We start from the raw sequence: 57,671 nt of genomic DNA, 5'->3' as shown, positions 1-57,671 counted from the left end.
TGGATTGATACTTATAGAATCTAGGGGAATAGAATCCTTAACAGCAACACGTTTTTTTTTCAAGTTGGTATACTCTTGTGCACCACCTATTGAGCAGCAAAACACCAGAATAAAAAACAACTTCAACTTCATATGTACAGCATTTAAATATACTGGTATTACTTAAAACAGTTCCTCTTCAAAAATATTTCAAATAGCTAGTACAGAAACATGAAATGAGGATTAATTGCATAAAAAAACCTATCTGGAATTACCAGATAGGTTTTTTTATGTGTGAAGGTCTTCTTATTCAGATAAAGGCTTCATTTTAAAAGTATCCATAAATGCGGTGGTATAATTCCCCGCTACATAATCTGGCTCATCCATAAGTTGTCTGTGAAAAGGAATCGTAGTTTTAATTCCCTCTATGACAAACTCATCCAGCGCACGTTTCATCTTATCAATCGCCTCCTGACGTGTTCTTGCCGTTGTAATCAGCTTTGCAATCATCGAGTCATAATTAGGCGGGATAGAATATCCAGCATATACGTGAGTATCTAATCGAACACCATGACCACCAGGTGCGTGTAATGTAGTGATCTTCCCTGGAGAAGGGCGGAAATCATGATAAGGATCTTCTGCATTTATTCTACACTCGATAGAATGTAATGAAGGCTCATAATTCTTACCTGATATTTTTACTCCCGCAGCAACTAATATTTGCTCTCTAATAAGGTCAAAATCAATTACTTGCTCTGTAATAGGGTGTTCTACTTGGATACGAGTGTTCATCTCCATAAAGTAGAAATTACGGTGCTTATCTACAAGAAACTCTACTGTTCCAGCTCCTTCATATGCGATGTATTCTGCAGCTTTTACTGCAGCTTCACCCATTTCCTTACGTAATTTCTTAGTCATAAAAGGAGAAGGCACTTCTTCTGTAAGCTTCTGGTGACGTCTTTGTACAGAACAATCGCGCTCACTTAAATGGCATGCTGTTCCATAGCTATCTCCTACGATCTGGATTTCTATATGGCGTGGCTGTTCTATGAGTTTCTCCATATACATATCATCATTACCGAAGGCTGCTTTAGATTCGTTACGAGCGCTATCCCACGCGTCTTGAAGGTCTTCTTCTTTCCACACAGCACGCATCCCTTTACCACCGCCACCAGCAGTAGCCTTAAGCATTACTGGATAACCAGTTTCTTTTGCTACTTTGATACAATCTTCAAAATCTGCAATGATACCCTCAGATCCTGGAACGCAAGGTACTCCTGCGGCTTTCATAGTTTTCTTTGCTGTAGCTTTATCTCCCATTTTTGAGATCATCTCAGCACTAGCGCCTATAAACTTGATTTGGTGTTCTTCACAAATACGAGAAAAGTCTGCATTTTCAGAAAGGAATCCATATCCCGGGTGTATGGCATCTGCATTTGTAATCTCTGCGGCACTAATAATGTTAGACATTTTTAAGTACGATAGATTGCTAGGTGGTGGGCCTATGCATACTGCTTCATCAGCAAATTTTACGTGGAGGCTTTCGGCATCAGCAGTAGAATAGACCGCTACTGTTTTGATTCCCATTTCCTTGCAAGTTCGTATAACCCTTAAGGCTATCTCACCACGATTTGCTATCAATATTTTTTTAAACATGATGTTTCTTTTTAATAAGGTACTGGTCATTAGTCTGCTCTAGTACTGCATCAAAATCAGCATAACTCGTTTCTGTTTCACTTTCGCAAAAGCAATAAGAAATCAGAGGCAAAACCAACACTAAGACATAAAAAATCCTTTTACTATTTAAGAAGGATCTACTAAAAATAATGGCTGATCAAATTCTACCGGGGAAGAATCATCAATAAGCACTTTTACTATCGTACCACAAACTTCACTTTCTATCTCGTTGAAAAGTTTCATAGCTTCGATAATACATAAGGTATCACCTTCTTTAATACTATCTCCTATCTCGACAAAAGAAGGCTTATCTGGAGAAGATTTTCTATAAAATGTTCCAATTATAGGAGATTTTACAGTGATGTATTTGTCCATACTTTCTACTGGAGCTGCTGCAGGGGCTTCACTTGCAGCTGGAGCTGCTTGTGCAGGAGCCGCTTGTTGAGCTGGAGCCATTTGCATAGGAGCTGCCTGAGACACATAAGTTACGTCAGCATCACTTCCTGTTCTTATGGTGATTTTAATATCATCCATTTCTAATTTCACCTCACTTGCTCCAGATTTTGCAACAAATTTGATTAAGTTTTGTATTTCTTTAATGTCCATAAATAAGAGTGGTTATTAAGTTTAACTATCGTAAGCCCATGTTAATAAGATAGATCCCCAAGTAAATCCACCACCAAAGGCAGCAAAAACTAAGCGATCTCCTTTTTTCAACTGAGTCTCATATTCTTTTAATAATAGAGGTAGTGTGGCACTGGTCGTATTTCCATATTTATGGATATTCATCATCACCTTTTCTGCAGGAAGATTAATTCTTCTTGCAGTTGCATCTATGATGCGTTTGTTTGCTTGATGTGGCACCAACCAAGTGATGTCTTCATTAGTGAGGTTATTGCGTTTAACAATTTGCTCTGAGACATCGGCCATATTTGATACCGCATATTTGAAAACATTTTTTCCATCTTGAAAGACGTAATGTTGTTTATTATCTACGGTTTCATGAGAAGCTGGTAACAAAGATCCACCAGCATCTATTTTAAGAAAGTTACGACCTATTCCATCACTACGCAGGATTTCATCTTCAAATCCATAATCTTCTAAATTAGGTTCAAAAAGAACTGCGCCAGCACCATCTCCAAAAATGATACAAGTAGCGCGGTCTTCGTAATTTATAATGGAGGACATTTTATCTGCCCCTATTAACAGCACCTTTTTATAACGACCAGATTCTATATAACTACTAGCGGTACTCATCCCATACAGAAAGCCTGAGCATGCTGCCATTAAATCATAAGAAAATGCATTCACAGCACCTATTTCTGAAGCGACATAAGCTGCGGTAGAGGCGACTGGCATATCTGGAGTTATTGTTGCAACGAGAACTAAATCTATAGTTGATACATCTAGCTTTGCACTCTTAATAAGGTCTTGCGCTGCTTGAATAGCGAGATAAGAAGTTCCTTTATCCTTATCCTTAAGAATACGGCGTTCTTTAATCCCGGTACGAGAAGTGATCCATTCATCGTTTGTGTCGACCATGGTTTCTAAAATAGCATTTGTAAGCCTATACTCTGGAGCATAGGCGCCTACTGCCGTTATCGCCGCTTTGATATTACTCATACTGGGGATTCTACTGGTTTAATTAGAGCGTGGAAAGCTAATAAAAAAGCTCTAGAAACCACAAAAAATGACACATTTTTAATAAAAACGTGTCATTTTTTTTGATTTCTTATAGAAAGCAATTGTTTTCTACGAAATATCTAATTATGAATTAAGCCTCAGCTACTTCAGTTTTGTCTATAACTACATTACCTCGGTAGTACAGTTTACCTTCATGCCAGTGTGCTCTGTGATAAAGGTGAGCCTCACCAGTTGTTGAATCTGTAGCAATTTGAGGAACTGTAGCTTTGTAGTGAGTTCTTCTTTTGTCTCTTCTCGTTTTCGAGATTTTTCTCTTAGGATGCGCCATGGCTATAAATTATTATCCGTTTTTAATTTCTTTAATGCGTCCCATCTGGGATCTATATCTTTACTCTTGCTTCTTTCTTCTGGCATTGAAACGCTTAACTCGTCCAATTTATCTAAAACGTCTGACTCTAAGGAACCGTCTTCAACACCTGGATGAACTCTCTTTTGAGGTATGGAAAGCACTAGCATTTCATACACATACTGAGCGATATTGAATTCATAGTCACCATGTGAAAGGATCAATAAGTCTTCATTATCATCATTAAAAGTATCTCCAAATTTGACGACCAGATCCATAGAAGCATCTATGTCTAGATCAAATGGCTCATTAGTTACATCGCAATTTAAATTAACTGATCCCGTAGCTGTTAAAAAAAGATCCATGATGGTGTTTCTTTTATTCAGCTCTGCATCAATTACTATTGACGAACTATTAAACTCTTCAAATCCAAAATTTTCAAAAAACGTATTATCGACCTCGTACTTAAACTGGTGTTTCCCTTGCTTTAATCCGGCAAAAGATAAAATAAAAGCTTTGAGTTCCATAAACCTACTCTTTCAAAGAGCGGGCAAAGATAATAAAAGATATTAAAAACCTAGTGTTAATATCACCTTCGTTTGCGAGAAAGTTTTTTCAACGGGTTTTCATTCAAGGTTTCATACTCTTTACGCTTTCGATGTATTTCAATTGCAGCATGAATTGCAGCGACAAATGATTCTGGATTTGCGGTTCCCTTTCCAGCAATATCAAAGCCTGTCCCATGATCGGGACTTGTTCTTACGTGACTGAGCCCTGCCGTATAATTGACACCATGACCAAAGGCTATCGTTTTAAAAGGTATCAATCCTTGGTCGTGATAACTTGCTAAAACAGCATCAAATTCTCTGTATTTTTTGTTTCCGAAGAAGGAATCTGCCGCATAAGGGCCAAAAATAATATTCCCATCTTCTCGTAATTGCTCTAAAGCAGGAATAAGTGTATCTTGATCTTCTGTCCCTATAACACCATTATCTCCTACGTGGGGATTAATTCCTAAAACGGCTATTCTAGGTTTACTAATTCCAAAATCCTTTTTAAGGGACTCTTTAATGGTTCCTATCTTGGTCATAATTAATTTTGCGTTAATAATTGAAGGGACATCTTTTACCGGTACATGGTCTGTTAGCAACCCTACCCGTAACTCATCAGAAACCATAAACATTAAGCTTTCTCCTTCCAGTTCTTGATTTAAATAATCGGTATGTCCTGGAAATTTAAAGTCTTCTGAATGAATTGATTCTTTATTGATAGGCGCTGTAACTAATACGTCTATTTTATTCTCTTTAAGAGCAGCAGTAGCTGCTTGTAAACTTCTTATAGCCAGCTTACCTGCCTCAGTACTTACCTCGCCCCAGTTAACTATAAATGGTTCTTTAATCAACCTCAATACATTAAACTTCCCTGGAACAACCTCGTCTAGAGAGGTAATACCGTGTATTTTAGTTTTCAAATCAAATGTTTTTGCATAGAAGGAGAGTAGTTTTGTACTTGCAAAAACTACTGGAGTGTACATTTCTAACATTCTAGGATCCTCAAATGCCTTTAGTATAATCTCTCCACCTACTCCATTAGGATCCCCTATCGTAATACCTACTTTGATATTCTCTTCCTTATTCATGTATTCCGCTATTTATGCCTTATTTTTGAAAGTATAAAAGTAAAGTTTTTTAACCAGTTATGTTTACAGGAATCATTGAGAGTGCCGCAAAAGTTGTCCAACTAAAAAAAAAGGATACAAATTTACATCTGAGTTTGCATTGTGATTTAACTTCAGAATTAAAAATAGATCAGAGTGTTGCTCATAATGGGGTCTGTCTTACCGTTGTTGCCATTGATGGAAATCAATATACGGTAACAGCCATTGAGGAAACTTTAAATAAAACTAATATAGGCCATCTACAAGAAGGCGATATAGTAAACATAGAGCGCGCCATGAAAATGAATGCACGTCTGGACGGACATATTGTACAAGGCCATGTGGATCAAACGGCTACTTGTACCGAAGTGATCAATAAAGATGGTTCATGGAGGTTTAGTTTTAAATACGATTCAAAGCTGAACAACGTAACTATTGAAAAGGGAAGTATTTGTATCAATGGAGTAAGCCTTACGGTAGTAGATTCCAAACTCGATTCCTTTTCAGTTGCGATCATTCCATACACTTATGAGCACACTGGATTCAAAACCTTATCAAAAGGTGATCAGGTAAATTTAGAATTTGACGTAATAGGAAAGTACGTAAAAAGACTGATGAGCCTTTAAGCAGCTTTTTTTAGTCTAGGCAGTGTTACATAGGCTATCATAACGATTGCTATGATCAATAAAATCCAAATATTAGTATCTAAAGGCACTATATCCCCAGGTGGAGTGGGACCATTTTTGCCGGGAACATTTGGCGGCGGTGGAACCCGCTGAAGCAACATCACGCAAAAAAAGTTAAAATTTGTTAATATCATGTTCATCATTGTCGGTTGCGAATGTAAAAATTAAAATGAAATACGGCAAAAAAGATGTGTCATCTGTTGATTATATTTTTATTTGCTGTATTTCGTCGGTGTTTTTTATTTTTTAAACGGTAATTAAAAACGACAAATAAAATTAAGTAAACCATTATCACTAAATTCTACCTGTTCAAGCGCTCAAAAATGGAAACTTCACAGTTGTATTAACGTAAAAACATCAGTTTTAGTTCTCCTTTAAAAAAAAAGACATTTTTAGTCAAAATATAGCGGTCCGTTTTAGAATTAAAACGGACCGCTATTTTATACTGTTAAGATACTATCATACTATATTCTAGAAGCAAGAATTAACGCGTTATATAAGTTGACCATTTTACCGGAAACTGTTATTTCACCAAATGCTTTGGTGTCTTCTGCATCACCACCTAACACCACTCTGGCACTGGTTGTTAAACCACTGTCCATAATGACATGCTTTACTTGTGAAGCGGTTAGTTTAGGATATTGAGATCTAATCACCGCAGCTACACCTGCTACAGCAGGAGAAGCCATAGAAGTACCACCTATACTATTGTATTCATTATCGATCCATGTAGAATAAATAGCAACTCCAGGAGCAAATACATCTACACTACTCTTACCGTAGTTTGAAAAATTTGCTACTAAACCAGAGCCGTATTCAAAATTCAATGCTCCTACGGTTAAAAAATTATCAGAGATCTCTGCACCAGCAAGAACTTGATCTTGTGGATATACCTGAGTAAAATCAGTATCAATTCCTTCATTACCCGCGGCATTTACAAAAAGTACGTCTTTAGATTCGGCATATTTGATCGCGTCCCAAACCCACTGTGCATTTGGGGAGTGGTATTTTCCAAAACTTCCATTAATTATTGTAGCTCCATTATCTGCAGCATAACGTATGGCTTTAGCAATATCTTTGTCATACTCGTCTGCTTGAGAAACAGCTCTTAGCACCATGATCTCCACATTATTTGCAACACCGTTTACCCCTAGACCGTTATCGCGCTCTGCAGCGATGATTCCTGCCACGTGGGTACCGTGAAAAACATCTGCTTTTTCTGGATCTGGACCTGAATATTCATTGTTCCCATATACTGGAGTGTCCCACACATAAGGATCGTCATTAAGGATGTCCATACGGTAATTAGTCTTTAACTTTTCACCATTAAGAAGCGCTGTAGCGTCAGCAATGATCTTGGTTAAAGTTTCTTTTGCATCCTTAGTATCTTTTAATCCTTGAGAATAAATATAAGCCAGTAACCCTTTTGCGTTTACAACAGCTTCATCATCAGACTTTATTGCTTCTAGTTCTGTTGGAGTATATGTGGCTTTACCTAGATGAGCTACTATAACTTTATCTGCTCCATTTACTTGTTGTAAAATTTGCTCGTATTGCTGTTTTCCTTGTTGTGCTTCCTCAAGTTTTTGATCATATTCCTTTTGTGCTTTGGCAACTATGTCTGCGGGAAGCTTTGCTTTATCTCTTACGATACGCTCGTATTCTAGGTTTTCATCTACGATATCTCCTAGAAAGTTCCATCCGTGAACATCATCAATATAGCCATTGTTATCGTCATCTTTCCCGTTATTAGGAATTTCATCCGTATTGGTCCAGATCACTCCATCCAGATCTTCGTGCTCGATATCAATACCAGAGTCAATTACCGCTACTACCACGGTTTTACCTTTTTTACCTTTGAGCAATTCTGTGTATGCTTTATCGATACTCATTCCAGGAATGGTATCTGTAACAAGGTCATAGTCTTTCCAGTTTTTTGCCTGCACCTCCGTGAGTGCTTGCGTTTTTAAAGGTATACTGTCTATATTTCCTATAGGTGGCGAGACTATTGCTCCACCACTACCACAACTAGCTAATAAACCTGCTGCTGCAATGGTTAACAAAGTCGATTTAAAATTTGAATACTTCATTTGTTATTAATTATTGAGTTCATTTAATTTTTAAAATAAGTCTTTAAAAGTAAAGGTTTGGTCTAATCTCACCCCTTTATCAGTGTGTTTTACAGTGATGATTTCGTTAAAAGGGTCATGCTCTAAAATAAGGTAATAGCCTTTAGTTGCCGCCTCATTAAGAAATTTTTCTTTTTCTCCAAGCGTCAATAATGGTCTGGTATCGTACCCCATCACATAAGGTAATGGCAGGTGTCCTACTGTAGGAAGCAAATCTGCCATAAATACAAATGTCTTATCTCCCATATGAATATGAGGAATCATCATTTTTTCTGTATGGCCGTCTACAAATAAAATATCAAAGTCCATTTCGTTTTGTTTCTCATAGGTACCGTTCTGAGAAATAAAGTTCAACTGCCCATTTTCTTCTATAGGCTTTATGTTTTCTGATAAAAAACTAGCCTTCTCCCTATCGTTAGGATGTGTAGCCCAGTTCCAGTGACTGGAGTTGGTGTGGCATACCGCTTTCGCGAAAGCGGGCTCTAAAAAATCTCCTGTGCTACTTTTCTTAATCACACCTCCACAATGATCAAAATGCAAGTGCGTCAAAAATACGTCTGTAATATCATCCCTAGAAAACCCTTTTTCCTTTAATGAGCTGTCCAGATCAAATTTGTGATCCATATAATAGTAGCCAAAAAACTTCTCTGACTGCTTATTTCCCATTCCGGTATCTATAAGCGTCAGTCGATCTCCATTCTCGATAAGAAGGCATCGTGCTGCCATATCAATCATGTTGTTAGCGTCTGCTGGATTAGTACGGGTCCATAAAGTTTTAGGCACCACACCAAACATGGCACCGCCGTCCAACTTAAAATTACCGGATTCTATAGCGTGTATTTTCATAGGATATGCAAAATACAAAATCAACTCTAATAAAAGAATGGCTTTAAACATTAATACTTATTTTGATAAGTGGGTTTAAGCTTGTAAGGCTTCTTCTCTAACTACAATTTTGGAGAGTCTTTTACCAAAGTCTAACAGCTGTTTGATTTCCTTCACTCCAGCAGTATGCTGCGATTTAAATACCAATAAAGAAATGCCGTCAGACTCCACATGATAATAGGTATTGCTTTCAAAAAATCGCACCAGGTCATCGGTAAAATAATCTTGAACCAATTTGGGATCATCTCCTAACAAATAGAAGCGCTTAGAAAAATCAGAATGATTATCTATTGGGATATCGTTATAACCAGCTATAGCATAAACGCGCTCAAGGAAACCTTCACTGTCTAAGGTAAATTCTGGAATCTGATGATCAAATTTTATATGAAGCATGGTGGTACGCACGTCTTCTTTGGCAATAAATTCTCCCTCAGAGTAATGAATGTCAAAAACAGCAAAAGAAGCATCTTTATTGAATAACCTGTTGTATATTTTTTCAATACGCTTGGTTCTAAAGTATCTAAAACCATCCAGCACCTCTGTATCTTCTTTTACGTCGGCCTCGTAATTCAATTTATAATCATCAGCAATATCTTGAAGTCTGGTCTGTCTTTTAGTTAGGTTATCGGTAAGGAATGGAATTCCTGGGATCAACCTCCTTAGAGCAAAAGGATGCTCTGATTCTGTGCCGTGAAGATCTAAGCCTATCAACTCCAGGTGCCCACCTCGTTTGTGAAAGACATCTTGATAAGCACTCAAATTTTCCATCACGGTATGATCGACAAACTCACAGAGGGAAAAGTCTACCACAACATCTTCACTTTCTGGAATAGCATTTAATTTTTCTTTGAGCTTATAGAAGTTTAGAAAAGTACAATAGTGTTTTACATTGATATAATAATGTAGACCACCTCGCTTTTCTTTAAACATCAATACATTAGGCTTGCTCCAATTTTTGATAAAAAGCTCTAAATCTTTATTAATAATCACGTGAATGATAAATGTCATCAATACACCTGCCAAAATCCCAGAAATCAACCCGACAAATAGGGTGACTAGTAAAGTGGTAGAAAAAATAAGGAGCTGCTCTTTACCTATCCTAAAAATCTTAGCTACATTTCTTGGTGAGGCCAGGTTATAACCGGTATAAACCAGGATGGCCATCAATGCCGGCAACGGAATACGAGTGAGTTGGGTACTAAAAAGCAATATAAAAATCACTAAAAAAGTAGCATGGGCAAAGTTGGAAGAGCGGTTACTACCGCCATTATTTACATTTACCGAACTGCGGGCAATTACCGTAACTACATTAAGACCACCTAAAAATCCGCTTCCTATAGTTGCAAGACCTAATGCTTTTAAGTCTCGATTTACATTAGAGCGTCTTTTTTCAGGATCTAATTGATCTACTGCCTTGATACTTAACAAAGACTCTATACTAGCGATCAAAGTAATTGCGAGCACACTGCCCCAAAAGCCAAAAGATCCCAAAAGATCAAAATCTGGAGTAGGAATATCAGAAATAATTTGAGCTCCGGTAGGAATATCTGCAATCATATATGCAGGATCTACGGGGTGAGGTTGCTGCAATACCAATTCATAAAAATAGCTGAACCCTATAGAGAGCAGTACAATCCACATGGGTGCTGGAATGAGGTGAAAGTATTTGTTGCGTATTTTAGGGTAAAAAATCATAATACCCAATGCTAAAATACCTGCGATGGCCGCATAGGTAAAACCAGAATGATCATAAGAAAAAGCACCTATTACAGTAGAAGGAATCGCGAGTAAATAATCCACACTGCCGTCTAGTTGTATTTGATTCCCCATCATGATATGGAACTGTTTGCCCAGAATAATAAGGCCTATTGCCGCAAGCATTCCTTGAATAGCGCTGGACGGAAAGAAATCTGCCAATTTACCCATTCTTAAAAATCCCAATAGGGTAAGCAATATTCCAGAACATATGATTGCTGCATAAGTTCCATTTAATCCTAAAGTCGCCACAGCGACTAAAATAACTCCTACCAGTCCGTTTCCAGGTCCAGAAATAGTGACGTGGCTTCCTCCTAAAATAGAGACTAAAACACCTCCCACCACCGCTGCAATGACACCCGAAATAGGTGGCGCATCACTAGCCATAGCGAGCCCTAAACCTAAGGGCAAGGCTATAAGACTTACAACAAAACCACTAAAAATGTTTTTGGGCAATGCCTTAAAAAATCCTTTAATGTCTGTTTTCTTCTTTGTCATCTAACTATGAGTACATCAGTAGGTAATTCTTTTAAAATATATTCCAGATCATGTGGAAAAAATCTGTTTAAAAAAGTAGATTTCTTAGGTCCGTTCATAACCAGAAGGTCAGCACGTGCTATTTGTGCGTAATGGCCTATAGAATAACCTCGTTTTCCAAAAATAGCTTGTGTTTCTATATGAATAGCTTTCTTCTGTTCTTCAGGAATATCGCTTAAAATCCCTCGCACTCTTGATTCTTCCTGCCTTTTTAACTTTTCTTTAAGCAGGTTTGCTTTGCGCAAACTTTGATCATCATCAATTTTAATAGATATTTTTTGTTGATCAATTTCTTCTACAATAGTGAGTTGATTGCTGCCTAGACTGTGAGCTACATAAAAAGCAGTTTCTATGGTGCGCTCCGTATGCGCATCTTTTAAACCGTTAACGACTAAGTGCTTACAAGCTTTTCTAACCACACTAGGATTGGTAATTAGAAGTACGGAGCAAGTAGCTTTTCTAGTAATTTTACGAGCGATAGAACCTAAATAAAATTTTACAAATTTCTCCTGTTTTAATGCTCCTAATAAAAGTAAGTCTATACGATATTCTTGAACCGCTTGTAAAATAACTTCCACCGGCTCTCCTTCTTTAAAGAGGAGCTCGTAGGATAATTGCGATTGATTACAATTTCCTATAAATTGATCAATGATCTGTATTTTTTCTGGGCTTCCTTTACCTACGTGAATAAGTAATAATTTTGCTCCCAACATACAACTTAGTCTAGCGGCTTCACTTACGTTTGCTTCTAAAGTAGGGGAAAATGCGATTCCTATCGCTATGTTTTTAAATGAGGGATCACTCAACGCTTAATATTTGTTAAAAATCATAAATATAGGGTTAATTATTGCGTGTTTCGCTTTCGCGAAAGCGGAACAACTATAATACCTGTAAAAAAGGTCGTAATTTTCCCCAAAAATTAAAATATGCTAGAATTAGCAGGAATTATCATATTAGGAATACTGGCACAGTGGATGGCATGGAGGCTTAAGATCCCTGCTATTCTTCCACTTATTATTATAGGTTTACTTGTCGGCCCTATAGCTACCTTATATATGGACGCTAAAATTATAGAACCCATATGGAATGGAGAGAAAGGCTTGTTTCCGGGAGACAGCTTATTTTATTTTGTTTCACTGGCGATCAGTATCATATTATTTGAAGGCGGACTAACTCTAAAGCGCGCCGAAATACTAAATACAGGACCTGTAATAGGTAAGTTAATCTCTATTGCTGTGCTGATCACTTTTATAGGTGGTGGTGTGTCAGCACATTATATTTTTGGATTGAGCTGGAAAATCTCTTTGCTTTTCTCTGCCCTTATTATTGTAACTGGACCTACTGTAATCACTCCTATCCTTAGAAATATTCCTCTTAAAAAAGACCTGAGTTCTATCTTGAAATGGGAAGGGATTCTTATAGATCCTATAGGTGCGTTGTTTGCTGTATTGGTTTTTGAGTTTATTAGTGCTGGTGCTGGTGGCGAATTCACCTTAGTAGCTTTAGAAGAATTTGGTAAGATCGTTTTATTCGGTTTTACTTTTGGTTTTTCTTTTGCACATGCCCTGGTATTTTCTATTAAAAAGAAACTCATTCCTCATTATTTATTGAATGTCTTTACTCTAGCAGCAGTGCTAGGAGTTTTTGTATTGAGTGATGCTTTTGCACATGAATCTGGGTTACTTGCTGTTGTAGTGATGGGAATGGTAATGGGTAATATGAATTTACCCAACCTTAAAGAATTGCTTTACTTTAAAGAATCACTGAGTGTATTGCTTATCTCTATACTCTTTATATTGCTGTCTGCAAACATCAACATGGAAGATCTCTACTTGATCTATAGATGGGAAACTGCTGTTCTATTTGCCATCATAGCATTTGTCATTAGGCCATTAGGTGTGTTTGCTAGTTCTACCAATAGCGGTTTGCAAACCAACGAAAAACTGTTTATTTCTTGGGTAGGACCACGTGGTATTGTTGCTGCTGGTATCGCCTCATTATTCGGTTCTAAACTGGTATCTCAAGGCGTTGAAGGAGCAGAATACATCACCCCGCTAGTTTTTATGATCGTACTAGGTACGGTATTGCTCAATGCTACTACGGCACGACTGTTTGCAAAAATGGTAGGTGTATTTCTTGAGAAATCTAACGGTATCATGATCGTAGGGGCCTCAAAATTCTCTAGAATTATTGCTTCTTACCTAAAGGATCATGGGCGTAGTGTGGTTTTAGTAGATACCAATGCGAACAATATACGTGTTGCAAAAGAACAAGGACTAGACGCTATAACAGCAGACATTTATTCGGACTCCATATCTGATGATATTGAATTTAACAACATAGGCTTTTTATTAGCGCTTACTGGTAATTCACAAATTAATGACTATGCTTTGGAACGTTTCAGCGAGCGTTTTGGTGAGAATGGAGCTTACCGATTAGTGCACTCTACCGAAATCAACAACCCTAATAAAAACTCTGATGCTGGTTTATTTTCTGCAACAGATGATTATGTAAACATGATGGAGGTGGCTCGATATCACGGTAAAATTCATGAGATGGCCATCAAATCTCAAGATCATTTTAAAGGACTTATAGAAATTACAAAGACCGATAATGATATCATCCCACTATTTGTAAGAAACGATAATAAGATCGATATCATCCCATCCATGGCGCTCGATTTAGAGATTGAAGAAGGCAGTGTGCTTGCTTACCTCGGGAAAGAAATAATAGAAAAAGAAACTGGAGAAGTAATTATGGATAAAGAATCCTCCTAAAACATTCTACTCACCAAAACAACAAAGCCTCATCGTATCGATGGGGCTTTGTTGTTTATATGCTTTGATATGACTACAAGTGCGGGATAAACTTCAAAAAAAGCGGTATTTTATTTATAACTTAATCGTTCAGTTTTAAGACCGCCATAAATGCCTGTTGTGGAATTTCTACATTACCCACCTGACGCATGCGTTTCTTTCCTTTCTTTTGCTTTTCAAGAAGCTTACGCTTACGAGAGATGTCTCCACCATAACATTTTGCTGTTACATCTTTACGTAAAGCTTTGATCGTTTCACGAGCAATTATTTTTGCTCCTATCGCCGCCTGTACCGGTATATCAAATTGTTGTCTCGGAATCAATTCACGCAGCTTTTCTACCATCTTTTTACCGATGTTATAAGCATTATCAGCGTGAATCAATGCACTCAAGGCATCAACAGTCTGTGCGTTTAATAAAATATCTACTCGTACTAATTTTGATTCTCGCATCCCGATAGGTGCGTAATCAAAAGAGGCATAACCTTTAGAAACGGTCTTCAACCTGTCATAAAAATCAAAAACGATTTCTGCAAGTGGCATGTCAAAAGTCAATTCTACACGCTCTGTGGTTAAATACGTCTGATTGGTCACTATACCTCGTTTCTCGATACATAACGACATCACATTACCCACAAAATCAGCTTTTGTTATGATGGTAGCTTTGATATAAGGCTCTTCTACTCTATTCAAACTAGAAGGATCTGGAAGATCTGTTGGGTTATTTACAATAAGGATCTCCTCTGGATTCTTATGCGTATAGGCATGATAAGACACGTTAGGAACTGTGGTAATAACGGTCATGTCAAATTCGCGTTCCAGTCGCTCTTGGATAATTTCTAAGTGCAACATACCTAAGAACCCACAACGGAATCCAAAACCTAAAGCTGCACTACTTTCTGCTGCAAAAACTAAAGATGCGTCATTGAGTTGGAGTTTTTCCATACTGGATCTCAAATCTTCATAATCCTCAGTATCTACTGGATAAATACCAGCAAAGACCATAGGCTTTACATTTTCAAATCCACCTATAGGATTTGTAGTTGGATTTGCATGGTCTGTAATCGTATCACCTACTTTTACTTCTTTGGCTTCTTTGATACCGGTAATAAGATAGCCTACATCGCCAGTTTTTATTTCTTTTTTAGCAACTTGAGTGAGTTTTAAAGTCCCCACCTCATCAGCATAATAGCTTTCTCCTGTAGCGACAAACTTAATGTGCTGTCCTTTTTTTATAGAGCCATTGATCACTCTAAAAATAGTCTCCACTCCACGGAACTGGTTGTACTGGGAGTCAAAAACGAGCGCTTGTAGCGGTTCATCTGGATTCCCTTTAGGAGCAGGAATTTTTGCTATAATAGCATCTAAAATTTCTTGAATTCCTTGTCCTGTTTTAGCACTGGCAGGAATAACATCACTAGGATCACAACCTAATAAATCTACGATATCGTCTGTTACTTCTTCTGGATTGGCACTAGGAAGGTCTATTTTATTAAGCACAGGAATAATTTCCAAGTTGTTTTCTAAAGCGAGGTAAAGATTAGAAATGGTTTGTGCTTGTATACTTTGTGCCGCATCAACGATAAGTAAGGCACCTTCGCAAGCGGCTATGGAACGCGATACCTCATAAGAAAAGTCAACATGTCCAGGGGTATCAATCAAATTTAAAATATATTGTTCCCCATCTGGAGCCGTATAATCCATTTGAATCGCGTGCGATTTTATCGTTATCCCGCGTTCTCTTTCTAGATCCATACTGTCCAGCAACTGCGCTTGAGATTCCCGCTTTGTAACCGTGTGCGTAGCATCTAACAGCCTGTCTGCCAGTGTGCTCTTGCCGTGATCAATATGTGCGATGATACAAAAATTACGTATATTCTTCATAGTCCTTACAATAGGGTGCAAATATAATCTAAAACATCACGGGAAGTTTTATTGATGTTTGGTATTTTAGCTTGTCATTAAATTCTTAGAATGAAATATTTACCCTTTTTTATTTTTCTCCTAGTCCTTAGTACGACCGCTCAAAATGATCTTACAGGAAATGTATGGACTAAAGAGAAAGTCGCCATCCCCTATGCCACTGTTGTAACTTTTAAAATGCCTGACAGCACCTTTTACAAAGCAACGGCAACAGATGAAAAAGGAACGTTTAAATTCAATAATTTTGAGCAGGGAGCATACACCTTTCAGTTTTCTTCTGTTGGATATGTGACGCTTTCGCGAAAGCAAAACATTACTGGCTCTGGGAAAATAGGAGATTTCTTTCTTGACGAAGATACCGAACAATTGGAGGCTGTCGTGGTAACCGCAAGCAAACCTACTATAGATAAAAAGACCGATAGATTAATTTTTAATGTAGAAAATACCGTCTTAAGTACGGGAAACACTCAAAACCTATTGAAAAAGACACCTGGAGTCTTTGAAATGGAAGGAACCTACATGGTTCAAAATTCGCCCGCGGTGATTTATATCAACAACAAGCGTGTGTACCTGACTAGTGATGAACTGAGTACATTACTACGCAGTTATAGCGCTGACAATATCAATAGTGTAGAGGTCATTACAAACCCGCCGGCGAGTTATGATGCAGAAGGTGTTGCCGTGATCAATATCAATACTTCTAAAGGTATTTCACTAGGTTATAAAGGAAATGTAAACGGAGAATGGACCCAAGGAACCTTTACTAAATACCAAGTAGGAAGCTCCCATTTTTACAAGAACAACTGGCTTAATGTGTATGCCAATTACAACTTTAACCCTAGGAAAGACTTCAAGTTTGACGACTCACAAATAGGTTTCTTTAATCCAGATGGCAGTAGGTCAGAAAGGTGGTTCACAGAACTAGAAAAAGTAGATCGCAGTGCAGCTCATAACTTCAATACCATTGTTGATATTAACGTAGATAAGAAAAACGCTTTAAGCTTTTCTGGTAATTTTAGCACCAACCAAAATAACGATGTCAATTATCAAAATGAGACGCTCATTTTACCAGATGGAGGAACGAGCTTTTCTGGATTTAACGCGGACTCTCAATTTGAGAAAAATAGAACTAATGGCTTTGTAAACGCACAGTGGCAGCACAGTCTTAATGAAAACGGTGCTTCTCTAACTTTAGAAGGGAATTACATTTTTACCAATAGCGATCAACTACAAGATTTAAGCACCCGATTTTTTGACAACAATCAGGCGACGACAGGAACAAACAGTTTTTTAACTGATGCCCTTCAAGAAATCGATATTTATACCGCAAAATTAGATTACAATACCTCTATAGGAAATTATGCCTTTAGTACGGGTTTAAAATTCTCCAACGTTGCTTCAAGCAGTTCACAAAATTTCTTTGATACCAATAGTGGCGTTGTTTTTGACCCCGCAAAATCTGATTTATTTCTTTATGACGAAAATATTTTTGCTGCCTACGCACAAATAGATCGCAGTTGGGAAAAATGGTCGTTTGCCGCTGGATTGCGCGCAGAACAGACTGATGTAGAGGGAATCTCAGAGTCTCTAGGCCAAGTGAATACCCAAGAATACCTGGAGTTATTCCCTAATCTAGCACTGACCAACCAATTTAACGAGAATAATTCTTACACTTTAAGCTATAAAAGATCCATTGATAGACCTCGATACGCAGACTTAAATCCGTTCCGTACTTTTATAAATGACTTTAATTTTAATACTGGAAATCCTAATCTGCAACCAGCATTCAATAACAAATTCACCTTAAGCTGGAACCATAAAAACACCTGGTTTTTAGACACTTATTTTCTGTATACCGCAGACATGTTGAACGACGTACCTTTTCAAAACAATACTACTAATGTATTGAACTCACAGAGCATCAACTTGAACTATGAATTACAGTACAGCATAGACGCTGCCACTTACCAATATGTAAATAGCAGCTGGTATACGGGAATCAGTACAAGTTTGTTCTACATGGAAAATGAAACCAGAGCAATTCAATCTGGAGGAGTTGATGTGGTCAATTCTACTACTGGATTCTACCTCAACTCCTTTAACAGATTTAACCTTGCAGATAACCGAACCTTATCTATGGATGTAGACGTCACCTATTTATCGAGCATCCTCTTTGGAACTTATGAATGGGGAGATTCTTTAGGCGTTAACATGAGTTTTAATAAGAGTCTCTGGAACAGAAGAGCACAACTCACTCTGGCTTTTACTGATATTTTTAGAACACAAAACCAAAGAATGACCACCCGTTATTTAAATCAAGATAATTTCTATCTGAGCTTGCCAGAAACGAGAACAGTAAGTGTGGGCTTTACTTATAACTTCGGTAATTTCAGACTGGAAAATAATGAGGTGACTACTCCTGAAGAACAAAATCGCACCACTAAAAAAGAACGCGGACTTTAAGAGAAAGAGATGCAATTACTTTGCTAGGCGCATTTTTAATCAAGACTTTACCTGCAATAAAATTGGAATTCAAAAACTCTAATTCCCAGTTATTTATTCGAGGCTGCGCGGTATGACTATAGAGTCAGGACTTCTGTTAAAATAAAGTTTTATATCTAAAAATACACCTAATAGATAGGTCCTAAATAAACTCTCTAAACTAAGAGCTTTTCCCTTTTTTCCAAAGGGAAAACAGGTTAGCGACGATCGAGGCTAAGCCGAGAGAGCGATCCAAAAGGCTTTCCATTTGAGAAAAGGGTTGATATATCTTCGATTTTAGAAAACAAAATTCCTGTTTAAACATCCCACTTTCCAGCATCAAAAAAGACTTTCCATTTCTGGAAAGCCTTTTTAAATAAATCAAATTGTATTTTTAAAACTTGTAATTCAATCCTACTAAATAATACGACTGCAACTTATTATCTACTGTATCAAATGTAAGTGGAGTTGCCCCCACAGCAAGGTTGTTATTTTGAAAGTTTAACGCTTCTTGTTTGTTACCTCTTATACCAAACTCAAATCCTACACCTATATTCTTCCAGATGGTATAACCAAAAGAGTTGATCCATGTGTAATTAGAAAGGTTGCTACTTTTGTAACTATAAAACATAGAAAGGTTGGTTTTAAAACTCACCTCACCAATGCTACGGGTATAATCGGCTACTACTTTTGCTCCTATAGAAGATTCAAAAACAGGGTTGTTTGTTGCAAATACAAAGTTGTAGTTTAAAGGGTGAACAACCACTACCAGATTATTAGCAGGAGTCCAAGTACCACCGACCCCTATATCCAAATAGCCAGGATCATTAAAATTGTTAAGAATAGTAGTACGGTATTCTCCCAAAGTAGAAATGGCTATTTTTTCAGTTAATTTATAACCGTAAAGAGTAGAAATATTAAAAACGTCAGTTGCTTCTTGAAAACTATCATCATCTGTTGGATCGTCTCTATCATCAAATTTCACCCATCCTAAATTGACATTCAAGGAGTTTCTCCAGAAGTATTTAGGTTGTTTGAGGTTTGCAAAAGAGTTGATTGTCAATCCTATATTTCCAGAAGATACATTAGCATTCCCTTGAGAATACCAGTTGCTAAATTCAGAGAGGTTGACACCTACCGTACCAAAAGCGCCATATTTCCAGCCAGGAATAGCTTCTATCTTGGACTGGATCTCATTTACTCTTGATTGAATTTGAGCTATAGAATCTTTCTTTACTTTTCTCATAGCTTTCAGTTCTTGCTCTGTTTGAGCAAAAGACATGCCTACTGAAAATACCAGTACAAGACTGAACAGTATTTTTTTCATAATAAAATATTAGTTGAATTTTGGACAAATATAGGTATACCTTAAAATAAATCGAAAACAGGAATCTATTTATAAGTGCGAGCCGCTACCTTTATACCAAATCACTAATCTTGCTTTTTGTAACTCTCTTTTAAGATGTAAATATCTTCTATTAACTTCTCGACATCTTCTGGATCTGTACCGTCATAAGAGCGACTTCTCAGCCTTCCCTCTTTATCAACAAGCAAGAAATTCTCTGTATGGATCAATGCGTATTCTCCACCGTATTTATTCTTTTTTGCCGCGAGATAAGATTTGCGAGCCAGATCATAGATTTGCTTGCGATCACCGGTCACTAAATTCCACTTAGTATCCATCACTCCTTTTTTTACCGCATACTTTTTAAGCACTGCTACAGAATCTATTTCTGGAGTGACACTATGAGATAAAATCAGTACTTCAGGGTCATTTTTAAACTCTTCCTGAACCAACATCATATTCTTAGTCATAATAGGACATATAGTAGGACAAGTGGTAAAGAAAAAGTCTGCCACATAAATCTTACCCGTGTAATCCTCTTGAGTTATGGTATCTCCATTTTGATTTATTAATTCAAAAGGAGCTATTTTATGGTACTTTTTGACAAAAAGCATGGAATCGTCTACCAGAGTAGGGTCAAATTTATCTGGCTGGAGAATAGAGAGCGTTTTTTCTGGTGTAAGTGCGTACTGAAAAGAAGCCATAATAGCACTGCACAAGACAAACATAAAAAGAATGCGCCACTTATTTTTATTCAAAAATTGAAGCATAGATGATACTTTTTTGCAAAATTACGACCTAATTACCCTAATATGGAATGTTTTGTAACTTTCCTTGCTAGAAATTTCCATAAAATGAAGAGTTTTAAAATATTAATTTTGGTGTGTTTTGTTCTCGCTATCCACTCGACCAGCTTAGGGCAAGTAACAGCCGCAGCAGCACAACAAACACTTGCCGCTTATGCCCAGCCAGGAGTAGATGCTTGCCTCTTAAAATCTTCTTTGATCCACCCGACCTTACGCAGTATACATCAAGCTACTGCAAATTACGATCTTAAATACGTACGTCTAGAACTCGATACCGACCCAGATGTTGCCGTTATTTCTGGAACGGTTACCTCACATTTTGAAGCAGTAGGTGCCATCAACCAAATAACCTTTGACCTGGCTTCTAATATGAATGTAAGCCAAGTCACACAAAGAGGTGTCGCACTTACCTATACTAATAATGGAAATGACGAACTGGTTATCGACCTGCCTGTAACGCAAAATAATGGCGTTTTAGATAGTTTAAGTGTGACCTATAGCGGTAACCCTATCGCCAGCGGATTTGGAAGTTTTGCACAAACCACGCATAATAATGTCGGAATTATATGGACTCTTTCTGAGCCTTATGGAGCCAAAGCCTGGTGGCCCTGCAAACAAGACCTTAACGATAAAATTGATCAAACAGAAGTCATTATACATACACCCGCAGGAAACACAGGTGTCTCTAACGGCTTGCTCCTGTCAGAAACTACAACACCCACTGGAAAAAGGTTCAGATGGCAACACAACTATCCCATTCCTGCTTATCTGATTGCTATTGCGGTAACTAATTATGCCCGATATACCGATCTAGTTGGGAGCGGGTCAACGGCTTTACCTATAGATAATTATGTGTATCCCGAAGATCTCGCAACGGCACAGGCAAGTACTGCGGTAACCGTTCCTATTATGAATTTCTTTGAAACCACCTTTGGACCCTATCCCTTTAGAAGTGAAAAATACGGTCACGCGCAATTTGGCTGGGGTGGCGGCATGGAGCACACCACCATAAGTTTTATGGGTAACTTTAGTCGTGGATTAATTGCTCATGAACTGGCACATCAGTGGTTTGGAAATAAGGTGACTTGTGGCAGCTGGCAAGACATATGGCTCAATGAGAGTTTTGCTACTTATGCCACAGGATTGACCGTGGAACATCTGGACGGAGCGAGCGGTTTTAAGTCTTGGCGCATCAATGCAAATAATCGAGCCACCACTCCTACAAACGGGAGCGTTTATGTCCCCGCCCAAGATACCTTGAGTGTAGGACGTGTATTTAACGGCAATCTCTCTTATTACAAAGGCAGCATGGTATTGCATATGTTACGTGAAAAAATAGGTGCTGCCGATTTCCAACAAACACTTCAAAACTACTTGAACGACCCACAACTGTCCTTTAATTATGCAAAAACACCAGATTTTAAAGCTATAGCCGAATCTACTAGCTGGCAAAATCTGACCGAGTTTTTTGCCGACTGGATTTATGGAGAAGGCTATCCGCAGCACAGCATCAACTGGTCAGTAACTCCTACTGGAATCACAATGGACTACCAGCAGCTGCCCAGTCACAGCTCGGTAAGTTTATTTGAGGTAGCTCTTCCTGTTAAAATTACAGGAGTCGCTGGTCAAGAACAATGGGAAGTATTGCACATCGATCATCTTAATGAAAACTTTAGCATCAGCGTTCCTTTTAGCGTTGTCACCGTAGAAATAGATCCAGATGTAAACACTATAAGCAAGAATAATACGGCTACACTTGGTATAGGTGACGCTTTCGCGAAAGCGGAATTTCAACTATTCCCCAACCCTACTTCCAACACTTTTCAAATTAGTACAGAACATACTGTTTTGACAGATCTTAAAATCTATGACCTTCATGGAAGGTTGATTATAGATTATAAAAACCAATTGCATGAACGTCCTGCGATGGTTTTTACAGCGCCACAAATCAGTGGTATTTACTTTATAAAACTCGCCTCAGAAAAAGGTGTGGTCACCAAGAAACTAATGGTACGCTAAATCTATACTAGCATTATGCCAACTGTCCTGAATGACCTATTTTTGCGGCTCTTAAATTAAAATATATGCATCCTACGGTTGTTCTGATTATAAATTTCTTAATGAGTCTTTCCCTACTTATTGTTTTACATGAGTTAGGGCATTTTATTCCTGCTCGACTTTTTAAAATACGAGTAGAAAAATTCTATCTCTTCTTTGATATCAAGTATTCTCTATTTAAAAAGAAAATAGGTGATACGGTATACGGTATAGGCTGGCTGCCTCTAGGAGGTTATGTAAAGATCTCTGGAATGATCGATGAGAGCATGGACAAAGAGCAAATGGCTCAAGAACCTAAAGAATGGGAATTTAGATCCAAGCCAGCGTGGCAGCGACTCATCATCATGTTAGGTGGAGTTTTTGTCAATGTAGTAGTGGGATTCTTTATCTACATCATGTTGTTTTATGCCAATGGTTCTAATAAAGCTACCGGATCAGATTATAAATTTGGCTTTGGAATACCTCCAGTCCTGGAAGAAATAGGTTTTGAACAGGGAGATCAAGTTTTATTAGTTAATGGTGACACCATAAACATCGCTCAAAACCTTATTAACAGAATGGTTTTTAGAGATGTAGCTTCAGTTACTGTATTAAGAAATGGAAATCCAGTAAACATTAGTATCCCAGAAGATATAGGGAATCGTGTTTTTGAGGCAGATATTATGGGCCCGCTAGAGCCTAGATTTCCTTTTGAAGTGAGCGAGGTGGCTCAAGGAACTAAAGCCGATTCTATAGGCTTACAACCGGGGATGACTATTGTTGAAATGGCAGGCTACCCTATTAAGTACAATTCAGATTATACCTATGCCATTAACCATAAAATAACTGATAGCATTCCGTTTGTTATTAAATATCAAGATAAAAATGGAGTTGTAGAGAGTAAAACCATTGATTTTAAAAATAATAAAGAAAGAATCCTCGGATTTAGAAAAAAGCCGACTGCTGATTATCTAACTACTACTGAGGTGGAGTATAGCTTTGCTGAAAGTGTCAACCTTGGTGTTTCTCATGGTTACTGGACCATGCACGATTATATTGTGCAGTTCAAGTATGTTTTTACTAAAAAAGGCGCTAGTCAGTTGGGTGGTTTTGGAACGATTGCAAAGTTGTATCCTGATACTTGGGACTGGACGAAGTTTTGGGAGCGTACTGCTTGGATTTCCTTTGTATTAGCCATAATGAACATCTTACCTATTCCCGCACTAGACGGTGGTCATGTAACGTTTTTACTTTATGAAATGATCACAGGTCGCAAGCCAGGAGATAAATTTTTAGAAAAAGCACAGATCATAGGAATCGTTATATTATTAGGATTGATGTTGTATGCCAATGGAAATGATTTGTTTAAGGCACTATTTAATTAAATTACATAAGAAATAGTGATTTTTCTTATGTAAAAGTTTGCTACAATTAAAAAACGTAGTAAATTTGCCATCGCTTAAGCAAATAGCTTGAGTTTGTGTATATCACAGTCCTCTTTAGCTCAGTTGGTTAGAGCATCTGACTGTTAATCAGAGGGTCCTTGGTTCGAGCCCAAGAAGAGGAGCATAATCCCAATCAGCAATGGTTGGGATTTTTTTATGCCCTAAAATCTATGGGCGAGAAGCCTGTGCCGCACTCGATGCGGTAAGCCCAAGAAGAGGAGCAAATAACAAGAAAGACTTTATAGAAATATAAGGTCTTTTTTTATGCAAGGAAGTTTATGGGCGAGAAGCCTGTGCCGCACTTGATGCGGTAAGCCCAAGAAGAGGAGCAAATAACAAGAAAGACTTTATAGAAATATAAGGTCTTTTTTTATGCAAGGAAGTTTATGGGCGAGAAGCCTGTGCCGCACTTGATGCGGTAAGCCCAAGAAGAGACGCATAATCCCAATCAGCAATGGTTGGGATTTTTTTATGCCCTAAAATCTATGGGCGAGAAGCCTGTGCCGCACTCGATGCGGCAAGCCCAAGAAGAGGAGCAAATAACAAGAAAGACTTTATAGAAATATAAGGTCTTTTTTTATGCAAGGAAGTTTATGGGCGAGAAGCCTGTGCCGCGCTCGATGTGGTAAGCCCAAGAAGAGGAGCAATATCCCAATCAGAAATGGTTGGGATTTTTTTATAATTTAAAATCAAGCTGTTAGGATTTCTCTCATCCTATAGGAGCGCCTATAATCCTAAAAAATGGCCTACATTATGGTCACCTATAAAGAAAAGTTGGTCTCCTATCCCGTATGGTGTCCAATTATTAAAAATCAACTACATTGCTATCTATAATAAAAATATCGTCAATGACGATATCCAATTGTTGTGAGCAATTTAAACCAACCAATGAACAGTAAAGAAATCAAAGTAAATTACTTGCACGGAATTGACCGAAATGACTTTGTGGATTTAGAAAATCTAGGTTTTGAAACTGAAATTCCAGAAGAAAAAGAGCAAATGCCGATTTACGCTCTTGGAACTAAACCAGAGGATTTTATAATTCTCTTTGGTATATATTTTTCACTTAAAGTTACGGAAGAATTAGCCAAAGGAATTGCAGAAAAATTGACTAAAAATTTCACTAAAACAATTAAAAAGATTTGGAAAAAACATAGAAATAGTAGGCCTGCGAAGTTAGTTTCTGGACAAGAACCAGAATATAAACTTCCAAAAGCTGTATTAACATTTCAAATTTCCGAAGATGAAACAACTAGACTTGAAATCACAAACGAATTAAACGAATCTGATTTAGAAAAAATATTAGAAACGCAATTAGAGTTAGTGAAGATGAAATATAAGCATAGGAAAGCGGAACTAAAATTAAAGCGGAAAGGCAAAAAATGAACGAGCTATTATACAAATACAGAAGTTTAGACAACTTTAAAAACTTTGTTGACATAATTTTAAAAAACAGACTTTACGCTGCTCGATACAAAGATTTGAATGACCCAATGGAAGGTCAATATTACTATAGACACGGAGAACTAAATCACAGTGTTCGTGAGAAAATAAGGAATGAAAAAGGAGAATTAAGAATATGCTCATTATCAAAAGTCAGGAATAACGAACTGATGTGGTCACACTATGCAAACGGACAAACTGGAGTAGCAATTGGAGTGAGAATTAGTGACCCAAATTATACCACTGAAAACGTGTTATATAACGGAATAACTTATGTCAGAGACCAAGATTATAACGACCAAACTGCTCGACAAATTCTCTGTCATAAATTAGATGTTTGGGCTTACGAAGAAGAAAAGCGGATTTTTACAATGAACGAACAATACGTAAAAATTTCTGTTCACGAAATAATCACAGGACGAAGAATGAATACTCGAGATATTAGTTTAATAACTGAATTAATAGAAAAGATAAATCCAAATATTGAAATAATTAGAGCAGACGACATAATGTAGAAAAAACTGCTCACAACAACGTATATAGCTCATAGCTAGGTAGTTGATTAATCGAAGTTAAGGCATATTTGCGAGTACGCCAAATTTTTAAATTTGGCTTATTAGTAAAAAAAGATAATAAGAAAAATTTAAAAATTCGTCTCGTGCTTCATCCGAAAATAATTGTTTAATTTGCACGCTACGAGCCATATACAGAGACGTTACCTGCAAGCTAAAAAAAAATGACAATTTGAAAGATTATCTTAATAATTCCGGTCTTAATTCTTTTCTTTTTCTATTGTAACGAGCTATAAATTAATTACACGTAGCTATATATCAATCTTAAATAATTTGGCGTGACTTTTGATATGGTTCTTCAAAATAAATTAAAAATATATAAATTATGAAAAACCTTTTGCTACTATCAATTATTGCTATTTTAGGACTATCAAATTCAATTATAGCTCAAGATGTAAATTTTGGATTAAAAACAGGACTTAATATTTCCAACTTCACCGGAGGTGACGCAGACAGGAATAATATCTTCAGTTTTCACGTTGGTGGATTTGCCGAATTTGAACTAAACGAAAAGTTTTCACTTCAACCAGAATTATTATATTCCAGACAAGGTTCAGAAGCTGAAAATTCAATAAAAATCAAATTAGATTATCTAGTAATCCCTTTGATGGCAAAATATTATCTGTCTGAAAAATTCAGTTTAGAAGCTGGACCGCAAGTGTCATTTTTGGTTAATGATAAAGCAGAATTTAATAATAGTTCAATTGCTGATGCTGAAACAGATGCCTCAAGTTTTGATTTTGGCCTTAATTTAGGTTTTGGATATAATATCAATTCTAATCTATTTGCGCAAGCACGATATAATTACGGTATTACAACAGTTGTAGAAAACCCTGATATAAAAAATAGTGTATTTCAGATTTCATTGGGATATAAGTTTTAAGTTATACCAAATCTAAACCAAAAAGACACCTTAAAGTTATAGTGTCTTTTTGGTTTAACGATCTCATCGTGAAACAAATTAACATAAAATAGACACATCAACTTAAAAGAATAATTAAACCAGCAGGTAACACAGTGTATAATTAATTGCTTAGGTCTATGTGTACTCGGAAAATCCTTCGGATTTCCCTAACGTTTGGTTTCCTTTTGCTAAATTAGTTGCTTCAACCACGCAACTAACCATACACAATCCCGTTAGCAACAAGGCAAGACAAACATTGAGAACATTAATTAACATATTGCTTATTCTTTCGCTTGTGATTTCTTGTAAATCAAATAAGTCGGAATTGAATTCGTCTGAATCTCAAACCTACAAAAGAATTAGTGGTAATAAAACTTGGGGATTTGTAAACCAAGATGGAGATACAATTATACCTCTTAACAAATATAAATTTCTGAATCCAATTGGCGAAGAAGGAATGATACTTGGAGAAAATAATGGAAAAAGAGGTTATATAAATATCGCTCAAGACACTTTAATACCATTTATTTATGACGATTTAAGTGTATTTTCTCACGGACTTGCACCTGCGAAAAAAAATGGAAAATTTGGATATATCGATAGAAATGGAGTTGTTGTTATTCCATTCAAATATGAAAATGAAAGTCACTTTTACAAATGTAAATTGGCGAGTGCCAGATTGAATGGCAAATATGGATTTATTGACCAAAAAGGAAATCAAGTTGTTCCAATAAAATTTGAAAAAGTTAAAAGCAATAAAATAGATTCATTTGTTTGTGTAATGCAAAATAAAAAATGGGCATTTTTCTCTTGTAGTGGCGAACAACTAACAGATTTTGATTTTGACAAAATAACCGAGTCATATTATGATGACCGCAATTATACCTATTTCAAACGAGGTCTTTGCAGAGTTGAAAAAAATGGCAAAATAGCTTATCTCAATGAAGATTTTAAAGAGGTAGTGAATTTTGGAACGTATGACGCAGCGGAGCCTTTTCGGAACTATTTAGCGATTGTTGCAAAAAATGGCAAGTATGGGATTATCGACACTCTTGGTAATGTTATTCTACCAATTAAATACGACTTCATCGAACATCCAACTGAATATTCAAATGAATCTGACCTTTTTGCAGTTAAGAAAGGTAAAAACATTCAGCTTTTGAGTAAAAGTGCAAATCCAATAACTGATTTTGACATTAAAGAATTTGAATGGGATAGTTATAAAAATGAGATATCACATCAAAGATATTTTCTTACCACCAAAAGTAACGGAATGGTCGGAACAGTTTCTGATAAGGGCAATGTTGAAATTCCATTTGAATATCTAAAAATAGAGCCTTTTGATGGTAAGAAAGTAACTTATGCAAAACAAAACGGAAAATATGGATTAATTGACTATAAAGGTAAAGTTATACTTCCTTTTAAATATGATAATGCATACTCACAAAAGTTAACCAAACATTTCGTTTTTAAGGAAGTAGATAAAGTTGGAATTTTGGACGAAATGGGAAAGCAAATAGTATCATTTTCTTATCAAGATATTACGCCAGTTCATTATGATAGAAATAATAAATTCATAGTCCAACAAAACGGACTTTTTGGTATAATTGACAAAAATGAAAACGTGATTATACCAATTGAGTTTAATGAAATATCCAATTGGGTGGAATATGGGCCAACAGAGCATTTTGTAACCAAAAATGCAAAAAAAGGACTTATTAGTCGTGAAGGAGAAATTGTTATACCAACGGAATATGATGAAATTTGGGTTGATAATTCAAAACTTATTAAAGTGAAAAATAATAAGCTTTACGGAACAATTGATTGGAACAATAATCTCGTTCATCCAATAAAATACGAGGAAGTTTTATGGGAATGGCCTTATTTAACTAATAAACCTTTAGACACAATTTATGTCAAAGATAATGGCAGATACTTTTCGACTGATTTACAAGGAAAAATATTAGAACAAAATGTTAGTAATAAGTTGATTGATGAAAAATTCGGATATATATTAGATTACCGATAAAGCCCAGTTGCTAACAATGTATATAAAACATAGCTATTATAGGCTTTCCGAGAGGTTTGTGTGTATTTGCAAAGACCGCCAAATTTTTAAATTTGGCTTTTAGTTAAAGAAATATAAAAAGAAAAATTTAAAAATTCGGCTCGTGTATAATCCGAAACGATAGCGTCTTTTTACACGCTACGTTTCATATACGAGACGTTGTGCTTAATTTAAAAAAAAGATATGGAACAAAAACCAACTAACCAAAATAGTAACATTGCAGTTGCCGATGAAAATCAAATTAAGCAATTTCAATCTCTTTATTATTTAATAAAAGGTAAACGTGATACGGATATCAAATTATTTACAGACAATAAGCATTTTAAATACAGTGATATAATCGAATTAAACGATAAGATTTACTCTAAACTTAGTTTACACGAACTAATTACAGATATAGCAGAAGTTACAGTCGGATTGACTAATAGAGAAATAAAGTCATTTGGAAATTGGAGTGAATTTAAGAACACCGATTGGAATATTTCTGCACGAACAAAATACATTTCATTATTATGGGATTTTAATTTAATCTTACCTAACCAAACACACAAAATTCCTCAAACACACACTCTGAGAGTAAGAATTGGTAATAACTTGAAACCGAGTGAAATGATACAAGTCGTATTTCAAGGTGGAGAAGAATATGATTTAGATGAAGCACAAGCTCAAATGAGTTGTAAAATTGATTTTATAAATTCTCAAATTTGTAATGAACTTAAAACTATTGTTTCGGAATGGTATGATGCTTTACCCAAAAATGCCGAAAGTCAAAGTTTAGTCAAATTCATTTCCCGTCACGACGATAAAATAAGATACTTTGTTATTCTATCGTTTATTACCGGAGCTATCATTTTTCTAAACTATTTGTTCCCATTAGTTTTAACAACCGACAAAAGTTATATTCCTTCTGGCAGTGAAAATCGAATGTTTTTTATGTTCACTATTTCAATTGCCATTTTTTATTTTTTTTACCAATCAGGAATATTATTCGCAGATAGGATTATGCGAAAACAAATTGGAAGACTACAACGAAATCCAATGTTTGAATTTACAAAGGGAGATAAAAATCGATTTTCAGAAGTAAAAAAAGACAATAATAAATTGCTTGGAGGTTTAGTGGTTTCAATAATTATTGGTTTATTAATTAATGCATTATCAGCGTTAATAGGTCACCTAATTAGCCTGTAAATAAACTAAGCACAACAAAGTATATAAGCAATGCGGGAGTTGTTGCTTAATTAAAAGTTAGGGTATATTTGGAAGTCGCCGAATTTTAACAAATCCGACTTTTGATACAAACAAAAAATAAAAAGCGGAATTTGTAAAAATCGGCTTGTGCTAACCGAATGGCTTTTGCAATTCTCGCCCGCACAGCTCATATACCAAACGTTGTGCTTCATACCCAAAAAAAAATGGAAGATAATATCGAATATGAAACTTTAGGTTATTATGAGCCAGGTTTTATGCACTTGAGAGTAAATACTGATTATGATATTCGCGATTTAAATAAAATTTTTAAAGATGAAAAATATAAAAAAGAAGCATCTACATTTCTACACGAATACATTCATTTTTTACAAGATATTACAACCACGACAGGACTAACACTTGGAGATTTTTACGTTGACTTTATTAAAGATTTTAACTGGAAAATTAGAAGGGATAAAAACAACGACTTTAACGTTCCTGTTTCAATAGATAATGAATTTAATTCCCAAACTAAAATAAAGCTAAAAGAAATATATAAAGGGGCATCGAAAGAAGTTTCATATGTTAAATACGAAAGATATGAAAAGGTCTCTACTGAAATAAAAGACAAGGATAATAATATTATTAAACCTGAACGATATAAGGTTCATTACTTAGACACACAAAGAAGGGAGCAAAATTCATTCTATTTTGGATATGCTTGTTTAAAGGAGCAAATCGCCCATTCTATTCAAAATAAATATTTCGAAAATAATGGACATCCTGATATTCCTTATCAGATAGCTGAACAAATAATAAAAACAGAATACCCTGATTTTGGTTCAAACTACAAATTTATTGTCGCTCTATGTGACTCATCTCTAATGTCATTTCATCCAGCTCAAATGTTTTTCAACACAATTAAAAAGATGAAAGAAAAGGCATTTAAACCAAAGAATTGTGCCGAAATTTACGAGTTCGCATTTAAAGATTTAACATTCAATGGAGAGATGGGAAATTTTACAGTAGAAACACTTTTCAATAGAACTTCAACTAATACATACACACAATATTTTGATGCTTTAAATACACCTATTTTCCAAGATATTCTCGAATGGTTAAAATTTGTGCTTGAAGAAGCACAAAAAATAAGAATTAATAATCCCGATTTTATAACAAAACTGTTAGATGAAGATGGGAATTTAAGTAATGTATTCTATGATGTCTTTAGTAAATTAGGAACACCTTTTTTTACAAATAATAAACATATAGGAGGATATGTACCACCAAGAAACCTATCAAATGTAAATGATAGACCGTTCCAAACTTTAGTTTTTAAAGAAGTCCTTAGTGTTTACTTTGGGAAGAAAGAATGTTCGATGATTGATTTTTGTAAACTTAGTCCTGAAAAAGAAATGGTAAATACAAATTGTAGAACTGCGCCTTGGGAAAAAGTAAACGAAAAAGACCTTTGTCCTTTTGCTCAACTTTGGAAAACTTGGGGTTTGAAAGATAAAAAACCAGTGCATAAATAAAGTACGAAAGCACAACAATGTATAAAAAACATAGGGCGTTTTTGCTAAACCGAAAGTTTTGTGTCTATTTACAAAGTCCGCTAAATATAAAATTTAGCGTTTATAGAAGAAAAAATAAAAGACAAAATATTTATATTTAGCTAAGTAATAAACCGAAACGATAGTGCTTATTTATTGCCCTACGTTTCTTATACTAATCGTTGCCCATAATTGATAACAACCATTATGAATAAAAATAAACGAATGAAAAAAACTATATTTTTAAGTGCTTTAGTAGCAATCGGAATGACATTTACAAATTGTTCAAGCGATGACGACGGTAACGCAGATACAATTGCGCCGACAATTTCAATACAAAGTCCAGATTTAAATCAAACATACTCAACCGACCAAGGAAATTTTTTAGGTCCTGAAATAGCAATTTTAACAGCGCAAGGTGTCGATAATGTAAAAATGGAAACTATGACATTGACAGTTTTAAATAGCGATGGAACTGTGGTTTTCGAAGAAACAAGAAGTAACAATGACCCAGATAATGAAACTATCCTAACAATATCGGATGGTTTTGAAACAACAAATGCAGGAACTTATAATGTAATATTTACTGCAACAGATGGAAGTGGAAATACTGAAACATCAAATCCAAGAACTTTCACATACGAAGATTAATAAAATGATTGTGGGCAATTATTATATTAACCTTTACGTAAAAGCAGAACGCATTTCAACTATGGGCAACAACGTATAAAAATAATAGGGCAATAAGTGCTTAACCCAATGGTAAATGCACTTTTTCGAAGTCGCCAAATTTTTAAATTTGACGATTTCCCAAAAATAAAATAAATAGTAAAATTTAAAAATTCGGCTTGTGTTCAACCGAATGGTTTGCGCTCTTTTTCAGCCCTACTATTCTTATACACGAACGTTAGCAAACATTTGACAAAAAATTGAGAGAATACATTTATAAAGAAACTGAAATTGAACTTATTCGTCATTTACGAAATAATACGCCTGAAAAAATATGGTACAATTTTGTGTTTTATGTATTTGACTATGGGAATTATCATTTGATATTGGAATGTGCCGATAAGGAGGCGAAATCTCAAAATAAATCTGATGAAGCTCTGATAGCTGAATTGACTCGTAAAAATGAAAAGTATGTTCCTGACGAACATTCAAAGCTTGTTTGCGAAAACAAACCGATTGACAGCGTTTATATTGTGCGAACTTTTCTGCACTTTTCGGATTTTAGGAATTATACGAAACCTGAAAAAATTGCTAACCGAATTGGACATAAAGTAAAATCATTCATAAAAGGAAAATCAGACCCTTTAGATGAAATAATTTCAAAAACGACAGGAGTTGGAGCTGAATATATTTGCCATCCGAAATCACAAGAAGCTAAAAATGTTGATTTAAACTTTGCGAATTTACTTGATGTTGGATTACTAATTGAAATCGAAAATAAATATCTACGTGCTTTTTTGCAGAGTAACGGATTTGGATTTCATATTTGGGAAGATAAATACTTTTATGAAACGGAAGACTTAAAAGAGGACACCGAATTATATGAATTTATTAAAATTGAAAAATAAAAAACGATTTGCTAACAAAGAACTGAGGTAAAAAACAACCTTTTTCTTCATTAATTTTGAGACACTATTATCCTAGACTCAGAGATTCAATTGATTGATTCTTTGAGTTTTTTATTGTAAATTTTTCTAATTATCTAGGCAAGACAGAAACGTAAGTTTCGTCATAAGGTCTTCCAGATTTTGCGATAGCGAAACACTGTTTAATTAGCTTATTTGCAACAGCAATTAGCGCTAGTTTTTTGCTTTTACCTTTGTTCACTATTCGCTCATAAAGTTCTCGACACGCTTTGTTGTACTTACAGGCATTAAAAGAACATAAAAACAATAGATTACGAAGCTTTCTATTACCAACCTTACTTATCCGTGCCCTGCCTCTAACACTGCTGCCAGAGACTCTTGTCGTTGGTGTAATGCCTACATAGCTGCATAACTGCGAGGCTGTTTCAAACTTAGAAAAACCATCTGTAACGATGATTAAAAATAAAGCAGTCTTCTGGCCTATTCCTGGTACAGAAGTTAGCAAGGTGAGCTGTTCTTGCTGCTCCTCTTTTACTAGGGAGAGAATCTTTGCTTCAATTTTTTTAATCTCGGTATCATAATACTTCTTAGTTCTTCTCAAAGATTGATATGTGAACTTTGACGGTATCCCTAAAACCTCTTCTCCGTGCATTTTATTCTTTGTAGCAGTGCGGTGTTTTATATAATTATCTAGGGTTCTAAATAATTGCAAACATTCACTCTGAACATCTGTTAAGGCATTATACAAAGGAACCTCGTTAATTATTCCATACTCACAGATCATCTTTGCATCGCTTTTATCTGTCTTAACTTTTGCTAATTTCATTTGTATAAAACGCTTTACAGACAAAGGATTAACAACAGAGACTACCACTTCATTTTTGTAAAGAAACTGAGCAAGTCGATAATGATAATAGCCCGTAGCTTCCATAACTACTAAGGATTCCTTAGGTAAGTCTTTAAGAAATTTCTTAAAGCCAGTCGCATCGTTTTTATACTGATTGTGCCCCGAACTACTGCCGTGCACATCAAAAACATCTTTACTGATGTCAACTCCATAAGTTTCTTTATATTTATTCATAAGAATTGATTTATGAAAGAACCAGCTACTGGTATTACATCGACTTGAAAACGAGATCTAAAGTCTCACAGAACTGATCGTAATTAAAGTAGTAAAAGAGAGAGGATTATCAATGTTGTCGAAGTCTGAAGCTTCACCGTATATAGTAACCTTAATTCTCTCCTTTGTTCTTTCTGATTAATAACTAAAACTAGGTGTTTTAATATAAATCAAACTTAAGCCGTGTATAATTAATTGCTTGGTCACTGCCGACTTACGAACATTCCTGCGGAATATTCTATCTGTGATTTATTTGCTAAATTAGTTGCTTAACCACGCAACTAACCATACACATAACCGTTGCCATTAATACAGGGAAAATCCATCTTCGGATTAAAAATCATTCCTAAATTTGGATAATGTTGCCTTTTTAGGTAACTTTGCCCTGAATTTAACGACCAATTAATTGAGCGAATTTAAAAGAGACATCGGATTTTATGAAAACCACTTTAAGGATTTCTATTTAAAGCAATCGCTCGTTGTTCGTAAGAAAATAGATTGGACACTTTTAGTTTTGAGAAATACTCGAATTGTTCCAGAAAAATTCTTGAAAAATCTTACGAATACAGACGGACTTTGGGAAGTGCGAATTTCAGCAGGAAACGGAATATTCCGAATTTTCTGCTTTTTTGACAAAGGTAATTTAATAATTCTGTTGAGCGGATTTCAAAAAAAAACGCAAAAGACACCCAAGAAAGAAATTAAAAGAGCGGAACGATTAAAAAAGGAATATTATGAAAACAGATAAAAGAATCACATCGTTTGATGACCATTTGGACGAACAACACGGAAAAGTTGGAACTGAATCCCGAGATAGATTCCAAGAAGAATTTGAGACATTTAAAATTGGTGTTTTAATTCAGGAGGCAAGGAAAAAACAACATTTAACTCAACAACAGCTTGCTGAAAAAGTTGGAACAACTAAAAACTATATTTCTAGAATTGAAAATAATGCTAGCGATATCCGACTTTCTACTCTGATGAGAATTATCCGAGAAGGATTAGGCGGAAGTTTAAAATTATCGCTTGACGTTTAGATTGAGAACGAAGTACTAATGGCAACAATGTATATAAAACATAGCTATTATAGGCTTTTCTAAAGGTTTTTGTATGATTATGAAGACCGCCAAATTTTTAAATTTGGCTTATTGATAAAAAAAGATAATAAGAAAAATTTAAAAATTCGGCTCGTGTATAATCCGAAAAGTTAGCGTCTATTTTCACGCTACGTTTCATATACTAGACGTTGTGCATAATCTAAAAAAAACATTCTTATGAATAGAAAAAGTTTTGAAAAATTTGAATTGAGTTCTGAAAAAGAAAAAGAACTTTGGAAAGATTCATTAGTCATTTTTGATACTTCTGCTCTTATTGACTTTTATTCATATCCGAAAGAAACTCGACAAGATATATTTAATAACATTTTCCCAGAACTTAAAGATAGATTATGGATACCATCTCACGTTCAATTTGAATATCTAAAAAATAGAAAGGGTATAATTGAAAAACCAATAACAGAAAATTATAATCCAATTAAGGAGGAAAAGTTAAAGGATTTAATTTTAGCTAAAAGTCAAATTCTAAAAATTTCTAAAGAAATTAAAGAAGAAACCTTAAAACCAGAAAAACACCCATTTCTTCCTCAAGAAAGTATTGATGAGTTCATTCTCTTCGCAAAAGAAATTGATGAAAAAATTATAAAGTTTGACAAAGACATCAAAATTGAAATCACAAAACAAGAAACTGAAATAAAGTCCTTAAATGATGATGACACCATTTTGAAAGCATTTGAAAATAATCTTAAAGTTGGAGAAGAACTCACTCACACCGAAATTATGGAAATCGTAAAGGAAGGGAAATTAAGATACGAATTCAAAATTCCACCTGGTTATGAAGACGAAAAAGTAAAAATAGGCACACAGATTTTCGGAGATTTAATAGTTTGGAAACAGATTTTATCTTATTCCAAAGAACAAAACAAGAATGTTATTTTTATTTGTAATGATTTAAAAATTGATTGGTGTTATAAAGACAAAAAAACACGAAATAGAATTCAAAGCCCTAGAAATGAGTTGATAAAAGAATTTCGAGATAATAATAAAAAAGAGTTTTGGATGTACAGTCAATCTCAATTTATTTATACTGCAAAAAAACTTTTGAAAATTGATTTTGAAGATGCTAAAATCAAAGAAATTTCAAATGTTATAAGTAACAGAAATAAAGGAGAACTTATTTATGAATGTGAGCTTTGTGGAAATGAAACTATAATTCCAGAAGAAAATTTAAATTATGAATTTGAGTGTATAGAAAGTACTGAAAGACAAATGGGAACTGAAAATCATCATAAAATGGAGGAGAGCTTAAAATGTGCATATTGTAGAACTTCGACAGACCTTGTATATGAAATATGGGAATATCCACAATACACATTTAATAGTGATAGAATAAGTATTGAAAATGCAAAAATTTTAAAAAAACCTGATTTTTTAAGCATATTTTGGGATAATCACCTTGATATTCCTGACGAAGATATGTTTAGGGATAGATAAAGACTATGCACAATCGAGTAGACGGCTGACAGTGAAATAACTGCCAGTGCGCCTCTCACACCACCGTACATACGGGTCTCGTATACGGCGGTTCAAAAAATCGAAGTTTGCGTTCTATTCAGATAATCTATCATAGGTTTGTAGCCTTTTCGTTTTAATCTAGATAGGGTAATTGTAGTACCTAGTATAGGGCTTTGAGCTACTGCCCAGCCTCCCATTCGGGTTCTACTCCAAGCATACGCCTGACCTTTTTCTATTCCTAAACATATTAAATTCTTGCGTTTCCTGTCTGCTTTCTTCCAATGATGCCAGATGCAGTATCGCAGACGGTTGCGCAGCCATTCATCTAGCTTTTTAAGCTTTGTATAAATGTTTGTTAACCGATAATTGTTAAGCCATCCCCTACACACTTGTGTGAGTCTGCTTAATCGTTCTGATACCGATACTGGATTGGTTTTCTTGGTTAAAAGTTTTAGATTCCGTTTGAATTTTTCCCATCCACTTTTGCTTACTACAAGTTGATACTGTCCTTTTACACCTTTCTTATAAATGGGTACAAAGCCATGCCCTAGCAGTTCAAAATTTACTGGTCGACGTATCCCGCTTTTTGCTCGGTTTATAGGTAGGTGCAGTTTTTCTTTGAGAAAATTATACAGCTCGTTTCCTACTTGCTTTGCGGTTGTTTTAGATTTTGTGTAAATACTAAAATCGTCTGCATAACGCAAATAACGAAGACCTTGATTGCTAAGAAATTTATCTAAAACATCTAACATGATATTAGATAATAAAGGACTTAATGGACTTCCTTGTGGAATACCTTTTCGTCGTTTGACTAAGCGACCTTTTATAAGTATGGGCGCTCGTAACCATTTGCGGATTAATCGCAGGGTTACTGGACAATCTACCTTGTTGTAGACTAGTTGTAGTAATAGACTGTGATCTACTTCATCAAAGAATCCCTTTAAGTCGATATCTACAATGTCTTGGAAGCCATCATTGATGTATTCCTGTGCTTGTAATACCGCTTTTTGGGTATTCTTTTTAGGGCGAAAACCATAGCTAAATGGCTCGAATTCATATTCGAACTTGATCATTAGTATCTGGCTTACTGCCTGCTGTAAACACCTGTCTACTACGGTGGGGATACCTAAAAGACGGGGTTTGCCCTTCTTTTTGGGTATGGATACTCCTAAAATTGCTTCAGGTATATAGCCATTGGTGTGGATAGACGTGCTTATTCGGTCTCGATTTGCCCGTATATATAAGGGCAATTTTGAAACCAGCATACCGTCTACTCCACTCGCGCCTTTATTTTGCATCACTTTGTGCGCTGCTTTATAAAGGTTACTGGCTTTTAATACTGCTGCAATCATAAAATAAATAAAAAAAAATGTTTACTTCTGTTGGCTTAAGATTAGGCTAGCAAAGCCTCCTAATCGAATTTCAACTTGATTTAATGTTCCGTCCTTCCCTAATGGTGAGACCTATGCCTATCTGATGGCAACTCGTTTCCTGTAGGTACTATGACTTCTGCTGACTTCTCCATTATGCCAGCTCGTGGTTATGGAGACCTCCCCAGGTAATGGCATCTTCTTTCACTCAATTCCTGCCGTATCTACATACTTACCCTTTTGGTACTCTTAGGGCGTTACAATGATGTGCTTGCTTACCCAAGTAAATATGCCTCTGTATACGGTTTCTGTTCGTCAGTACCGAGTTTTGTAGTCTCGCTTTCTTCAGATGTAACCTCACGATTACCACCCTTGCGACTTACTAATGCTTCCAGACGTTACTCCAGCGCATAAGGGACTTGCACCCTATAGATTAATAACTTACTTTACAGTAAGGTAAAGATGCCCATACTGGGCACACACAATGGCTATACGTAATGCGGGTCGTTGCTAACACAAAGGGTTCAGGCATTTTTGGCAATTCGCCTAATTTTTAAATTTGACGAATTGCCAAAAATAAAATAATCAGTAAAATTTAAAAATTCGGCTTGTGTTTAACCGAATGGTAGTCGCTTTTTTTCCGCCCTACTATTCTTATACATAAACCGTTAGGCAACATTTGAAAAAAAATTCTGCAAACATTGAAATAATTTACTTATCTTTGGCGTTAGTAACGTAAAGCAGAACTATGATTATTTCTTTTGGTTCGAAACAGACCGAACAAATTTGGAATGGAGTCCGAGTAAAAAAAATGCCGATTGAAATACAAAACGTTGGACGTCGGAAACTAAGAATGTTGAATAACTCGCAGGATATATCTGATTTGAGAATTCCACCTTCAAACCGACTTGAAAAACTGACTGGAAAATTAAAAGAATATTATAGCATTCGGATTAACAAACAATGGCGAATTATATTCATTTGGGAAAACGGAAACGCAAGCGAAGTAGAAATAATCGATTATCATTAAAAAATAAAAAAATGGAAAAGTTAGCAAATATACATCCAGGAGAGATTTTGAATTTTGAATTTCTTGAGCCTCTTGAAATTACAGCATATCGACTTTCAAAGGACTTAAAAATTCCACAAACTCGGATATCAGAAATCATAAAAGGTAAGCGCAGAATTACAGCCGATACAGCTTTACGATTGAGTAAATATTTCGGAAATTCCGCAAAATTTTGGCTTGGAATCCAAGATGATTATGACATCGAAGAAGAGAAAGAAAACAAACAAAAGGAACTCAACGAAATCGAACATTACGGAAACAAAAACGTTGCCTAATCGAGTAGACGGCTGGCAGTGAAATAACTGCCAGTGCGCCTCTCACACCACCGTACATACGGGTCTCGTATACGGCGGTTCAAAAAATCGAAGTTTGCGTTCTATTCAGATAATCTATCATAGGTTTGTAGCCTTTTCGTTTTAATCTAGATAGGGTGATTGTAGTACCTAGTATAGGGCTTTGAGCTACTGCCCAGCCTCCCATTCGGGTTCTACTCCTGTAAGCTTCCCCTATTTAGAACTGTTTGTTAATCCAAATGTATCGTTTTTTTCCGTTTTAAAATAGGTTGGCTTTCTCTTCATACTATTACTTTAAAGCCAATCTATTTCAAACAGAACACCAATTTGGTATCTTTGTTCTTGCTGAGTTCAACCCATAAGTGCAACAGACTTATTTTTTAGGACTTCAATCGGGTTATTGTAATTAAACTTTCTAATGGGTCTGTAATTTAGTAATCTTTCTACTTCTTTTATTCTTTTGTCTGTAACTTCTCTCAGGTCTGTTTTCTTGGGAAAGAACCTTCTAATGACACCTATTCTATTTTCTACAGTTCCTTTGTCTTGTGAGGTATAAGGTCTTGTAAAGTAAGTTTTCACATTTAGGTCTTCAGCAATTTTAGCGTGTTGTGAGAACTCTTTCCCATTATCAAATGTAATCGTCTTTATCCAGGAAGAGTCAAATCTTGTAAGCCTATGATACATTTTCTCATAAACTTCATCTGCATTCTTACTGCTTAACCTCTCTAACATTGTTACCAATGTAGTCCTATCGGTCATTACCAGAAGTGCAGATTTGTGATTACTTCCCATCATAAGATCAACTTCTATATCACCTACGCGCGACCTCTGAGCTACGACTTTAGGGCGTTTGTCTATACCAATCCTACCTATGATAGCACCTCGCCTGTCTTTAATATTATTACGTTTTTGTCTACGTCCAGTATGGCGTAAATGTTTGTAAAGCCTCTTGTAATCCTTATGATCCTTGTGATTACTGTATTTAGCCATCCATATCCATTTATAGATAGTCTCGTGGCTAACACAGAACTCAGATTCCTTCAAAAGACGTTTAGAAATAAGCTCTGGACTCCACTTTTCATATTTCATAAGGCACTCAATCCTTTTCTTGAGCGCTTCGCTTAAAAGAACTCTCTTAGACTTTGTTGTGTGACGCTGGTCGGTTTTAAGTTGAGCACGCTCAGCGATGTAGTATCCAGCCGAATATCCTCGCTTTGCAACATTACGATTGAGCTCACGGCTAATTGTACTTTTATCTACCCCTATCTGAAAGGCTATATCAGTTTGTGACAATCCTACTTTAAGTAGTGATTCTATTTGATATCTTTGAGCAGGGCTCAATTGATTGTATTTTTTCATCCAAGACGAATATAAATATTGAGCCTAAAACAGATGGGGCTAGCCCCATCTGTTTTAAATATTCGTGTTGCACTTATTACTTGAACTTAGATTATATTAAAAAACAATAGTTTTAGTAAAAACGGGAGCTCTAACCATATGAAAAAATAATAGAAGCTCTATTATTTTTGATAACTGAGTTTTTGTAGTGAATAATATTTAAAATAAATTACTGTTTTTACCTACCCTATCTACCTCTATTAAAATTAAATCCTTCAAATATCTTAACAAAGTAGGAAGTTATCTTAACAAAAGTTATTTTTAAGCTCTCCCTAAAAGCACCAATCAAAACTAAATCAATTCACGCCCACACTTAACTAGATAGGAAAAGAAAAGGTAGTGAACGATCATCAAGATCTACCGTATAAAATATTGTATATGTCTTAAAATATCAGGCAAGCCAAATAAAAATTTTGATTATTAAAAAACGCATAGTGAAATCATCTTGTATTCCTATTATAGATCTGTTTGCTGGCCCAGGAGGACTCGGTGAAGGCTTTATGTCATTAAAAGATAACGAAGGTAAATCTATTTTTGACATCAAACTTTCCATAGAAAAAGATATAAATGCTCATAAGACTCTCACATTAAGAAGTTTTTATAGACAGTTTGTTAAAAACAACAAACGAGTTCCTGAAGATTATTATATCGCTTTAAGAGAAGCCGATTTATTAAAAAGAGAGAGGCTTATTGAAGAAATGTTAGATAGTTATGATGAAGGAGCTATTGCAAGAGAGGAAGCAAAACTAATTGAATTAGGCTCTGAAGAATGGACTGCCAAAACAGTTGACAAAGTCATTAAAAATCAATTGGGGAATAATAAGAAATGGGTGTTAATTGGAGGGCCTCCGTGCCAAGCTTATTCAAATGTAGGTAGATCTAGAGTTGGTGGTATAAGCAAAGAAGATCATAGGGTCTACTTGTACGAAGAATATCTAAGAATAATCAAAAAACACAAACCTGCTGTTTTTGTAATGGAAAATGTTAAAGGTCTTTTATCAGCGAAAGTTGATGGTGAAAAAGTCTTTGACTGGATGAAAAGAGATTTAAAAGTAGGTGATAATTACATTATTCATTCTTTAGTTAAACCAATAGAAAAAGATTCAGACTTTTTAATTAAAACTGAAAAATATGGGGTGCCACAAATGAGGCATAGAGTTATCCTATTAGGAATTAGAAAGGATTATAAACACCTCGGTGAATATTTAACGGAGAAAAAGGAGATCACCCTAAAATCCGTGATTGGAGATTTACCTGAAGTAAGAAGTGGATTAAATAGAAGGTTTACTAGTTATCATGTCAATGAAGTTTACAAAAATGGAAAATCTAAAAGACTATATAAAAATCTTAATGACTCTACCCCTAGTTGGTTAAAAGAAATGTCCCAGAATATTATTCAAATTAAAAAATGGGGAGAATTGGAGTTGAATGGGCTTTCTTTTGGGCCAAAAGAAATTAAATTGGGAACAGGAGCTGAGTTCATTAAAGCTAAAAATGTTATTTCCAAAAATCATGTGCTTAAAGATTGGTTTATTGATAAGCGTTTAAAAGGCATATTGAATCATGAATCTCGTTCGCATTTGACGCAAGATCTAATGCGTTATTTATTTGCAAGTCTATACGTCGAAAAGTATGATAGATTTCCAAGGCTAAATGATTATGCTAATCATAGCAGAGACTTGTTACCTGACCATGCCAATGTAGCATCTGGGAAATTTGCAGATCGTTTTAGAGTTCAAGTGCCCAACAAACCAGCTACCACTGTAACCAGTCATATTTCAAAAGATGGTCATTATTTTATTCACTACGACGCATCTCAATGTAGATCTCTTACTGTGAGAGAAGCTGCACGCATTCAAACATTCCCTGATAATTATTTATTTAGAGGAAGTCGAACAGCACAATATCATCAGGTTGGTAATGCCGTACCACCTTTTTTGGCGTTTCAAATTGCCTCAATTGTTAAAAATATAATTGAGGATTCCCGTATTACAAGTGATTAAATGTTGTTTAGATTTGTTTATGAGTAAAAATATAAAATCAGAGGAAGCTTCTCCTAATCCGGAATATCTAATTAAATCTATTGCAGAACAAGGCTATAGTTTAGAGACTTCATTGGCTGATTTAATGGACAATTCTATTTCGGCAAAAGCTGAAAAGATCGAAGTCTTAATAGATACAGATTCTGAACCTTTTAAATTGTTTTTAACTGATGACGGAATAGGTATGACTGAAGCGGAATTAAGTCAAAACATGCAATTTCCAAGCCATTCCCCTGAAGATTCACGATCAAATTCAGACTTAGGAAGATTTGGTTTAGGAATGAAAACAGCATCTTTTTCACAAACAAGAAAATTTACAGTTTTATCAAAAAAGAAAGGTGAGAATAGATATCACGGTAGAACTTGGGATGTTGATTTTTTGAAAACTAATGGTTGGAAAATAATTATCAATTCAGATGAGGAAGTTGCTAGGTTAATGTATCAGTATAACCAGTTATCCATTGGTTTTTTAAAAAGATTTGACGATTACGAACCTAATACTATCGTTATCTGGGAAGGCCTTTATAAATTTGAAAATTATCTAAAAAAAGGTAATAGACAAGACGCCTTAAAAAGGGAAATAACTGAAGTCACTTCTGATTATCTAGCACTTGTTTTTCATAGGTTTATGGAAAAGGAATCCAATCCTTTAAAAATTAGGATTAATAACACGATTGTTAGCCCCTTTAATCCTTTCCCAGAGGAAGAAAAAGATTTTAGACAAATTGAGCCTAAGCAAAGTTCTTTCAGATCAGATGTTATAAAAATCGAGGGGTTTGTCCTACCGTCAAGAGCAATTTCTGAAAGTAAAAAAGGCCTTTCAAAATGGACAACCAAGTATCGAAGTTTAATGGACATGGAAGGACTTTATATTTATAGGGCTGATAGGATTATTTTATTTGGAGGTTGGAATGGAATCGTTAAAAAAGCTCCTAGACTTCAATTAGCAAGATTAAGAGTAGAAGTAGGTAATAGTATAGACCATTTACTCCATCTAAATGTAGCTAAATCACAAATAGTAGTACCACACGAACTTAGAAATGCTTTTGAAGATTATATTGGAGAATTGAAAATAGAGGCAGAAAGGGAGTATTATAATAGAGGAATTCGAAAATTCTCAGGAACAAAAGCTCAAAATCACGTACAATTATTTGAACGTATTTACTCAAACAAAGGTTCAGTTTTAGAAGTTAATAACAACTTTCCATTAATGAAAAGTCTTCAAGAATCTCTTAATAAGAAACAAAAATCACAATTAAACCTACTCCTTCGAATGATCAACACCAGAGTTAATAATATTAGACATGTCCATGAAGAAAAAGTATTTCTAGGTGTTGAGGAAAAAGATGGGTTCAATGCAGAAGAACTTCATAATAATATTTTAGAATTATTATCTAATGGGATTACAAAAGAAATGATTAGGGAAGAAGTCATACCTCATTTAGGATTTAAATACTCTTCGTTACCTGAAAATATAAAATCAATAATTGAATGAGATATATAGACGTTTTTAAACAGATTATAGAAAAAAAAGTAAGTAAGTCTGGCGGTGATAAAGAATACATTGACAATTTATTCAATGAGATAAAAGAATCTGTAATTACAACAGGTAGGATTTTAGATCTGCCGCAAGTAGATGATACAACTTTGAAAAGTTATTTTGAAACTGCTAAAAATGAATATTTATCTGTAAATCCAATAGACCCAGGTATTAGTCATTCATTAACCAAAAAGGATTATAAAACATGGCTTACTCATAAAAGAGATGCGGAAATAAGTTGGGATTATTCCGACAGATATTTCGAGCATTTAAATAAATCAGGGAGATCTTGGAAAGTTGTGGATGAAACTAAAGATTCAAGTTTTTCTATTATTAGTAAAATGGCTGACCCTAAATCAAAAACCCCAATTTATAATAAGGGTCTTGTTGTTGGAGCTGTTCAGTCCGGTAAAACAGGAAACTTTAACGCAGTTATAAATAGGGCTATTGATGCTGGATATGAGATAGTAATTGTTCTTGCTGGTATCATGGAAGACTTAAGAAGTCAAACCCAACAAAGAATAGAAAAGGATGTAATTGGTGAAGGTAATATTGATTCAGGAGAGCCGTCTGGCACAAAAGGAGTAGGCAAAATAAAGCGTTTTGGAGTAAGAGGAGATAATGATATTTTACAAGTTAAATCTTTAACCTCAGAAAGTAAAGATTTTAGTAAAACAGTCAAAGAATTAAATCATACACTTAATGATAAGTACGTACTTGTATGTAAGAAAAATGTAAGTGTCCTTAAAAATTTAATTATTTGGTTACACAACTCTTTAGAAGAAGGTAAGGAGAAGCATAATATTCCAATGCTTATTATTGATGATGAAGCAGATAATGCCTCATTAAATAATATGGGCTCAAAAGGAAGGAATTATGCAAGCAAAACAAATGGTCACATTAGAGCAATTTTAGAGTTGTTTTTTGTTAAATCGTATTTAGGTTATACTGCAACTCCATTTGCTAATGTTTTACAGGATAGAAATGAATATCCTGAGAACGATTGGGAAATTAAATATAAGTTTAAGGGAGATGAGGTTGAAAAACAGTTAAAAAGAGTTGACAATATATTTCCTGACGATTTTATTGAGTTACTAAATCCTCCATCAAACTATGTAGGAGCAAAACAAATATTCGACACAATAACGCCAATAGATAATAAAACTGATGAAAATGAAAAAATTCCTTTAGTTGCTCCTGTAGTAGAAGATTATCTAGAAAATTTTCCTTCTCGAGTTTATCAGAATTATGAGGGAGAAATTGTGGGTGTAGAAGATATTAGAATTAAGAGTGAATGGGATGAGAGATTTGGGTTCGAAGGTTATTTGGGTTTTGACTCATATAGTGATTATAGAAAAGCAACAAGAGCAGCTCGAAAAGAAGATAGCTTTCCAAAAGAATTACCAGAATCTTTAAAGACAGCTGTTAAATGTTTTGTTATTGCTTTGGCGATAAGAGAGACAAGAATTCCAGGAATGATTAACTCAGATCTTTATCAACCTCATAACACTATGCTTGTCCATATTTCGAGATTTACAATTTGGCAGAATACCACAAGAAAATTAATTGAAGAATATGTTAATGAAATTATATCAAAACTTCATAATGATAAACCTCGGAATCAAACATCAATTTACTCTGAACTCGAAAAACTTTGGTATAGTAATTATGGATTCGCACATATTGTTGAAAATGTAAAGACTTACTTACCAAAAGGATATGATGATGAGTTCTTGTCGCCTTTAGTCTTTGACTCTTTAATTCCGGTATTTATAAATGCAGTAAAAGGAATAGAAACAAAAGCAATAAATAGCTTTACAAATGACTCGCTTGAGTATCCTAAAAATTCTCCTAAAAAAATTATAGCAATAGGAGGTAATAGACTTTCAAGAGGTTTTACTTTAGAAGGACTAACAATTAATTATTTTATTAGAGTAACTAATTATTCAGACGCATTACTTCAAATGGGTAGATGGTTTGGATATAGACCGGGATATTTAGATTGTTGTAAAATATTTACTACTCAAGATTCCTTAGATAAATTTAATGATACCACCAAATGCATTGAAGAATTAGAGACGGAGTTTATTAAAATGGAAGAACAAGGCAAAACTCCAGAAAATTTTGTTTTACGTGTAAAAAAGCATCCCGGCACTTTAAAAATAACACGCCCTTCAATATTGAAAAATGCTAAGGAGGTGCAGTGGTCTTATCAAGATTCTCTAGAAATGACAACACAATTAAAAGTTGACAAAAATAGTATAGAGGCCATTTGGGATAGTTTCAAGTCTAATATTGCACCAAATTTCGATGTGATTGTAAGAAAGGATATTATTAAGTATTCATGTACATCTGAAGATGTCCTTGAATTATTAAAAAACAAACCTAATAATTTTCTTGATGATAGGCTAGAACAAATTACTAGGTTTATCGAATTATGTAATGAAAAGGGTTATTTAAAAAACTGGACGGTAGCATTGAAAATCACTGGGGCTTCACCTAATAAAATGCTAAAAAAGGAAATTGGATTGAATAATTCCTTGAACATCCCAACAATTGAATTAGCTAAAAGATCAGGACCGAGAAACCCAGATGATGTTTCAATATTTTTAAAGAAAAATCTATTTAAAGCAAGTAGTAAAAGTGCAAATATAATTTCTGCAAATAAAGACATGTCTATTCTTTTATCAGATTCTGAAAAATTAAAAGCAGAAAAAACTTTTTTTAAATTCAAAGCACAAGAACTCAGAAGAAAAGATAAAAGTCTAAGTCAATCAGAAGCAGAAAAACAAGCAGAAGCTAAAACTGTTCCTGAAAGATATTATAGATCTATGATGAAAGAAACGGAAGGATTGTTAATGATTTATTTATTTGATTCTGAATATGCTTTTAATCAAGAATTTACTAATAAAAAATATCCAATAAAGAATAAGGAATTACAAGCAACATTCAAAGACTACATAGACAAAAATAATATTGACACTAAAATACCTTTAGTTGGTTATGCTTTAGAATTTCCTCCTATTGAAAATGACCCTGGTGGCACATATTTGCAAGGTGATTATAATTTAGATATTGATGAAGAAATTAATGATGAAGAAGAAGACGAATTGGAAGGAATATCAGATATAAATGAAATCTAGATGGAAAAAACTGAGTTAAATTCTAAATGGGAGGATATTTCATCTTTTAAAGAAAAAAAAGGTTATAAGGCACTAAGAATTTCTTCAACTAGTTTTTCAGATCTTTTTTTAGCAATAGATCAAGACGGACTAAGATGTTTGTTGCTTTACTTACCAAAAGATATTGAGGTAAAAATTAAAGATTCTGACAAAAGTAAATTGTTAATTTCTTTTTTACCCTCAAAAAGCATATTGCTTATTAAATTAAAAGACTCTGATTTCTTAGACCTTTTTGATGATTTAATTTTATCCATTTATTCGAAAATCAGTTTAATTTCTGACCCCAAAAAAGCTTCGAAAGAATTCATCATAACATTTTACAAGTGGTCTCAATTTTTTAAAGACAGCACGAATAATAACTTAGGAGAAGAAGAAATACAAGGATTGTTTGGAGAGTTGTTTGTTTTAAATGAGTACTTAAAAAAATCAGACCCCTTCAATATTAATTCCTTTCTTGATTCATGGAAAGGTCTTTATGATACTACTAATGATTTTGAGTTTGTTCTTAAGAATGTTGAAGTCAAAACTAAAAAAGAATCAAAAATTTACGTAAAAATATCGAGTGAGTTTCAATTAGAAAAAGTACCAGACAAAGGTTTGGAATTATTGATCGTTTCAGTAAAAATTGATTTAATTAAAGGTAAATCAATACATGATAAACTTCTCGAAATAATAATAAATATAAGGGAACATAAGGGGGATTTATCAATATTATATCAAGCATTAAATCAAAAAAAGTTGTCTGTTGAGAATTTAAAACTTTATAACAACCACCGATTTTTAGTAACAAAAACGGAATCTTTTGATGCTTCTAATGATGATTTTCCAAAATTATCATTATCTAATATCTTTAATGAGATTTCTAGCTTAAAGTATAAATTAAGGGTGATTAAATTAGATCAATTTCTAATTGAAAAGATAAAATATTAATATGATTCTAGATGAACATTTAAATTACAGAAATGAACTACTTGATGAATCAAAAGATGATGAAGGATTCATACAGGAAAACTTAATATTATCCCAAGTACTGCCATCTTTACTAGATGCAAAACTTATAGATTCTGAGGACTTTACAAATTCCTATTTCAAATCAACTGCTGATAAATTAAAGATAAACGCATATAGTATAAACGAATCAGGGGAGAGGCTTCAGCTCTTTATGATAGATGAAAATTCTATTAACCTGTCTGCAACACCTGAAGACCTCATGGTTTCGATTAAAGCCTCTTATGAAAGTCAGTTTAAGAGATGTACAAACTTTCACAATAAAGCTATAAAAGGGTATTTAAATGATGAAATCCAAGATTCAAGTCCGGTAAGACCATTAGTCTCTAAAATTTCTTCTTCTCAAGGCACAGAACAATTTGATGTGATTGAAATATTTCTAATCACATTATCTTCTACTGTTTCTAAACAGGGAGCTACAATACAACCAAAACAAATTGAATTTGATGATAAAGAAGTTGTAGTTACTTATTCGAAAAATAGAGAAAGATATAATAAAGTCCTGATAATTAAAAGAAGAATAATTGATCTTAATTTCTTGTACAATGTACTTATTTCTCAAGGCAGTAGAGAGGCATTAACTGTGAATTTTGAGAAAACATTTGGGAATCCACTGTATGCAATTAAAGCGGCAGACGAAGACTATTTTGAATCTTATTTGTGTGTTTTACCAGCTTCAGTTCTCTCGAGACTATATAAAGAATATAGTACAAGATTGTTAGAGAAAAATGTCAGGTCTTTTTTGCAGTTCAGAGGTGTTAATAAAGGGATTAGAGAGACAATAAGAAAAGAACCTGAGAAGTTTGTTGCATACAATAACGGGCTAACTATAACGGCCACGGACGGTGACATTTCATTTGAATCAGGTCAATATAAAATTAAATCACTAACAGACTTTCAGATTGTAAATGGTGGTCAAACCACTGCAACTATTTATTTTACCCAAAAGGATGGTTTTGACATTAGCAAAGTAAAAGTAATGGCAAAGATAAATGTTGCAAAAGAAGCTACTGATGAAGAATTAGAGGAACTAATCTCTAATATAAGTAGCTATTCTAATGCACAATCTAGAGTTTCTAAAGTTGATCTGCGTTCAAGAAATCCTCAATTAGTTAGAATAAAGTCTCTAAGTGAAAGTGTAATGACTCCATCTGGAAAAAAATGGTTTTTTGAAAGGGCAAAAGGCGAGTTTAATACAAAGTTGAGAATTGCCGGATCTAACAAAAGAAGATTAGCGAAAGAATATCCTACACAAAGAAGATTTTCTAAAGAATTAATGGCGAAATATTACTCAGCTTGGGGTAACCAACCTCATTTAGTGAAAAAGGGTGGTGAGAAAATATTTAGATATTTTATTGAAAAATTGACTGGTGAAGGAGAGTTTAAAAAACCTATAGTTGTTAATCGGGATTTTTATGAAGAGCTCATCGCAACGGTTATATTATTTAGAAAGCTCGAGAAAATTTATGGCGCTGGGAAGAACTCTATGGGGCAATTAAGATCTGCGGTAGTTCCTTATACTCTTTCTATTTTATTTATGATAACAGACGCTGATAAAAAAGCTTCCTCATTTGATCTGTTAAAAATATGGCTAAATGAAGAGCTAGAAAGTGACCTTGAGGCTTATTTAACTCAACTTCTAAAGTTAGTAAATGAGCTTATTAAGAAATATTCCGAAAGTGATGATTATGGAGAATATTCTAAAAAGGAAGAATTGTGGAAGAGAATTAGCTCATCCAAGGAGATAAAAGATTTTACAGGCACAGACGACACCATAAAAATTATTGATAAATATGGAATCAGCAAAGCTGAATTAAAGAAAAGAAAAGGTGCAAATGATAATACAGAGGAAGTAAATTTTAAAAATTTAAGTGATAATATATTAATTCATTCCAATGGTGTCAACTATTATAAATCAATTCAGTTAAATACTGATTTATTAACTGGTGCAGATCAAAGAAGTCTTTCAGGTTTAGTCCATGCAATAATTAATAAAAAGGATATTGAGGATGATTTAGTTTCATTTGAAAGCAGTTTAACAAATAAATTAAGAGTTGAGGTTCCTGACTTTTTTGATAACATTGAAAGAGAAGAGGTTTTACTCTATAATACTTTAAATTATGTTATTACACATTATAATAAGTGTATTAATGAAAAGAATGATGTCCTCTTGGAATTTCAAAAAATTGAAGCAATTGCAAAAGCTAAGCAGGTAAAATATGCTTCAGTATTCGATCAAATAGGGAAAAATCTGGTTAAAGGTATTTCTCCTACAATCAAACAAATTTATTACGCTTCTCATATTATAAAAGACGAAAGTGTGAAAGAATTAAATCCTAAAACAACGCTTGATATCAGTAAAGTTAGAATAGATGAGTTATTAATGCGTAAAATGTTTGAATGGGATTCTACTGCAAAAATTTTAAGCTCTAAAGAGCGAACGTATATTGCTGATTTTGCTTGGGGTTTAAAACAGTTAAATTCCTTTCATGAAAAAAATATTAAAAGGCATCTTGAAACACTTTTAAAACGCAGTTTCAAAATATATTAGAAAATGGCAGAAATTTCAAAAGAAATTACATAGTAGGATACTATTTATCAAAATATGGGAAACATAACCCCCCTAAAACGTTAGAAACAGATAAATGGAACGAGGCTTATAGAGTGTTGTATGACAAATTAAATGGCGGCATTTACAATATATTTATCAAAAAAATAAAGCAAAATATATTCGAAACCGATTGAGACAACATCTTATTAAAAAAGATATTAGAACTGGAGCTCAATTAGACCGAGTAAATGAAGAGTTGAAAAAACAGGAGTTATATTAGAATAAAACTATTGTCTGTAAAACCAGATGTAACGCGACAATTTTACGAAAAAAATTAATGAACAAAATAAAAACGCTTTGGAATAAGCATAGATAAAAACAAAATGAACGCATTAAATAAACTAATAAATCAAAAAGTAATAGCTACAATCGAGTATGATGAAGAAAGTTATGAAATAGAAGGAGTTGTAAATGGTTATAATGTCAATGACTTTTATTTTTACGAGAAAGGAGAACCAATTTATGTAACGATTTCAATCAATCCTATCGATGAAATTCCTGAAGATTTGCTAGAGTTTGAATTCTACGAAATTCCGTTAGAAAATATTAGGAAAGCATAACAAGATTGCAATAAGAGCGTTGCATAACAAATTATATAGCTAATAGCAGGCAGTTGCTAATACAAAGGTTCGAGCATATTTGCCAGATAGTCAAATTTTTAAATTTGGCTCGTATATAATCCGAAACGATAACTTTTTCCTCCACGCTATGTTTCGTATGCACAGAAGTTAACACCCAAACAATAAAAAACAAACCCTGAAAAAATGGACGTGCAATTCTGGATAGATCATGCAGACTCCCTTTTTCATCAGGTTTTTATGATTGTAATGGGAGGGTTATACGGTATCGCAGCTCTATTTGGGACTACATATAACGTAATAAACATTTTAGTATATTATATTTTAATTCCTTCATCTTGGATATTTTTGATAAGTAGGAAGACCAATTCTAAATTGAATTTTCTATCACTCGCGCTATTACTTGGATTTGCATTACTTCCGAATATCAGAGAAAGCTGTGACTATTTCTTTCAAAAGAGCGTTGATTTTCTGAATTGGACTGCGGCTATTTTTGGCTCCAACTACATTGATATGTCTGTATATATTTGTGTGGTTCTAGTTGGAATTATATACCTCATTCTGATACCGTTGACACTACCAAGAAAGAGCGCAAAAATTATTTTAATTGTTTTCGGAATAGTTTTCGGGTTATATATGCTAATCATATACCCCAATTTTAAAGACCTTCTTTTAATTGGACTTCAAAAAATGAATATTCAATAACTAAAAAAAGCCAGTGCGATCGATCTGCCACCACCCAGTATAATTAATTGATAACTCACACGACTAATCATACTCAAACACGTCAGCAACACTTATAAAACATCACACTATGAAAACAGCCTTCACCTTACTACTCCTCTGCATGACCTTCTTGTCGGGTATTCCTAGCCCAACCGAAGATTCTAAAATAAGCTTCACCTTTGAAAGTAAGGATATCACTGGAACCATAGGAGATATTCAATCAGAATCTGAAATCGATCTCAGCCAACTTGAAAATTCTAAAATAAAAGGGTCTGTAAGTGTGAGTAGCTTAGAAACGGGTAATTTCTTACGAGATGGGCATTTGATGTGGGAAAAATATTTTAACAGAAGTGATTACCCGCGCATTTATTTTGAAAGCACGTCTATTACACCAACAAAAGAGGCCTCCTATACAGTACTGGGCAATCTGACTATAAAAGGAATCTCAAAGCCTGTTAGTTTTACAGCAGTGAAGAAGGGCGATCGTATAAAAATCACCGGCAGTATATATACCAGCGATTGGGATATTAGTATTGAAGAAGAGAGAACCGAAAATAAAGTGAGCATTACCATGAACCTTAAAATTGAGGAGCTTTAGTAATCGGGGTTTTAACTTAAATACTGAAACCCATTATTATGAGCTATCGTAAGCATAGGTCTGATATGCTCTGCAAATTTATTTTTATCTATTTCTAGATTTGGAAACACCGATAGGTAATCTTCTAAAAATTTATTTTTTGGTTTTTTTGTTTTAATCAATTCTAAACCAACTTTCTGAAGATCAAAAAAAGAATCAAAATAAGTGTCAAAAGAAGGTAGTTTATCGCTTTTGTACGAATTAAAGCTTTTGTCTGCTGGAATCAGATTCCACATCATGTCGTGTGCGACAAATTGATGGGGAATAAAATGCTCGATTACATAATCCCCTATTCCGAGTGCTTTCCCCGTATAAATACATTCTATAGGGCCCGTCTCATCAATAACGAGGTTCCAAAATTTAGTCTTATGGGTGTTCAAACTACCCCTTTTAATAGATCGGTAGATTTTATTTGCTATGTCGGGAACATTTGGATTTCTGCTTTGGAAAAAAAGCGTGAGGTTCCAATAACAGAACGCTTTTAAAATGCCAATGTTAGCTTTGAAGTAAGCTTTCCAGTTGTTAGAAATTACAATTTGGTTTTTGAATAAAGAATACGGAGCATCACTGGATGTACTGATGGACCGCTCATAAACCTTGCTTTTATTACCAGAGCCTAACCAAGGGCTTAAGAATTTATGAGGAACGTTTTTATCAAAATGAGCTAAAATTGAAATCGTCTGAGGATTAGAAGATGCTCTCAGTTTCTTTAGTATTTGTTCTTTGGAGGCATCAACTGGGATGTTTTCAATGTTACTTAATTCTTTAACGGCATCTTGAATTAAGTCCTGGTTCCCAAAAGAAATGCGAAAATAATTAACGGTATACCAAGAAAGGGCAATCATCCTAGAGAAGATTTCCTCTTTGGTAATTACTGTTTTTCCTTGCTCCACTTCTTATAAAACCGCCCAAAACCAATAAAATTTATAGGTGGCACTAGTGTTTCTAAAAACCGAAGCCAGTTTTGCAGTAGAAAGATTTTGATGGTAAGGAAGTTGAGTCACTAATAAGAATTGATATGCTCGCAATATATTATATAATTAAATAGGATCCTCATTACTATTTAAAACAAAATGAAAACCAAAATGGTGCACAGACCCCCACCATATCCCACAATTTTAATTGCTATCTTTACGTTTCAAGGAATGACTTCAATTGAGCGACTTAATCGTTTCAATTTCAATATATAGAGAATAAAAGAATGAGCTGTAATAGTTGTGGAACTAGTAGTAGTACCCCTGGTGGATGTAAAAATAATGGCACCTGTGGGACAAGTGGATGTAATAAATTAACCGTTTTTGACTGGTTAGCAAACATGGAGTTGCCCGATGGTCAAAAACAGTTCCCCTACGTAGAAGTGCGTTTTAAAAACAGCCGTAAAGAATTCTTTCTCAATAAAGACGACCTACAACTCAAGATAGGTGACATAGTCGCTACACAAACAGAAAGCGGCCACGATATAGGAATCATTACCATTACTGGAGAATTAGTCCGGGTACAAATGAAACGCAAACGCGTTAAAATAGATGACGAGATTCCCCAAGTATACCGCATCGCTAGTGAAAAAGACGTAGAAAAATGGGTGACCGCTCGAGAGAAAGAAGATCCTATGAAAGTGCGTGCTCGCCAGATTGCCATACGCCTTCAACTCAAAATGAAAATCTCTGATATTGAATTTCAAGGAGATGGGTCCAAAGCCACCTTTTATTACACCGCAGATGAACGGGTAGATTTCCGTGAGCTCATCAGAGAATATGCTGGTGAATTCAAAACTAGAATAGAAATGCGTCAGATAGGATTGCGTCAAGAAGCAGCCCGCCTAGGAGGTATTGGTTCTTGTGGTCGCGAATTGTGTTGCAGCACTTGGTTGACCGACTTTAGATCGGTTACCACTGGAGCAGCACGTTATCAAAACCTATCGCTGAATCCGCAGAAGCTTGCTGGACAGTGTGGAAAACTCAAATGCTGTCTCAATTACGAGCTGGATTCTTATATGGATGCCTTGAGTAATTTCCCAAAACAAAATCAAAAGCTGTATACCGAAAAAGGAACCGCTATCTGTCAGAAAGTAGATATTTTCAAAGGACTGATGTGGTTTTGTTACGATGGCGAGTGGATGAACTGGCACACCCTTACCACTGAGCAAGTTCATGAAATCGTTGCTAAAAACAAAGCCAAAGAAACCGTTGCCAGCATAGAAGAATATGCTATCGAGTTGATCGTTGAAGAAGAGATGAACTTTGAAAATGTGGTAGGACAGGATAGTTTAACTCGTTTTGACCAGCCCAAAACCCGTAATAAACGCACCAAAAAACGCCAACCTAAGAACAATAATAGGTATGACAAAACGGACTCTAATACGTCTACAGCTACCGCAACTTCTCCTGCAGCTAAAGATGGGCCTCAAAAGCGTAAGCCTAGACCTCAAAATAAAAACAGAGGTGCGAATAAGCCTGGTACTCCTGAAAACAAAACGGATCGACCAAATCAAAATACAGATGCCAACAAGGATTCTAAGCCTAAAAAATCCAGACCCCCTCGCAATAAAAGTCGCAATCGCAACAACGATGGTAACAAGCCACCTAAAAAGGAAGATTAGTGAACAGATACCTATTTTCTCTAGCCGTTATGGCCCTGGTCAGCTCTTGTGACGAGCAGTTGGTGAATGCAGAATACCACGACCTACCTCAAACTGGCTGGGCGATTGAAGATGTAGCCACGTTTAAAATTCCCCCTCAAGACAGCCTAACAAGCTATAATGTGTTTATCAACCTGCGCAATACGCACGATTATGAATACAATAATCTCTGGTTGATCTCACAAATGAAATTTCCGCAAGGAAAAGTCGTTACAGATACATTACAGTACCGTATGACAGAAGCTGACGGCAGCTTTTTAGGGTCAGGTGCTAATGATGTGTATGAAAATAAGTTGTGGTTAAAAAAAGGCTTCCGCTTTCGCGAAAGCGGAACTTATCAAATAGCTCTTAAACACGCGATGAGAAAAACAGGAGAAGTAAATGGAGATGCACAACTCAAAGGCATACTCGAAGTAGGATATAGTATAGAAAAACAAGTCCAAAATGGCAGTAACTAAGGCACAAATAGCTCAAGAAAAAGAAGGAAAGAAGAAAAACATTTCGCTCTTCTGGAAGATGTATGCGGTAGGCATAGGATTTGTAGTTCTTCTCTTTTTATTAGCAGCATGGGAAGTTTTTGGAGATTTACCAGACCACACCGTATTAGAAAATCCGCAGACAGAACTGGCAACAGAAATAGTCACTGCAGATGGGAAAACACTGGGAAGTTTCTATAATGAAAACAGAAAACCAATAAAATTTGATGATTTACCCACAAATCTTATAAACGCTTTAGTAGCTACAGAAGACGAGCGTTTTTGGGATCACAGTGGTATTGATGGCTATGGAACCGCAAGAGCAGCCGCATTTTTAGGAACTAAAGGTGGTGCGAGTACGATTACCCAGCAACTGGCAAAACTTTATTTTACAGAACAAGCCAGTAGCAATAAAGTAGAACGATTGATTCAAAAAATACGGGAATGGATCATTACTTCAAGATTAGAAAAACAATACACTAAAGAAGAAATCATCACTCAATACTTAAACGAGTTTGATTTTTTATATCAAGCCATAGGAATAAGAAGTGCCTCCAATATTTATTTTGACAAAGAGCCTAGTCAACTAAATGTTTCTGAAAGTGCTGTACTTGTTGCTATGCTTAAAAATCCTAGACAATACAATCCGCATCGTGAAGTTTCTAAAGAAAAGTCATTTAACAGACGCAATCAAGTATTTGTACAAATGGTGCGCAATAACAAAATGACAGAGGCGGTAAAAGACAGCCTTAGAGAAATTCCTATAAAATTAAACTACAACTCAGCTAGTCATAATGAAGGTATGGGGACTTATTTCCGCGAAAACCTAAGATCATGGCTAACAGATTGGACTAAGGATCATATCAATCCAGAAACTGGAGAGCCCTTTAACCTCTACAATGATGGACTTAAAGTTAACGTTACCATAGACTATAGAATGCAAA

General features: G+C 34.9%; 46 protein-coding genes, 1 tRNA gene and 1 pseudogene (2 of these 48 cut by a window edge). 29 read left to right on the top strand and 19 right to left on the bottom strand.

Annotated elements, in window-relative coordinates:
• The 7 genes from F0365_RS05925 to pdxA form a co-directional block, all read right to left on the bottom strand.
• Positions 1–132, bottom strand: partial view of a hypothetical protein gene (locus F0365_RS05925; protein WP_169932849.1) — the 5' portion only. Its footprint begins 3,276 nt before the window's first position; the window shows 132 of its 3,408 coding nt (coding positions 1–132); its start codon is at positions 130–132; its stop codon lies off the left edge, out of view.
• Positions 133–285: 153 nt separating this feature from the next.
• Positions 286–1,635: an acetyl-CoA carboxylase biotin carboxylase subunit gene (accC, locus tag F0365_RS05920; RefSeq protein WP_169932848.1), complete on the bottom strand. Its 1,350-nt coding sequence runs from the start codon at positions 1,633–1,635 to the stop codon at positions 286–288.
• Positions 1,636–1,782: 147 nt separating this feature from the next.
• Positions 1,783–2,262, bottom strand: a complete 480-nt coding sequence (accB, locus tag F0365_RS05915) for an acetyl-CoA carboxylase biotin carboxyl carrier protein (protein ID WP_169932847.1) — start codon at positions 2,260–2,262, stop codon at positions 1,783–1,785.
• 21 nt (positions 2,263–2,283) lie between these two features.
• Positions 2,284–3,279, bottom strand: coding sequence for a beta-ketoacyl-ACP synthase III (locus F0365_RS05910; RefSeq protein ID WP_169932846.1), 996 nt, complete (start codon positions 3,277–3,279; stop codon positions 2,284–2,286).
• 151 nt (positions 3,280–3,430) lie between these two features.
• The gene (gene rpmF / locus F0365_RS05905) at positions 3,431–3,628 is read right to left on the bottom strand and encodes a 50S ribosomal protein L32 (RefSeq protein WP_101012882.1); all 198 of its coding nucleotides are present in this window, start codon (positions 3,626–3,628) and stop codon (positions 3,431–3,433) included.
• Between the two features lie 2 nt (positions 3,629–3,630).
• The gene (locus F0365_RS05900; protein WP_169932845.1) at positions 3,631–4,173 is read right to left on the bottom strand and encodes a YceD family protein; all 543 of its coding nucleotides are present in this window, start codon (positions 4,171–4,173) and stop codon (positions 3,631–3,633) included.
• Positions 4,174–4,235: 62 nt separating this feature from the next.
• A complete protein-coding gene (pdxA, locus tag F0365_RS05895) occupies positions 4,236–5,285 on the bottom strand; it encodes a 4-hydroxythreonine-4-phosphate dehydrogenase PdxA (protein WP_169932844.1) in 1,050 nt (349 codons plus the stop codon).
• Between the two features lie 59 nt (positions 5,286–5,344).
• Here pdxA and F0365_RS05890 point away from each other — a divergent pair, with 59 nt between their 5' ends.
• Complete coding sequence (locus F0365_RS05890; protein WP_169932843.1) at positions 5,345–5,929, top strand: riboflavin synthase; 585 nt, start codon at positions 5,345–5,347, stop codon at positions 5,927–5,929.
• 524 nt (positions 5,930–6,453) lie between these two features.
• On the opposite strand, the gene F0365_RS05885 is transcribed toward F0365_RS05890, so the two are convergent.
• The 4 genes from F0365_RS05885 to F0365_RS05870 form a co-directional block, all read right to left on the bottom strand.
• The gene (locus F0365_RS05885) at positions 6,454–8,079 is read right to left on the bottom strand and encodes a S8 family peptidase (RefSeq protein WP_169932842.1); all 1,626 of its coding nucleotides are present in this window, start codon (positions 8,077–8,079) and stop codon (positions 6,454–6,456) included.
• 30 nt (positions 8,080–8,109) lie between these two features.
• Positions 8,110–8,964, bottom strand: coding sequence for an MBL fold metallo-hydrolase (locus F0365_RS05880; RefSeq protein ID WP_169934774.1), 855 nt, complete (start codon positions 8,962–8,964; stop codon positions 8,110–8,112).
• Positions 8,965–9,039: 75 nt separating this feature from the next.
• Positions 9,040–11,256: a SulP family inorganic anion transporter gene (locus F0365_RS05875; RefSeq protein WP_169932841.1), complete on the bottom strand. Its 2,217-nt coding sequence runs from the start codon at positions 11,254–11,256 to the stop codon at positions 9,040–9,042.
• Positions 11,253–12,101, bottom strand: a complete 849-nt coding sequence (locus tag F0365_RS05870) for a universal stress protein (protein WP_240961922.1) — start codon at positions 12,099–12,101, stop codon at positions 11,253–11,255. The genes F0365_RS05875 and F0365_RS05870 overlap by 4 nt, the downstream gene beginning before the upstream one ends.
• Before the next feature lie 120 nt (positions 12,102–12,221).
• Here F0365_RS05870 and F0365_RS05865 point away from each other — a divergent pair, with 120 nt between their 5' ends.
• On the top strand, positions 12,222–14,072 hold the full coding sequence (locus F0365_RS05865; RefSeq protein ID WP_169932840.1) for a cation:proton antiporter: 1,851 nt from the start codon (positions 12,222–12,224) through the stop codon (positions 14,070–14,072).
• Between the two features lie 121 nt (positions 14,073–14,193).
• Here the strand turns inward: F0365_RS05865 and lepA are convergent, their stop codons facing one another.
• Positions 14,194–15,993, bottom strand: a complete 1,800-nt coding sequence (gene lepA, locus F0365_RS05860) for a translation elongation factor 4 (protein WP_169932839.1) — start codon at positions 15,991–15,993, stop codon at positions 14,194–14,196.
• A gap of 90 nt (positions 15,994–16,083) precedes the next feature.
• Between lepA and F0365_RS05855 the strand changes: the two genes are divergently transcribed.
• Entirely contained in the window at positions 16,084–18,495 is a 2,412-nt protein-coding gene (locus tag F0365_RS05855) for an outer membrane beta-barrel family protein (RefSeq protein ID WP_169932838.1), read from the top strand.
• A 412-nt stretch (positions 18,496–18,907) separates the two neighbouring features.
• On the opposite strand, the gene F0365_RS05850 is transcribed toward F0365_RS05855, so the two are convergent.
• Together F0365_RS05850 and F0365_RS05845 are read right to left on the bottom strand one after the other, a co-directional pair.
• Complete coding sequence (locus F0365_RS05850; protein WP_169932837.1) at positions 18,908–19,840, bottom strand: DUF3078 domain-containing protein; 933 nt, start codon at positions 19,838–19,840, stop codon at positions 18,908–18,910.
• Between the two features lie 104 nt (positions 19,841–19,944).
• A complete protein-coding gene (locus tag F0365_RS05845; protein ID WP_169932836.1) occupies positions 19,945–20,628 on the bottom strand; it encodes an SCO family protein in 684 nt (227 codons plus the stop codon).
• Between the two features lie 84 nt (positions 20,629–20,712).
• Here F0365_RS05845 and F0365_RS05840 point away from each other — a divergent pair, with 84 nt between their 5' ends.
• The 11 genes from F0365_RS05840 (at position 20,713) to F0365_RS05790 (ending at position 33,451) form a co-directional block, all read left to right on the top strand.
• Positions 20,713–22,683 (top strand): M1 family aminopeptidase, encoded by a 1,971-nt coding sequence (locus tag F0365_RS05840; RefSeq protein WP_169932835.1) that lies wholly within the window; start codon positions 20,713–20,715, stop codon positions 22,681–22,683.
• Between the two features lie 101 nt (positions 22,684–22,784).
• A complete protein-coding gene (gene rseP / locus F0365_RS05835) occupies positions 22,785–24,086 on the top strand; it encodes an RIP metalloprotease RseP (protein ID WP_206071307.1) in 1,302 nt (433 codons plus the stop codon).
• A gap of 108 nt (positions 24,087–24,194) precedes the next feature.
• Positions 24,195–24,268: transfer RNA gene (locus tag F0365_RS05830), tRNA-Asn, on the top strand.
• Between the two features lie 766 nt (positions 24,269–25,034).
• On the top strand, positions 25,035–25,532 hold the full coding sequence (locus F0365_RS05825) for a hypothetical protein (RefSeq protein ID WP_169932833.1): 498 nt from the start codon (positions 25,035–25,037) through the stop codon (positions 25,530–25,532).
• A complete protein-coding gene (locus tag F0365_RS05820) occupies positions 25,529–26,104 on the top strand; it encodes a DUF2971 domain-containing protein (RefSeq protein ID WP_169932832.1) in 576 nt (191 codons plus the stop codon). The genes F0365_RS05825 and F0365_RS05820 overlap by 4 nt, the downstream gene beginning before the upstream one ends.
• Positions 26,105–26,486: 382 nt before the next feature.
• Positions 26,487–27,044 (top strand): porin family protein, encoded by a 558-nt coding sequence (locus tag F0365_RS05815; RefSeq protein WP_169932831.1) that lies wholly within the window; start codon positions 26,487–26,489, stop codon positions 27,042–27,044.
• A gap of 346 nt (positions 27,045–27,390) precedes the next feature.
• Positions 27,391–29,094, top strand: a complete 1,704-nt coding sequence (locus tag F0365_RS05810; RefSeq protein ID WP_169932830.1) for a WG repeat-containing protein — start codon at positions 27,391–27,393, stop codon at positions 29,092–29,094.
• A gap of 222 nt (positions 29,095–29,316) precedes the next feature.
• Positions 29,317–30,321 (top strand): hypothetical protein, encoded by a 1,005-nt coding sequence (locus tag F0365_RS05805; RefSeq protein ID WP_169932829.1) that lies wholly within the window; start codon positions 29,317–29,319, stop codon positions 30,319–30,321.
• A 158-nt stretch (positions 30,322–30,479) separates the two neighbouring features.
• Positions 30,480–31,856, top strand: coding sequence for a hypothetical protein (locus tag F0365_RS05800; protein WP_169932828.1), 1,377 nt, complete (start codon positions 30,480–30,482; stop codon positions 31,854–31,856).
• Positions 31,857–32,099: 243 nt separating this feature from the next.
• On the top strand, positions 32,100–32,525 hold the full coding sequence (locus F0365_RS05795; RefSeq protein ID WP_157588939.1) for a hypothetical protein: 426 nt from the start codon (positions 32,100–32,102) through the stop codon (positions 32,523–32,525).
• 278 nt (positions 32,526–32,803) lie between these two features.
• On the top strand, positions 32,804–33,451 hold the full coding sequence (locus tag F0365_RS05790) for a hypothetical protein (protein ID WP_169932827.1): 648 nt from the start codon (positions 32,804–32,806) through the stop codon (positions 33,449–33,451).
• Between the two features lie 130 nt (positions 33,452–33,581).
• On the opposite strand, the gene F0365_RS05785 is transcribed toward F0365_RS05790, so the two are convergent.
• On the bottom strand, positions 33,582–34,550 hold the full coding sequence (locus tag F0365_RS05785; protein WP_169932342.1) for an IS110 family transposase: 969 nt from the start codon (positions 34,548–34,550) through the stop codon (positions 33,582–33,584).
• A gap of 445 nt (positions 34,551–34,995) precedes the next feature.
• Here F0365_RS05785 and F0365_RS05780 point away from each other — a divergent pair, with 445 nt between their 5' ends.
• The 3 genes from F0365_RS05780 (at position 34,996) to F0365_RS05770 (ending at position 37,138) form a co-directional block, all read left to right on the top strand.
• Positions 34,996–35,337 carry a type II toxin-antitoxin system RelE/ParE family toxin gene (locus F0365_RS05780; RefSeq protein WP_169932826.1) on the top strand — a complete coding sequence of 114 codons (342 nt, stop codon included), beginning with the start codon at positions 34,996–34,998 and terminating at the stop codon, positions 35,335–35,337.
• Positions 35,324–35,626 (top strand): helix-turn-helix domain-containing protein, encoded by a 303-nt coding sequence (locus F0365_RS05775; RefSeq protein WP_169932825.1) that lies wholly within the window; start codon positions 35,324–35,326, stop codon positions 35,624–35,626. The genes F0365_RS05780 and F0365_RS05775 overlap by 14 nt, the downstream gene beginning before the upstream one ends.
• A gap of 237 nt (positions 35,627–35,863) precedes the next feature.
• The gene (locus tag F0365_RS05770) at positions 35,864–37,138 is read left to right on the top strand and encodes a PIN-like domain-containing protein (RefSeq protein ID WP_169932824.1); all 1,275 of its coding nucleotides are present in this window, start codon (positions 35,864–35,866) and stop codon (positions 37,136–37,138) included.
• A 92-nt stretch (positions 37,139–37,230) separates the two neighbouring features.
• Here the strand turns inward: F0365_RS05770 and ltrA are convergent, their stop codons facing one another.
• Complete coding sequence (gene ltrA / locus F0365_RS05765; protein ID WP_169932823.1) at positions 37,231–38,511, bottom strand: group II intron reverse transcriptase/maturase; 1,281 nt, start codon at positions 38,509–38,511, stop codon at positions 37,231–37,233.
• A gap of 766 nt (positions 38,512–39,277) precedes the next feature.
• Between ltrA and F0365_RS05760 the strand changes: the two genes are divergently transcribed.
• On the top strand, positions 39,278–39,559 hold the full coding sequence (locus F0365_RS05760) for a type II toxin-antitoxin system RelE/ParE family toxin (protein WP_169932822.1): 282 nt from the start codon (positions 39,278–39,280) through the stop codon (positions 39,557–39,559).
• Between the two features lie 11 nt (positions 39,560–39,570).
• On the top strand, positions 39,571–39,873 hold the full coding sequence (locus tag F0365_RS05755; protein WP_169932821.1) for a HigA family addiction module antitoxin: 303 nt from the start codon (positions 39,571–39,573) through the stop codon (positions 39,871–39,873).
• Positions 39,874–39,952: 79 nt separating this feature from the next.
• On the opposite strand, the pseudogene F0365_RS16775 reads toward F0365_RS05755, so the two are convergent.
• Together F0365_RS16775 and F0365_RS05750 are read right to left on the bottom strand one after the other, a co-directional pair.
• Positions 39,953–40,090, bottom strand: a pseudogene (locus F0365_RS16775) (group II intron reverse transcriptase/maturase); the annotation flags it as partial.
• 152 nt (positions 40,091–40,242) lie between these two features.
• The gene (locus F0365_RS05750) at positions 40,243–41,250 is read right to left on the bottom strand and encodes an IS30 family transposase (protein WP_169932820.1); all 1,008 of its coding nucleotides are present in this window, start codon (positions 41,248–41,250) and stop codon (positions 40,243–40,245) included.
• A gap of 452 nt (positions 41,251–41,702) precedes the next feature.
• Between F0365_RS05750 and F0365_RS05745 the strand changes: the two genes are divergently transcribed.
• The 7 genes from F0365_RS05745 to F0365_RS05715 all read left to right on the top strand — a co-directional run bounded on the left by F0365_RS05745 (position 41,703) and on the right by F0365_RS05715 (position 53,574).
• Positions 41,703–43,292, top strand: a complete 1,590-nt coding sequence (locus F0365_RS05745; RefSeq protein ID WP_240961921.1) for a DNA cytosine methyltransferase — start codon at positions 41,703–41,705, stop codon at positions 43,290–43,292.
• Between the two features lie 19 nt (positions 43,293–43,311).
• Positions 43,312–44,826, top strand: coding sequence for an ATP-binding protein (locus tag F0365_RS05740; protein ID WP_206071306.1), 1,515 nt, complete (start codon positions 43,312–43,314; stop codon positions 44,824–44,826).
• Entirely contained in the window at positions 44,823–48,014 is a 3,192-nt protein-coding gene (locus F0365_RS05735) for a Z1 domain-containing protein (RefSeq protein ID WP_169932819.1), read from the top strand. Before F0365_RS05740 ends, F0365_RS05735 begins: the two co-directional genes overlap by 4 nt.
• On the top strand, positions 48,015–48,983 hold the full coding sequence (locus tag F0365_RS05730) for a PD-(D/E)XK motif protein (protein ID WP_169932818.1): 969 nt from the start codon (positions 48,015–48,017) through the stop codon (positions 48,981–48,983).
• A 1-nt stretch (position 48,984) separates the two neighbouring features.
• Entirely contained in the window at positions 48,985–51,612 is a 2,628-nt protein-coding gene (locus F0365_RS05725) for an AIPR family protein (RefSeq protein WP_169932817.1), read from the top strand.
• A gap of 383 nt (positions 51,613–51,995) precedes the next feature.
• Positions 51,996–52,232, top strand: coding sequence for a hypothetical protein (locus F0365_RS05720; protein WP_169932816.1), 237 nt, complete (start codon positions 51,996–51,998; stop codon positions 52,230–52,232).
• A gap of 832 nt (positions 52,233–53,064) precedes the next feature.
• Positions 53,065–53,574 carry a YceI family protein gene (locus F0365_RS05715; RefSeq protein WP_169932815.1) on the top strand — a complete coding sequence of 170 codons (510 nt, stop codon included), beginning with the start codon at positions 53,065–53,067 and terminating at the stop codon, positions 53,572–53,574.
• Positions 53,575–53,585: 11 nt separating this feature from the next.
• On the opposite strand, the gene F0365_RS05710 is transcribed toward F0365_RS05715, so the two are convergent.
• Positions 53,586–54,506 carry an HNH endonuclease domain-containing protein gene (locus tag F0365_RS05710; protein ID WP_240961920.1) on the bottom strand — a complete coding sequence of 307 codons (921 nt, stop codon included), beginning with the start codon at positions 54,504–54,506 and terminating at the stop codon, positions 53,586–53,588.
• A gap of 308 nt (positions 54,507–54,814) precedes the next feature.
• Between F0365_RS05710 and F0365_RS05705 the strand changes: the two genes are divergently transcribed.
• The 3 genes in view from F0365_RS05705 to F0365_RS05695 are tightly spaced (each overlapping or abutting the next) and all read left to right on the top strand, a layout consistent with a single transcriptional unit that may run on beyond the window.
• Entirely contained in the window at positions 54,815–56,212 is a 1,398-nt protein-coding gene (locus tag F0365_RS05705) for a stage 0 sporulation family protein (RefSeq protein ID WP_169932814.1), read from the top strand.
• Entirely contained in the window at positions 56,212–56,709 is a 498-nt protein-coding gene (locus tag F0365_RS05700; RefSeq protein WP_240961919.1) for a gliding motility lipoprotein GldH, read from the top strand. The genes F0365_RS05705 and F0365_RS05700 overlap by 1 nt, the downstream gene beginning before the upstream one ends.
• Positions 56,696–57,671, top strand: partial view of a transglycosylase domain-containing protein gene (locus tag F0365_RS05695; RefSeq protein ID WP_169932813.1) — the start only. The gene runs 1,385 nt beyond the window's last position; only the first 976 of its 2,361 coding nucleotides appear in the window; the start codon lies at positions 56,696–56,698; the stop codon falls past the right edge of the window. Before F0365_RS05700 ends, F0365_RS05695 begins: the two co-directional genes overlap by 14 nt.

It is taken from the genome of Nonlabens sp. Ci31 (assembly GCF_012974865.1).
Lineage (GTDB): Bacteria > Bacteroidota > Bacteroidia > Flavobacteriales > Flavobacteriaceae > Nonlabens.
Note: the sequence above shows the minus strand (reverse complement) of the source record. Positions and strands in the feature narration are given on the sequence as shown.

What these genes read in the sequence shown, in the direction of transcription:
- accC (WP_169932848.1), bottom strand. Translation starts at nt 1,635, where the DNA reads ATGTTTAAAAAAATATTGATAGCAAATCGTGGTGAGATAGCCTTAAGG.
- accB (WP_169932847.1), bottom strand. Translation starts at nt 2,262, where the DNA reads ATGGACATTAAAGAAATACAAAACTTAATCAAATTTGTTGCAAAATCT.
- F0365_RS05910 (WP_169932846.1), bottom strand. Translation starts at nt 3,279, where the DNA reads ATGAGTAATATCAAAGCGGCGATAACGGCAGTAGGCGCCTATGCTCCA.
- rpmF (WP_101012882.1), bottom strand. Translation starts at nt 3,628, where the DNA reads ATGGCGCATCCTAAGAGAAAAATCTCGAAAACGAGAAGAGACAAAAGA.
- F0365_RS05900 (WP_169932845.1), bottom strand. Translation starts at nt 4,173, where the DNA reads ATGGAACTCAAAGCTTTTATTTTATCTTTTGCCGGATTAAAGCAAGGG.
- pdxA (WP_169932844.1), bottom strand. Translation starts at nt 5,285, where the DNA reads ATGAATAAGGAAGAGAATATCAAAGTAGGTATTACGATAGGGGATCCT.
- F0365_RS05890 (WP_169932843.1), top strand. Translation starts at nt 5,345, where the DNA reads ATGTTTACAGGAATCATTGAGAGTGCCGCAAAAGTTGTCCAACTAAAA.
- F0365_RS05885 (WP_169932842.1), bottom strand. Translation starts at nt 8,079, where the DNA reads ATGAAGTATTCAAATTTTAAATCGACTTTGTTAACCATTGCAGCAGCA.
- F0365_RS05880 (WP_169934774.1), bottom strand. Translation starts at nt 8,964, where the DNA reads ATGAAAATACACGCTATAGAATCCGGTAATTTTAAGTTGGACGGCGGT.
- F0365_RS05875 (WP_169932841.1), bottom strand. Translation starts at nt 11,256, where the DNA reads ATGACAAAGAAGAAAACAGACATTAAAGGATTTTTTAAGGCATTGCCC.
- F0365_RS05865 (WP_169932840.1), top strand. Translation starts at nt 12,222, where the DNA reads ATGCTAGAATTAGCAGGAATTATCATATTAGGAATACTGGCACAGTGG.
- lepA (WP_169932839.1), bottom strand. Translation starts at nt 15,993, where the DNA reads ATGAAGAATATACGTAATTTTTGTATCATCGCACATATTGATCACGGC.
- F0365_RS05855 (WP_169932838.1), top strand. Translation starts at nt 16,084, where the DNA reads ATGAAATATTTACCCTTTTTTATTTTTCTCCTAGTCCTTAGTACGACC.
- F0365_RS05850 (WP_169932837.1), bottom strand. Translation starts at nt 19,840, where the DNA reads ATGAAAAAAATACTGTTCAGTCTTGTACTGGTATTTTCAGTAGGCATG.
- F0365_RS05845 (WP_169932836.1), bottom strand. Translation starts at nt 20,628, where the DNA reads ATGCTTCAATTTTTGAATAAAAATAAGTGGCGCATTCTTTTTATGTTT.
- F0365_RS05840 (WP_169932835.1), top strand. Translation starts at nt 20,713, where the DNA reads ATGAAGAGTTTTAAAATATTAATTTTGGTGTGTTTTGTTCTCGCTATC.
- rseP (WP_206071307.1), top strand. Translation starts at nt 22,785, where the DNA reads ATGAGTCTTTCCCTACTTATTGTTTTACATGAGTTAGGGCATTTTATT.
- F0365_RS05825 (WP_169932833.1), top strand. Translation starts at nt 25,035, where the DNA reads ATGAACAGTAAAGAAATCAAAGTAAATTACTTGCACGGAATTGACCGA.
- F0365_RS05820 (WP_169932832.1), top strand. Translation starts at nt 25,529, where the DNA reads ATGAACGAGCTATTATACAAATACAGAAGTTTAGACAACTTTAAAAAC.
- F0365_RS05815 (WP_169932831.1), top strand. Translation starts at nt 26,487, where the DNA reads ATGAAAAACCTTTTGCTACTATCAATTATTGCTATTTTAGGACTATCA.
- F0365_RS05805 (WP_169932829.1), top strand. Translation starts at nt 29,317, where the DNA reads ATGGAACAAAAACCAACTAACCAAAATAGTAACATTGCAGTTGCCGAT.
- F0365_RS05800 (WP_169932828.1), top strand. Translation starts at nt 30,480, where the DNA reads ATGGCTTTTGCAATTCTCGCCCGCACAGCTCATATACCAAACGTTGTG.
- F0365_RS05795 (WP_157588939.1), top strand. Translation starts at nt 32,100, where the DNA reads ATGAAAAAAACTATATTTTTAAGTGCTTTAGTAGCAATCGGAATGACA.
- F0365_RS05785 (WP_169932342.1), bottom strand. Translation starts at nt 34,550, where the DNA reads ATGAATAAATATAAAGAAACTTATGGAGTTGACATCAGTAAAGATGTT.
- F0365_RS05775 (WP_169932825.1), top strand. Translation starts at nt 35,324, where the DNA reads ATGAAAACAGATAAAAGAATCACATCGTTTGATGACCATTTGGACGAA.
- F0365_RS05770 (WP_169932824.1), top strand. Translation starts at nt 35,864, where the DNA reads ATGAATAGAAAAAGTTTTGAAAAATTTGAATTGAGTTCTGAAAAAGAA.
- ltrA (WP_169932823.1), bottom strand. Translation starts at nt 38,511, where the DNA reads ATGATTGCAGCAGTATTAAAAGCCAGTAACCTTTATAAAGCAGCGCAC.
- F0365_RS05760 (WP_169932822.1), top strand. Translation starts at nt 39,278, where the DNA reads ATGATTATTTCTTTTGGTTCGAAACAGACCGAACAAATTTGGAATGGA.
- F0365_RS05755 (WP_169932821.1), top strand. Translation starts at nt 39,571, where the DNA reads ATGGAAAAGTTAGCAAATATACATCCAGGAGAGATTTTGAATTTTGAA.
- F0365_RS05750 (WP_169932820.1), bottom strand. Translation starts at nt 41,250, where the DNA reads ATGAAAAAATACAATCAATTGAGCCCTGCTCAAAGATATCAAATAGAA.
- F0365_RS05740 (WP_206071306.1), top strand. Translation starts at nt 43,312, where the DNA reads ATGAGTAAAAATATAAAATCAGAGGAAGCTTCTCCTAATCCGGAATAT.
- F0365_RS05735 (WP_169932819.1), top strand. Translation starts at nt 44,823, where the DNA reads ATGAGATATATAGACGTTTTTAAACAGATTATAGAAAAAAAAGTAAGT.
- F0365_RS05730 (WP_169932818.1), top strand. Translation starts at nt 48,015, where the DNA reads ATGGAAAAAACTGAGTTAAATTCTAAATGGGAGGATATTTCATCTTTT.
- F0365_RS05725 (WP_169932817.1), top strand. Translation starts at nt 48,985, where the DNA reads ATGATTCTAGATGAACATTTAAATTACAGAAATGAACTACTTGATGAA.
- F0365_RS05720 (WP_169932816.1), top strand. Translation starts at nt 51,996, where the DNA reads ATGAACGCATTAAATAAACTAATAAATCAAAAAGTAATAGCTACAATC.
- F0365_RS05715 (WP_169932815.1), top strand. Translation starts at nt 53,065, where the DNA reads ATGAAAACAGCCTTCACCTTACTACTCCTCTGCATGACCTTCTTGTCG.
- F0365_RS05705 (WP_169932814.1), top strand. Translation starts at nt 54,815, where the DNA reads ATGAGCTGTAATAGTTGTGGAACTAGTAGTAGTACCCCTGGTGGATGT.